The 57,671-nt window shown below is 61.2% G+C and carries 50 protein-coding genes, 2 tRNA genes and 1 pseudogene (2 of these 53 only partly in view); 19 read left to right on the top strand and 34 right to left on the bottom strand.

The window, feature by feature from the left end; all coding sequences use genetic code 11:
• Positions 1–42, bottom strand: partial view of a lactate racemase domain-containing protein gene (locus AFIC_RS04635; protein WP_275247985.1) — the 5' end (the start) only. The gene continues 1,374 nt to the left of window position 1, outside the view; only the first 42 of its 1,416 coding nucleotides appear in the window; it begins with the start codon at positions 40–42; the stop codon falls past the left edge of the window.
• Positions 39–1,574, bottom strand: a complete 1,536-nt coding sequence (locus AFIC_RS04630; RefSeq protein ID WP_275247984.1) for a class I adenylate-forming enzyme family protein — start codon at positions 1,572–1,574, stop codon at positions 39–41. The genes AFIC_RS04635 and AFIC_RS04630 overlap by 4 nt, the downstream gene beginning before the upstream one ends.
• A gap of 558 nt (positions 1,575–2,132) precedes the next feature.
• On the opposite strand from AFIC_RS04630, the gene selD reads away from it, so the two are divergent.
• Complete coding sequence (gene selD / locus AFIC_RS04625; protein ID WP_275247983.1) at positions 2,133–3,182, top strand: selenide, water dikinase SelD; 1,050 nt, start codon at positions 2,133–2,135, stop codon at positions 3,180–3,182.
• Between the two features lie 89 nt (positions 3,183–3,271).
• On the opposite strand, the gene AFIC_RS04620 is transcribed toward selD, so the two are convergent.
• The 10 genes and pseudogenes from AFIC_RS04620 to fdnG all read right to left on the bottom strand — a co-directional run bounded on the left by AFIC_RS04620 (position 3,272) and on the right by fdnG (position 14,258).
• Positions 3,272–3,682, bottom strand: a complete 411-nt coding sequence (locus AFIC_RS04620) for a hypothetical protein (RefSeq protein ID WP_275247982.1) — start codon at positions 3,680–3,682, stop codon at positions 3,272–3,274.
• Positions 3,666–4,160 carry a hypothetical protein gene (locus tag AFIC_RS04615; protein WP_275247981.1) on the bottom strand — a complete coding sequence of 165 codons (495 nt, stop codon included), beginning with the start codon at positions 4,158–4,160 and terminating at the stop codon, positions 3,666–3,668. Before AFIC_RS04615 ends, AFIC_RS04620 begins: the two co-directional genes overlap by 17 nt.
• Before the next feature lie 29 nt (positions 4,161–4,189).
• Positions 4,190–4,285, bottom strand: a tRNA-Sec gene (locus AFIC_RS04610).
• 141 nt (positions 4,286–4,426) lie between these two features.
• Positions 4,427–6,256 (bottom strand): annotated as a pseudogene (selB, locus tag AFIC_RS04605) (selenocysteine-specific translation elongation factor); the annotation flags it as partial.
• Complete coding sequence (locus AFIC_RS04600) at positions 6,256–7,077, bottom strand: tetratricopeptide repeat protein (protein ID WP_275247980.1); 822 nt, start codon at positions 7,075–7,077, stop codon at positions 6,256–6,258. The gene AFIC_RS04600 and the pseudogene selB, both read right to left, overlap by 1 nt.
• Positions 7,077–8,492 carry an L-seryl-tRNA(Sec) selenium transferase gene (selA, locus tag AFIC_RS04595; protein ID WP_275247979.1) on the bottom strand — a complete coding sequence of 472 codons (1,416 nt, stop codon included), beginning with the start codon at positions 8,490–8,492 and terminating at the stop codon, positions 7,077–7,079. The genes AFIC_RS04600 and selA overlap by 1 nt, the downstream gene beginning before the upstream one ends.
• Before the next feature lie 10 nt (positions 8,493–8,502).
• Positions 8,503–9,417, bottom strand: a complete 915-nt coding sequence (gene fdhE / locus AFIC_RS04590; protein WP_275247978.1) for a formate dehydrogenase accessory protein FdhE — start codon at positions 9,415–9,417, stop codon at positions 8,503–8,505.
• A 144-nt stretch (positions 9,418–9,561) separates the two neighbouring features.
• Positions 9,562–10,233 carry a formate dehydrogenase subunit gamma gene (locus AFIC_RS04585; protein WP_275247977.1) on the bottom strand — a complete coding sequence of 224 codons (672 nt, stop codon included), beginning with the start codon at positions 10,231–10,233 and terminating at the stop codon, positions 9,562–9,564.
• Positions 10,230–11,168 (bottom strand): formate dehydrogenase subunit beta, encoded by a 939-nt coding sequence (fdxH, locus tag AFIC_RS04580; protein WP_275247976.1) that lies wholly within the window; start codon positions 11,166–11,168, stop codon positions 10,230–10,232. Before fdxH ends, AFIC_RS04585 begins: the two co-directional genes overlap by 4 nt.
• A 15-nt stretch (positions 11,169–11,183) precedes the next feature.
• Positions 11,184–14,258, bottom strand: coding sequence for a formate dehydrogenase-N subunit alpha (gene fdnG / locus AFIC_RS04575; RefSeq protein WP_275247975.1), 3,075 nt, complete (start codon positions 14,256–14,258; stop codon positions 11,184–11,186).
• A gap of 239 nt (positions 14,259–14,497) precedes the next feature.
• On the opposite strand from fdnG, the gene AFIC_RS04570 reads away from it, so the two are divergent.
• Both AFIC_RS04570 and AFIC_RS04565 read left to right on the top strand, forming a co-directional pair.
• Positions 14,498–15,301, top strand: a complete 804-nt coding sequence (locus tag AFIC_RS04570) for a TlpA disulfide reductase family protein (protein ID WP_275247974.1) — start codon at positions 14,498–14,500, stop codon at positions 15,299–15,301.
• A gap of 26 nt (positions 15,302–15,327) precedes the next feature.
• Positions 15,328–16,434 carry a transglutaminase-like domain-containing protein gene (locus tag AFIC_RS04565; protein ID WP_275247973.1) on the top strand — a complete coding sequence of 369 codons (1,107 nt, stop codon included), beginning with the start codon at positions 15,328–15,330 and terminating at the stop codon, positions 16,432–16,434.
• 85 nt (positions 16,435–16,519) lie between these two features.
• On the opposite strand, the gene AFIC_RS04560 is transcribed toward AFIC_RS04565, so the two are convergent.
• The 9 genes from AFIC_RS04560 to AFIC_RS04520 form a co-directional block, all read right to left on the bottom strand.
• Positions 16,520–18,127, bottom strand: coding sequence for a thiamine pyrophosphate-binding protein (locus AFIC_RS04560; protein ID WP_275247972.1), 1,608 nt, complete (start codon positions 18,125–18,127; stop codon positions 16,520–16,522).
• A gap of 91 nt (positions 18,128–18,218) precedes the next feature.
• Positions 18,219–19,427 (bottom strand): L-2-hydroxyglutarate oxidase, encoded by a 1,209-nt coding sequence (gene lhgO / locus AFIC_RS04555; protein WP_275247971.1) that lies wholly within the window; start codon positions 19,425–19,427, stop codon positions 18,219–18,221.
• 75 nt (positions 19,428–19,502) lie between these two features.
• Positions 19,503–20,495, bottom strand: a complete 993-nt coding sequence (locus AFIC_RS04550) for an ABC transporter substrate-binding protein (protein ID WP_275247970.1) — start codon at positions 20,493–20,495, stop codon at positions 19,503–19,505.
• Positions 20,496–21,001: 506 nt separating this feature from the next.
• Positions 21,002–21,949 (bottom strand): dimethyl sulfoxide reductase anchor subunit family protein, encoded by a 948-nt coding sequence (locus tag AFIC_RS04545; RefSeq protein WP_275247969.1) that lies wholly within the window; start codon positions 21,947–21,949, stop codon positions 21,002–21,004.
• A gap of 9 nt (positions 21,950–21,958) precedes the next feature.
• Positions 21,959–22,717, bottom strand: a complete 759-nt coding sequence (locus tag AFIC_RS04540) for a 4Fe-4S dicluster domain-containing protein (protein WP_275247968.1) — start codon at positions 22,715–22,717, stop codon at positions 21,959–21,961.
• A complete protein-coding gene (locus AFIC_RS04535) occupies positions 22,714–25,707 on the bottom strand; it encodes a molybdopterin oxidoreductase family protein (protein WP_476692286.1) in 2,994 nt (997 codons plus the stop codon). The genes AFIC_RS04540 and AFIC_RS04535 overlap by 4 nt, the downstream gene beginning before the upstream one ends.
• A gap of 238 nt (positions 25,708–25,945) precedes the next feature.
• Positions 25,946–27,691 carry a chloride channel protein gene (locus AFIC_RS04530; RefSeq protein ID WP_275247966.1) on the bottom strand — a complete coding sequence of 582 codons (1,746 nt, stop codon included), beginning with the start codon at positions 27,689–27,691 and terminating at the stop codon, positions 25,946–25,948.
• Between the two features lie 256 nt (positions 27,692–27,947).
• Entirely contained in the window at positions 27,948–28,253 is a 306-nt protein-coding gene (locus AFIC_RS04525) for a TehB family protein (protein WP_275247965.1), read from the bottom strand.
• Between the two features lie 26 nt (positions 28,254–28,279).
• Positions 28,280–28,435 (bottom strand): hypothetical protein, encoded by a 156-nt coding sequence (locus AFIC_RS04520; protein WP_275247964.1) that lies wholly within the window; start codon positions 28,433–28,435, stop codon positions 28,280–28,282.
• 190 nt (positions 28,436–28,625) lie between these two features.
• On the opposite strand from AFIC_RS04520, the gene AFIC_RS04515 reads away from it, so the two are divergent.
• The gene (locus AFIC_RS04515) at positions 28,626–29,078 is read left to right on the top strand and encodes an Rrf2 family transcriptional regulator (RefSeq protein WP_275247963.1); all 453 of its coding nucleotides are present in this window, start codon (positions 28,626–28,628) and stop codon (positions 29,076–29,078) included.
• A gap of 7 nt (positions 29,079–29,085) precedes the next feature.
• Here AFIC_RS04515 and AFIC_RS04510 read toward each other — a convergent pair whose 3' ends face one another.
• The gene (locus AFIC_RS04510; protein WP_275247962.1) at positions 29,086–29,223 is read right to left on the bottom strand and encodes a hypothetical protein; all 138 of its coding nucleotides are present in this window, start codon (positions 29,221–29,223) and stop codon (positions 29,086–29,088) included.
• A 57-nt stretch (positions 29,224–29,280) separates the two neighbouring features.
• Positions 29,281–29,670, bottom strand: coding sequence for a DUF4345 domain-containing protein (locus AFIC_RS04505; RefSeq protein WP_275247961.1), 390 nt, complete (start codon positions 29,668–29,670; stop codon positions 29,281–29,283).
• A gap of 154 nt (positions 29,671–29,824) precedes the next feature.
• On the opposite strand from AFIC_RS04505, the gene AFIC_RS04500 reads away from it, so the two are divergent.
• The 4 genes from AFIC_RS04500 (at position 29,825) to AFIC_RS04485 (ending at position 32,721) form a co-directional block, all read left to right on the top strand.
• Entirely contained in the window at positions 29,825–30,934 is a 1,110-nt protein-coding gene (locus AFIC_RS04500; RefSeq protein ID WP_275247960.1) for an ATP-dependent DNA helicase, read from the top strand.
• A 106-nt stretch (positions 30,935–31,040) separates the two neighbouring features.
• The gene (gene msrA / locus AFIC_RS04495; RefSeq protein ID WP_275247959.1) at positions 31,041–31,760 is read left to right on the top strand and encodes a peptide-methionine (S)-S-oxide reductase MsrA; all 720 of its coding nucleotides are present in this window, start codon (positions 31,041–31,043) and stop codon (positions 31,758–31,760) included.
• 11 nt (positions 31,761–31,771) lie between these two features.
• Positions 31,772–32,182: a peptide-methionine (R)-S-oxide reductase MsrB gene (msrB, locus tag AFIC_RS04490; RefSeq protein WP_275247958.1), complete on the top strand. Its 411-nt coding sequence runs from the start codon at positions 31,772–31,774 to the stop codon at positions 32,180–32,182.
• 251 nt (positions 32,183–32,433) lie between these two features.
• Positions 32,434–32,721, top strand: a complete 288-nt coding sequence (locus tag AFIC_RS04485) for a hypothetical protein (protein WP_275247957.1) — start codon at positions 32,434–32,436, stop codon at positions 32,719–32,721.
• A 28-nt stretch (positions 32,722–32,749) separates the two neighbouring features.
• Here the strand turns inward: AFIC_RS04485 and AFIC_RS04480 are convergent, their stop codons facing one another.
• From AFIC_RS04480 to dnaG, 7 genes are all read right to left on the bottom strand, one after another.
• On the bottom strand, positions 32,750–33,298 hold the full coding sequence (locus AFIC_RS04480) for a DUF4112 domain-containing protein (RefSeq protein WP_275247956.1): 549 nt from the start codon (positions 33,296–33,298) through the stop codon (positions 32,750–32,752).
• Between the two features lie 132 nt (positions 33,299–33,430).
• On the bottom strand, positions 33,431–33,685 hold the full coding sequence (locus tag AFIC_RS04475; protein WP_275247955.1) for a DUF2171 domain-containing protein: 255 nt from the start codon (positions 33,683–33,685) through the stop codon (positions 33,431–33,433).
• A gap of 105 nt (positions 33,686–33,790) precedes the next feature.
• Complete coding sequence (locus AFIC_RS04470) at positions 33,791–34,984, bottom strand: GGDEF domain-containing protein (RefSeq protein ID WP_275247954.1); 1,194 nt, start codon at positions 34,982–34,984, stop codon at positions 33,791–33,793.
• Positions 34,985–35,226: 242 nt separating this feature from the next.
• Positions 35,227–36,069, bottom strand: a complete 843-nt coding sequence (locus tag AFIC_RS04465) for a lytic murein transglycosylase (RefSeq protein WP_275247953.1) — start codon at positions 36,067–36,069, stop codon at positions 35,227–35,229.
• Between the two features lie 394 nt (positions 36,070–36,463).
• On the bottom strand, positions 36,464–39,004 hold the full coding sequence (locus tag AFIC_RS04460) for a P-loop NTPase (protein WP_275247952.1): 2,541 nt from the start codon (positions 39,002–39,004) through the stop codon (positions 36,464–36,466).
• 160 nt (positions 39,005–39,164) lie between these two features.
• On the bottom strand, positions 39,165–41,294 hold the full coding sequence (gene rpoD, locus AFIC_RS04455; RefSeq protein ID WP_275247951.1) for an RNA polymerase sigma factor RpoD: 2,130 nt from the start codon (positions 41,292–41,294) through the stop codon (positions 39,165–39,167).
• 322 nt (positions 41,295–41,616) lie between these two features.
• Positions 41,617–43,611, bottom strand: a complete 1,995-nt coding sequence (gene dnaG / locus AFIC_RS04450; RefSeq protein ID WP_275247950.1) for a DNA primase — start codon at positions 43,609–43,611, stop codon at positions 41,617–41,619.
• 172 nt (positions 43,612–43,783) lie between these two features.
• Between dnaG and AFIC_RS04445 the strand changes: the two genes are divergently transcribed.
• Positions 43,784–44,971 carry an MFS transporter gene (locus AFIC_RS04445; RefSeq protein WP_275247949.1) on the top strand — a complete coding sequence of 396 codons (1,188 nt, stop codon included), beginning with the start codon at positions 43,784–43,786 and terminating at the stop codon, positions 44,969–44,971.
• Between the two features lie 10 nt (positions 44,972–44,981).
• Positions 44,982–45,782 (top strand): N-formylglutamate amidohydrolase, encoded by an 801-nt coding sequence (locus AFIC_RS04440; protein WP_275247948.1) that lies wholly within the window; start codon positions 44,982–44,984, stop codon positions 45,780–45,782.
• Positions 45,783–45,797: 15 nt separating this feature from the next.
• Here AFIC_RS04440 and AFIC_RS04435 read toward each other — a convergent pair whose 3' ends face one another.
• Complete coding sequence (locus AFIC_RS04435) at positions 45,798–46,253, bottom strand: GatB/YqeY domain-containing protein (protein ID WP_275247947.1); 456 nt, start codon at positions 46,251–46,253, stop codon at positions 45,798–45,800.
• A 182-nt stretch (positions 46,254–46,435) separates the two neighbouring features.
• On the opposite strand from AFIC_RS04435, the gene carA reads away from it, so the two are divergent.
• Positions 46,436–47,626 carry a glutamine-hydrolyzing carbamoyl-phosphate synthase small subunit gene (gene carA / locus AFIC_RS04430; protein ID WP_275247946.1) on the top strand — a complete coding sequence of 397 codons (1,191 nt, stop codon included), beginning with the start codon at positions 46,436–46,438 and terminating at the stop codon, positions 47,624–47,626.
• Positions 47,627–47,693: 67 nt separating this feature from the next.
• Here the strand turns inward: carA and AFIC_RS04425 are convergent, their stop codons facing one another.
• Positions 47,694–48,218: a Dps family protein gene (locus AFIC_RS04425; protein ID WP_275247945.1), complete on the bottom strand. Its 525-nt coding sequence runs from the start codon at positions 48,216–48,218 to the stop codon at positions 47,694–47,696.
• A gap of 128 nt (positions 48,219–48,346) precedes the next feature.
• Between AFIC_RS04425 and AFIC_RS04420 the strand changes: the two genes are divergently transcribed.
• The 6 genes from AFIC_RS04420 to AFIC_RS04395 all read left to right on the top strand — a co-directional run bounded on the left by AFIC_RS04420 (position 48,347) and on the right by AFIC_RS04395 (position 54,360).
• Positions 48,347–49,036 carry a class I SAM-dependent methyltransferase gene (locus AFIC_RS04420; RefSeq protein ID WP_275247944.1) on the top strand — a complete coding sequence of 230 codons (690 nt, stop codon included), beginning with the start codon at positions 48,347–48,349 and terminating at the stop codon, positions 49,034–49,036.
• 100 nt (positions 49,037–49,136) lie between these two features.
• Positions 49,137–49,213: transfer RNA gene (locus AFIC_RS04415), tRNA-OTHER, on the top strand.
• A gap of 282 nt (positions 49,214–49,495) precedes the next feature.
• Positions 49,496–52,825: a carbamoyl-phosphate synthase large subunit gene (carB, locus tag AFIC_RS04410; protein WP_275247943.1), complete on the top strand. Its 3,330-nt coding sequence runs from the start codon at positions 49,496–49,498 to the stop codon at positions 52,823–52,825.
• 147 nt (positions 52,826–52,972) lie between these two features.
• Entirely contained in the window at positions 52,973–53,449 is a 477-nt protein-coding gene (gene greA, locus AFIC_RS04405; protein ID WP_275247942.1) for a transcription elongation factor GreA, read from the top strand.
• A 12-nt stretch (positions 53,450–53,461) separates the two neighbouring features.
• Complete coding sequence (locus AFIC_RS04400; RefSeq protein ID WP_275247941.1) at positions 53,462–53,839, top strand: hypothetical protein; 378 nt, start codon at positions 53,462–53,464, stop codon at positions 53,837–53,839.
• Between the two features lie 119 nt (positions 53,840–53,958).
• Positions 53,959–54,360 carry a DoxX family protein gene (locus AFIC_RS04395; RefSeq protein WP_275247940.1) on the top strand — a complete coding sequence of 134 codons (402 nt, stop codon included), beginning with the start codon at positions 53,959–53,961 and terminating at the stop codon, positions 54,358–54,360.
• A gap of 5 nt (positions 54,361–54,365) precedes the next feature.
• Here the strand turns inward: AFIC_RS04395 and AFIC_RS04390 are convergent, their stop codons facing one another.
• Positions 54,366–55,124, bottom strand: coding sequence for a sulfite exporter TauE/SafE family protein (locus AFIC_RS04390; protein WP_275247939.1), 759 nt, complete (start codon positions 55,122–55,124; stop codon positions 54,366–54,368).
• Between the two features lie 8 nt (positions 55,125–55,132).
• On the bottom strand, positions 55,133–55,606 hold the full coding sequence (locus AFIC_RS04385; protein ID WP_275247938.1) for an Lrp/AsnC family transcriptional regulator: 474 nt from the start codon (positions 55,604–55,606) through the stop codon (positions 55,133–55,135).
• A 275-nt stretch (positions 55,607–55,881) separates the two neighbouring features.
• Here AFIC_RS04385 and trxB point away from each other — a divergent pair, with 275 nt between their 5' ends.
• Positions 55,882–56,847 carry a thioredoxin-disulfide reductase gene (trxB, locus tag AFIC_RS04380; RefSeq protein ID WP_275247937.1) on the top strand — a complete coding sequence of 322 codons (966 nt, stop codon included), beginning with the start codon at positions 55,882–55,884 and terminating at the stop codon, positions 56,845–56,847.
• Between the two features lie 2 nt (positions 56,848–56,849).
• Positions 56,850–57,671: the 5' portion of a LysR family transcriptional regulator gene (locus tag AFIC_RS04375; protein WP_009337250.1), read on the top strand. 102 nt of this gene lie beyond the right edge of the window; 822 of the gene's 924 nt are visible here — the first part of the coding sequence; it begins with the start codon at positions 56,850–56,852; its stop codon lies beyond the right edge, outside the window.

Genomic DNA, 57,671 nt, shown 5'->3' with positions numbered 1-57,671 from the left:
CTTTTTGTCGCCAAAATCGACGGCTACGCTTTTTGTGCTCATGCGTTCCTCTTGCTGGCAACTGGCTCGATCCCGTCTTCGAAATACGGCAGCAACGCCCGGCGAATGAACTTCCCGATCGGATTACGCGGCAGTTCATCAACGAAGGCAATGCGAGCCGGCACCTTGAAAGAGGCAAGGTACTCGCCGCAGTGCCGGATCAGCTCGCTTTCCGTCACGTCGCCCCGCTTGACGACGCAGGCCGCGACGACTTCGCCATAGATGCGGTCAGGAATTCCGACCGCCGCCGCTTCCCGCACCGCCGGATGCCGCGCGATGATCTGCTCGACTTCAAGCGGCGAAATATTTTCACCGCCGCGAATGATCGTTTCTTTTTTCCGGCCAACGATGAAAATGTAGCCATCCTCATCAACCTTCGCCAGATCTCCAGACCTCACCCAGCCGCCTCTGATGGTCGCAGCCGTCGCATCGGGATCCTTGTAATAGCCCTTCATCACAGTCGGGCCACGGATTTCGATCTCACCTGTTGCGCCTGCTGGCAGTTCCTGTCCCTGAGCATCGACAATGCGGATTTCGCTCGGCGGCAACGGCCTTCCGATGGACCCGGGTTTGCGCGGACCGCGAAGCGGATTCATCACATTGATGGATGTGGTCTCCGTCAGACCGTAAGTCTCGATAAGCAAATCCTGTCCGAAACGGGCGTGAAACCGGTCCGACAGATCCACCGAGGTGGGCGCGGACGCCACCTTGACGAACTCAAGTTTCGGGTAACCGGTCTTTCCGGTCGCGTCTTCCAGCAGAATGCTCAAGATGGTCGGCGAGGCACTGAAGCTGTTCACTTCGTAGCGTTCGCAAAGATCCCACAGGCTGGAAGCGCTGAAGCGCTTGCACAGCGCGACCGACGCGCCGGACAACAGATACGGCAGCGTGCTGAACATCAGCGCGTTGGTGTGCGACAGCGACATGATACATAGCGTCCGATCGGATGGCCTGAGACGAAAACCACCAGCCACAGCCGAGATGCCTGACGCGACATTATCATGCGTCAGCATTACGCCTTTCGGCCGCCCCGTCGTGCCGGATGTATAGAGAAGCAGCGCCACATCGTTCGGGCTCACTTCAGGATTAACCGCCTCCGATGAAAAAGAATCCAGATCGGGAACGGCCGCATTCTTCAAAACACCCGGCTTGCCAAAACAAACCACACGAACATCGCTGATGCTCTTCAATGCTTCCGCAAGTGTCGCCGCGTAGGATTCTCCGACAACCACGATCTTGCTGCCCGCATGGCTGACAATATAGGCGATCTCATCCGCGGTCAGCCTGTCGTGAAGAGGGTTGGTAATGATGCCGGTCCTGAAACCGGCAATATAGGCCGCAACCAACAGAGGATCGTTGCCCAGCAAATAGGAAACGGTTTCTCCGGCCTTGACGCCGAAAGAGAGAAGCATTCGCGCGAAGCGATTCGAGAGAGATTCCAATTCTCCGTAAGAGTACGCCCGATCTTCAAACAGCACCGCCGTCGAAGCTGGATCGTGTTTGAGAAGAATCTCACCAAGCTGCATCTTCACCATCCAACATATGTTCTCAAAAGCGTCGCATTGCCTTCAGCAATTTTAGATGAGAGATCACGCGGCCGCATTTGCAGGATTTTAGATTCCAAACGAACCTCATTGACGTTCTATATATTGAAACGCCGTATTAAATTTTGAGTACAACAAATGGGGAAGTCAATATCCGACGCAGGCTGCGTGCGTCAGCGGATTTTCTGGATGTTGAGACGGGAGATCGCAATTCGGCCGCGATGAAGAACCACGGCCGGATCGGAGGTTCCGAGTCCCCCCTCTCGCCACCAACCTTTGCGCGACAATTTTCCAGTTTCCTCGCGATCAGCCTCACGCGCTTTTCCATATCCGCAACTTCACACACGCACCGCACACGCCGGCGATGCCGCAAACATGCAGGCTGAAAACTGGCACTGCCGTGCCGAAAGTGCCGCCCGCGCGCATTTGCATCCGGCGGTCGATCGGGCATATGATCTGCGGACGTTTTGTCACTCTCCGCTCCGCGTAGTGCGCGGAATGCAGGTGAGGCTGCCGCTGCGCGGCGCAATCCGCAGGAGATCTATGACAATGAATGCCCCCATCGTGCGTCTGACGAGTCTTGCTCATGGTGGCGGGTGCGGCTGCAAGCTCGCGCCCGCCATGCTTCAGGAGCTGCTGGCTAACCAGCCCGCCGCTGCACCGTTCCGTCAACTGCTGGTCGGTGTCGAAACCGGCGATGACGCCGCGGTATGGAAAGTCGACGACTCCACCTGCGTGGTTGCCACCACGGACTTCTTCATGCCGGTCGTGGACGACCCCTTTGACTTTGGCCGGATTGCCGCCACCAACGCAATCTCCGACATTTATGCCATGGGCGCGAAGCCGATCATGGCGCTCGCAATCCTCGGCATGCCGCTCAACAAGATCACGGTTGATGACGTGCGCAAGATCATCGCGGGCGGCAACGCCGTCTGTGCGAGCGCCGGAATTCCCGTCGCCGGCGGCCACTCCATCGACGCGCCGGAGCCGATCTACGGCCTTGCCGTCATCGGCCTTTGCCGCCCCGATCAGGTACGCCGCAACGCCGACGCCAAACCCGGCGACGCGCTGATTCTGACCAAGGCCATTGGCGTCGGCATTTATTCCGCCGCGATCAAGAAGGCCGAGCTATCCGGTCAGGGTTATGCTGAAATGGTTGCTTCAACCACGCAGCTTAATCGCATCGGCGGCGAGCTTGCCGACGACAAGACCGTTCACGCCATCACCGACGTCACGGGTTTCGGGCTGCTCGGCCACGCGCTGGAGCTTGCACGCGGCTCGAAACTCACCGTCACGCTGAAGGCCGGCGACGTGCCGCTGTTCGCGCAAGCCGCACAGCTTGCGCAGAAGGGCTACATCACCGGCGCATCGACGCGAAACTGGGCAAGTTATGGCGATGCGGTCCGCTTGCCTGAAGGTTTGCCCGACTGGCAGCGCAACCTGCTGGTCGATCCTCAGACGTCAGGTGGGCTGCTGATCTCTTGCGCCGCCGATCGCGCGCAAGCGCTCCTCGCGACGATTCAACAGGCAGGCTACGATGCCGCGCGGATTGTCGGTCATACCGAAGCGGGCCCCGCCGAGGTGCGCGTCACAGCGTGAATCGCGGCTTATACGGGCCGACTAGTTCGTCATCCTGCAAAAAAATGGATTGCCGGGCCAGACCCGGCAATGACGAACGGTCCATGCCGTCAATTCGCCGTCGCGGGCTCGACCTTCATGCGACGACCCCAATTATCGAAAAAGTGTCCTTCATTGACCACCATGCGGTCTTCATTGACGCGATCCTCCAGCACACGCAGTTCCTCTGCCGCGCGGCGATCCTCGATCGGGCCTCCATCTTCGTCACTGACCGGCATGATCATAACGCCATCCCACGCAACACCGGCCCCGCGCATCAGCATGCTGAACTGATGCCAGTCAAGCTCGTCGCCGATCATATGCGTAAAGGTCGAGCGCAGCGGCAACACGCTGAGATTTGCCGTCGAAACCAGCAGGATCAGTGCGGTGAAGCCATTCCTGCGCCGATACTCCTTGACGATCCAGTCGTCGAACAAGGCATCATCGAGCTTCTCCCGGTGCCCCCTAGCAGATTTCGACAAGCGGCAGCTCCACGATTTCTCGTTCAAGCACGCTGAGGAACGAGCCGTTGCGCGCCTTGCCGAACCAATTCTCGAACTCGTTCAGCTGCTCTCTAATATCGACCGGCTTCTCTTCCGGCTTCGCATCGCCATTCGCCTGATCTTCGCTTCCGGCCTGCTTCATCTGCCAGCAGGCGCGAATGACCGGCTGGAATTTCTCCAGCGATTCTTGCTGGGACTCGTTTTCGGCCGACCAGCCCACTTCCCGCAGGAAGGCCGCCGAACCTCTGACGATGGCATCATCCTCGGTCTCGCAATCCTGAATCGCCGCGACGACCGTCCGCATGAGATTAAGCCTGCGGAAACCGAAGGCGCGCTCGTTTGCAAGCTCATTGAGGCGAACGGCGATTTCGCGGCGATAATTTTCTTCGTTCACGCTCGCTTCATGCGCGGAGCGCTCGAAACCATCGAGAAATGCGGAAAGCTGCTGCGTCGTCATCACACACCCAATTTCGGTGAGAGAGGATTTGGCGGAAGAGAATGGGAGTCGAACCCACCAAGAACCGTCTCGCGGCCCTTCCCGGATTTGAAGTCCGGACGCCCCACCGGGAACGATGCTCTTCCGTTAAGCTCTATCTTCGCAACCTTTGCCGACGCTGACAATTCATCAGACGATCTGCCGAAAAGGTCAAGCCGGTGCTTATTGACACGGCGCAAATCACCATGGCGAATAGTGACGCCGTGCCGGTCGAAGAATTCGAGAATCTGTATCGCAACCTTGCGGCCATTGTCGAGGCGGTCGCGTAGTTGTGCCGCAGTAAAATAACCGTCTGGCGCCGCGGCGGCTACGGACGTCATGATCTGAACAATTTCGGCGACGGTTTCACGCAGGAAGAAATGATCGTGAGCAACCTCATCGACCTTGCCCATGCGGCCGATCAGCTTGAAAACCCGCCTCACCTCAGGCTCGGAGATGCCCGTATAGCCTGCGATATCGCGTACGCGCGGCGGCCGGAAGCGCACTTCGCCGCCAATATAATGGGCGACCTTGCCCCAAACCACCTCATCGGCCGGAGACAGCCGCACCTCATGGCCCGGCAGGCGAACCCATGCGCCATCGAGCGCCACCTCCTTGTTGCGCGCGAGGCCCTGCAACAGGGCGACAAAGACTGGCGTCGCAAGTCGCGGCTCGAGTTGCAGCCGCAGGCGCTCAAGCCCCATTCCGGGGAGGTTCGGATGGTCCGCGTGAAAAGCCGTGAGTGTGGCGTTGATCGCATTCTTCAGGCGAAGCCATGCCGCCGGTGCGATCACATACTCCGCTTTCGGAGTTGGCAGACGTAGCAGGCTGAGGCGCTGGATCATCGCCTCGCGTTCGCTTGCCGACAGCGCGCGGTCGCGCACGAAAGCGGTGAAATCGATATAACCGGTAACCGCGAGCATCGCCCACAGGCTTTTATCGGCATCGGCAATCGCGCCCGCTTCGAGCTGGGCGATCCGCTCCGGCGTACGCCGCTTGCGTGCGGGGGCGCGTAAATCCACGAGCACGCCGCCGCCGATGGTGCGTTGTGCCGTGGTGTCGCGAAGCACGAACCGGTCCCCCGCCGCAGCAGCAATCGGCTCATCCATCACGAGCTGGACAAAGGCTTCACCGCCCGGCGGCACCGGATCGTCGCCCAGCAGCACCACTCGCGCACCAATCTCGGCCGCGGCGTGATGCAGCCGCACCGGCATCCATTGGGTGACAGACCGCGTTTCCGAGGAAAGTACCTGCAATTTCGTATCGATCCGGTTGGCCGGCGCATGCAGCATGGGATCGAGCACCACGTCGCCGCGACTGATCGCATCCTTGCTGATCTGATCGCCCGCAAGATTGAGCGCGCAGCGATCCCCTGCCTGCCCGTGCTCCGCGGTGCGATTCTGCACATGGATGGCCCGCACACGCGCCATCCGCCCCGACGGACTGATAACGACCTGATCTCCTACCGCAACGCCGCCGGAGAGCACGGTTCCCGTCACCACGGTGCCCGCACCGGACAATGTGAACGAACGATCGACCGCGAGGCGGAAACGTCCCTGCGCCGAGCGGCCGGACCATGCCGCCGCCGCCGCGAAAAGATGCGCGCGCAATTCCGCGATGCCTGCCCCGGTCGCGCTGGACACCGCGAACATCGGCGCATCGTGCAGCGCCGTTGGCGCCAGCAAATTCGAGATCTCGACCTGAACCTCGGCGAGGCGCTCGGCGTCCACCATATCCGACTTTGTAATCGCGACCGCGCCGGCGTGGATGCCGAGCAGATTGATGATCGCCAGATGTTCGATGGTCTGCGGCATGACGCCGTCATCGGCGGCAATCACCAGCAGCGCGAAATCGATTCCGGTCGCACCGGCGAGCATGTTGTGAACGAAGCGTTCGTGCCCCGGCACGTCGATAAAACCAAGAATGCCGCCCCCCGGCATCGCCAGATAGGCAAAACCGAGATCGACCGATATGCCGCGCGCCTTCTCTTCTTTCAGGCGATCGGTATCGACGCCCGTCAGCGCCCGCACCAGCGAGGTCTTGCCATGATCGATATGCCCTGCGGTGCCGACAATCATCACGCAGACTCCGGCAATGGAAGATCCGCAAGCTTTTTGGCGCGTTCGATCTCCGCAACCGACAATGCCGCGAATGTCGGATGAATGAAGGGTTCCGCGAGCGCACTGGCACCGGCCTGCGCCCGCAGCAACCACATCAACGCCGCGACGCCGTCGCGCGGTACCCCGGCGCCGAGTTGATAGGCCGCGCCGAGCATCGCCTGCGCATCGGCGTCGCCAAGCGCCGCCGCCTTGTCCCACCAGCGCGCGGCCGCAGCCGCATCACGTTCAACGCCAAGCGCGTTGTGATACATCATGCCGAGCCGCGTCATTGCGGGCACAATGCCCTGTGCGGCCGCAGCTTCCGCCCAGCGCTTCGCGTCCGAGATGTCGCCGGGGATCATCTCACCCTCGACCAGCATCCATGACAGCATGTCTTGCGCGGGTCCGTCGCCTGCTTCCGCGGCGACCCGGTAGAGTTCGGCGGCCCGGACGGCATTGACCTCGACGCCCTCACCCCTGAAGTAAACATCGGCAAGATTGCGCTGTCCGACCGGATCACCGCCCTCGGCCGAGAGCGTCAGCCACCGCAAGGCGAGTGCGCTGTCGCGATCGACGCCAAGCCCATCGCCGAAACACTTGCCGATATTGTTCTGGGCGCGCGCCACACCTTGATGCGCCAACGGCCCCCAAATCGCCAATGCGGATTCGTAATCGTTCGCCTCGGCGGCTTCATAGGCCTGCGCCATCCGTTCGGCGACCTGCGCCTCGCCCACGGCTTCGCCCGGCGCATCCGCTCCGCGCTGTTGACGCAAATCCTCAAAGAATTTGCGCAAGCCCATCAGCGCCGCTCCTCGATATGCAACGTCGCAAGATTACGCACGAACGCCGCCTCATCTTCGAGGCAACGAAGATCCAGCACGAGAGCATCATTCTCGACATGGCCGATGACCGGCTGGTCCAGCATGCGGAGCGCAGCAGTCAGCGCCGCCAGCGCGCGACCTTTCCCGCGCGTTGCTGTCGCGCTTAGCGCAATCCCCGCACTCGGAATCACTTCGGTCGGCAACGATCCCGAACCGATCTGGCTTGCGCAGGCAATCACGTCAGCCGCGAAGCCTGGACCCACTGCCGCCGCGACAGCAGGCTTGAGGCGCGCCGCCGCCGCTTCGATGTCGGCAAGCGGGCGCGCCATCATCCGTAATGTCGGCAACCGTTCGGCCAGACGATCCGGATCGCGATAGAGCCGTAACGTCGCCTCGATCGCCGCAAGGCGAATCTTGTCGATACGCAGCGCGCGCTTCAGCGGATTGCGGTTGAGCCGCGCAATCAGCTCCCGCTTACCGACGATGAACCCCGCCTGCGGGCCGCCGAGCAGCTTGTCGCCGGAGAATGTCACGAGATCCGCGCCTTCAGCCACGGCCTCGGCCACGGTCTGCTCGTGCGTCAGCCCGTAGCGCGCCAGATCGACCAGCGTGCCGGACCCCAGGTCGTTCAGAAGCGGCACGCGACTCGCATGTGCCAATACCGAGATAGCCTTGCCGGATACCGATTTGGTGAAGCCTTCGATGCGATAGTTCGACGTATGCACCTTGAGGATCAGCCCGGTCTTCGAGCCGATCGCTGCCGCATAATCCTTCTCATGCGTGCGATTGGTAGTGCCGACTTCGACCAGCTTGGCACCGGCGCGCGCCATGATCTCCGGCATGCGGAAGGCGCCGCCGATCTCGATCAACTCGCCGCGCGAAACGATGGCCTCCTTGCCCTTGGCCAGCGTATTGAGCGCAAGCAGCACGGCGGCGGCATTGTTGTTCACAACCGTCGCGTCCTCGGCGCCGGTCAACTCGCACAGCAGGCCGCGAACAAGGCTGTCGCGCTCGCCGCGCTTGCCCTGCGCAAGATCGAATTCCAGCGCCAGCGCTTCGCGCATCGCCACCGTCGCCGCCTCAATCGCCGCTTCGGCAAGAATGGCGCGTCCGAGATTGGTATGCAGCACGGTGCCGGTAAGGTTGAACACCGGCCGCGCATTCGGGCGGGCATCGGCCTCAAGCCATGAAACTGCATCGGTGGCGATGGCTTCGGCACCGGGCGCGAGCGCCTCACCTGCCTCGATTCCGCGCCGCACGACAGCGGTCGCCTGACGTATCGCTTCCACGACACGCGCCCACCCAAAGCGGGCAACCGCCTGCCGCGCCAACGGCGTTTTCAAGATCTCGTCAACGGACGGAATTCGGCTGGAGGCGGAAATCCCTGTATCCATATCGGCCTCCCTAGTAGCCGATCAGAAACGGATTGATGCCACCGCGACGGAAGCCCAGCTCGCGCACCAGCAGATCGAGCCCCAGCGTCGCGACGTCGTCGGCAACAGGATCGAGGCGATCGTCTTTCTGCTGGTTGAGCACCTTCATATAACCATGACAGTCATCGCAGGTTTCGGCCTTGATGTTGCCGGCCCCTTCGATTTCCTGAAACAGGATTTTGCGGGTCGAACCGCAGAGCGTGCATTTGGAACGAACGTAGTTCCAAAGCGTTCCGCAAAGCGAACAGGAGCAATAACGCGCACCCGGCGTATGCGGCGAATTGACGAGCACCGTCGCGGTCGGCGCGCCGCCGCAGGACGGGCACGCACCGTCGCCCACCGATTGCAGGCTCCTGGCATCGAGCCGCGCGGCGAGACGGGTGAAATGCACCTGAAGGGCCGCAGCAAGGAAGATATGTTCGGCGATCGTTTCGACCGGAATGGCTTCTGCCAGCACATTCTCGACCATGCGTGCACGCCCGTCGGCATCAGCTTTCGTCACCTTCTCGAGCGCGATACGGGCCTGTGACGGCATATCGAGGCCGGCCGCTGCAACAAGCAGCCTGTCCAGCGTCGCCGTAAAGGCGGCATCGGCCGTGAAATGGCCCCGGTCGAGCGGCGGCATGGTGTGCTGGCGCGCGCGCTCCAGTGTTTCGGGCGCAACTGCGTCAGGCTCCGGCAAACCTTCCTGAATATCGGCCTGTGCCCGGCACAGACCGGACAGGAACCTCAAATAAGGCGCAAGCTCATGGCCTTCGGCGAGCGAGCCAAAACGCGCCGCGCGAACCAAAAACAATTGCTTTGGGTCGGGGAGCCGCACAAACGGCGGCGTCGGAATGTTGCTGACAACGGATGGATCAGGCGCAGTCGAATCGACGCTGGACATCATTAATCCTCACGAACCTCACGGGTCACGTGGTTTCACCACGACGTGGCGAGAGGTATATATCCCGCCTGGCGGAGCACTTCAACACAACCTCAACTCCTTGACGGCGCCGGCATGCACATCATGCCGGCGCCGCCTGCACTCTCAGTGCTTTGTCGTCGTGACCAGATCCTTCAGCCACTTGCGATGGTGCCGCCAGGCCCAGCCACCCGTCACCTGACCACGCGTCATGGCGCTGATCGTGCCACGCACCCAGATGCCCGCGTAAACGTGGACGATCCAGACGCAGATCGCGGCAATCGCAGCCCCCGAGTGCACCAGAACGGCAATGCGCCGCTGCTCGATGCTGAAGTAGCTCGCGAAGTACTCATCCCAGCTCACCAGACCCGATACGATCAGGACCAGGATCAGGATCGACATCGACCAGAACACCATCTTCTGGCCAGCATTGTACTTGCCGACTTCAGGCAGCTTGCCTTCGTCACCGGCCAATACATCACGCAGCCGGGTGAGCCAGACGCTATCTGTCCGCTTCCAGAGATTGAGCCGGAAGAAACGGAAGAACAGCCCCATGAAGCTGAAGAACAGCACAACGCCGATCCAGGGATGGAGAGCCCGCGTCCACTGACCGCCGCCGAACATGCCGGTCAGAAAATACAGGCTCGGACTGAACAACGCGAGCCCGGACAAGGCGAGCAGCACGAGGCTGATCGCCGTGATCCAGTGGTTGATGCGTGCGCCGACGGTATAGCGATCGACGATGACCGGTTTACCGGGGCGGACACTGTCGCCCGTATCGACTTCCAACTCGCTCATGGCCGCCCCTCCGTCAATCGCTCGGCGTTCTTCTCATCCTCCTCCGACACCCTGTTGGGGCCGGCGATGGCATGATGCAGGAAGCCGATGGCGGCAAAGGCGCCGATGGCGGCGAGACCGGCGTATTTGGTCACGCCCTTCCAGACCTCAACGATCGGACTGATCGACGGATTGTTCGGCAAGTTGGCGTAGATCTGCGGCTTGTCGAGATGCTGCAACACGTACATGACGTGCGTGCCACCCACGCCCGGAGGATCGTAGAGGCCGGCCTTGGTAAAGCCGCGCGACTTGAGATCCTTGATGCGGTGGTCGGCCCACTGCTTCATCTCGTCCTTGGTACCGAACACAATCGCCTGTGTCGGGCACGCCTTCTGACAAGCGGGTCCCTGCCCGACCGCGACGCGATCGACGCAGAGCGTGCACTTGTAGACCTTCGAGTCCGCCTTCGACAGACGCGGGATGTTGAACGGACATCCCTTGATGCAGTAGCCGCAGCCGATGCACTTGTCGTGGACGAAATCCACGATGCCGTTGGAGTACTGCACGATGGCGCCAGGCGCCGGGCAAGCCTTGAGACAGCCCGGATCCTCGCAATGCATGCAGCCATCCTTGCGGATCAGCCACTCGAGATTGCCGGTTTCGGCATTCTCGTACTCGGTGTAGCGCATCAACGTCCAGGTGTTTTCCGTCAGATCGTGCGGGTTGTCGTAGACACCCGTGTTGATGCCGACTTCCTCGGTGAGGTTATTCCACTCGAGGCACGCCACCTGGCAGGCCTTGCAGCCGATGCACTTCGATACGTCGATCAGCTTCGCCACCTCCGTCTGCCGTTTGGCAGGCGGCGTGACGGTGGAAGCCGAACGGCGGATCAGGTCTTGCTCGCCGAACTTCGCGGGGACCGGATTGGTGGTCGGGTTTGGAACAGGTGTAAACATGTCTTTGCCCTCCCTTTAAGCCACCGGACCCGAGATGGGTTCGACATTGACAAGGAACGCCTTGAACTCAGGCGTCTGTGAATTGGCGTCGCCGATCGCGGACGTCAGACTGTTGATCGGGGATGCCTTCTTGGTTTCGCCGATGAAGCCGAAGTTCAGCGGCAGACCCACCTGATGCACCTGCTTGCCGTCGATCATGAACGGCTTGAGGCGCTTGGTGACCACCGCCTTGCCCTTGACCTCGCCGCGGTTGGACCAGATCCGGACGCGCTGTCCGTGCTTGATCCCTTTTTCCTTGGCGAGTTCTTCGGACATCTCCACGAAGAATTCCGGCTGCATGACCGCGTTGGCGTGCGCGGTCTTGGTCCAGAAGTGGAAATGCTCCGTCAGCCGGTAGGTGGTGCCGACGATCGGGAAGTCCTTGGACGTACCAAGGGCCGCCAGATCGTTCTTGAACGCCCGCGCCACCGGGTTGCCCTTGAGTTTCGGGAACACCAGGTTGCCGACCGGAGATTCAAACGGCTCCATGTGGACGGGGAACGGACCGTCGGCCATCAGACCACGAACCCAGAGACGTGAGACGCCTTCCGCGTTCATGATGAAGGGACCAACAGCGCGGCTCGGCGGAATGGTCGGCACATAGTCCGGCACATCCGGTCCGGTCCAGCGTTCGCCGTTCCAGTACATGTACTTCTTGGCTTCGCTCCACGGCTTGCCGTCGGGATCGGCCGAAGCACGGTTGTACTGGATGCGGCGGTTGGCCGGCCACGAGAAGCCCCAGTTCGGATAGACGCCGAGCCCCGAGGGGTCTGCGTTATCGCGACGCTGGGCGAAGTTGCCGCTCGGACCGTAGAAACCGGTGTAGATCCACATGCAGCCGTCGGTCGAACCGTCGTCCCGCATCTCGGCGAAAGTCGCGAGACGCTGGCCGGCGGCGCGAACCACCTTGCCTTCCGCATCCTTGAGATCGACCAGCGCCTTGCCGTTGAGGTCGGTCTGCAATTCGTCGACGCTCGGATGGAGCGGATCCTTGTAGCTCCAGTCCACCGCGAGGATCGCGTCCTTGCCCTTGCCGCCTTCCTTTTCGTACAGCTTGCGCATACGCACGAACAGGTCGGCCATGATGGCGATGTCGGTCTTGGACTCGAAGTAAGGGTCGGCCGCCTGCCAGCGCCACTGAATCAAGCGGCTGGAGTTGGTGACACTTCCTTCTTCCTCGACCCACGACGTCACCGGGAGCATGAACACTTCGGTCTGGACCTTGGCGGGGTCGATATTGTTGAACTCGCCGTGGTTTTCCCAGAACCGGGCCGTGTCGGTCTCGATCGGATCCATGCTGACCAGGAACTTCAGCTTCGACAACGCTTCCCGGCTCTTGTTCGAGTTGGGAATCGCCATCAAGGGGTTGAAGCCCTGACAGAGCAGACCGGTGGTCTTGCCCTGGCTCATCAGGTCGAACATCTTGATGCAGTCATAGATGCCATCGAGCTTCGGCAGGTAGTTGTAGCCGAACTCATTCTCCTTGGTGGCATTGGCGCCGAACTGCGACTTCAGGAAGCTGACGTAGAACTTGCGATAGTTCTGCCAGTAGCTGGTCTGGTTCGGCGTCAACGGCTTGAACGTCCGCTTGCCCAAATGCGACTCCAGCGTCGGCTCCTGCTCGGTCGGCAGGGCCAGATAGCCCGGAATGGCCGCCGTCAAGGTACCGACGTCGGTGATGCCCTGCACGTTGGAGTGACCGCGCAATGCGTTCACGCCGCCGCCGGGGATACCGATGTTGCCGCACAGAAGCTGGATCATCGCCGCACAGCGGATGTTCTGCGCACCATGGGTGTGCTGAGTCCATCCGAGCGCGTACATGATCGTCATCGCGCGTTCGCCATTGGCGGTGGTGGAGACCCACTCGGCCACCTTCAGGAACTTGTCCTTCGGAGTGCCCGAAACGCGTTCCACCAGCTCCGGCGTGTACTGCGCGAAGTGCTTCTTCATGAGCTGGAATACGCAGCGCGGGTCCTGCAACGTCATATCGCGAAGCGCGAAGCCGTCAGGGCCGAACTTGTATTCCCACGTGCTGCGATCATACGAACGCTTGCCCTCGTCGTAACCGGAGAACAGGCCTTCGTTGAACTCGAAATCGTCGCGCACGATGAACGCGGCGTTCGTGTAGTTGCGCACGTACTCTTTATGAATCTTGTCGTTGGTGAGCAGGTAGTTGATCACACCCGACAGGAACGTGATGTCCGATCCGGAACGGATCGGCGCATAGTGGTCCGCCATGGCTGCCGACCGGTTGAACCGGGGATCGACCACCATCAGCTTGGCGCCACGCTCGGCTTTCGCCTCGGTGACCCACTTGAATCCGCAGGGATGTGCCTCCGCTGCGTTACCACCCATAATCCAGACGAGATCAGCGTTCTTGATGTCCGTCCAGGAATTCGTCATTGCACCGCGACCAAATGTGGGGCCCAAACTGGCCACCGTCGGTCCGTGTCAAATTCTCGCCTGGTTCTCGATCTGCAACAGACCAAGGCCACGCGAGACCTTGAACGTTGCCCATCCGCCTTCGTTGGCGACCGAACTGCCTGCGAGAAACGCCGTGGTCAGCCACCGGTTGACGGTGACGCCGTCGCGGTTCTTGTCGATCCAGTTGGCGTCGCGATCTTCCTTCATCAATTTCGCGATGCGCTCCATCGCGAAATCCCAGCTCACGCGCTCGAAGCTGTTCGAGCCGGGCTTGCGGTACATCGGGTATTTCACCCGGACCTTCGATTTTACGTAGTCGAGGGCACCAGCTCCCTTGGGGCAAAGCGTGCCGCGGTTCACAGGATGGTCCACGTCACCTTCGATATGGGTGACAGCCATCTTGCCTTTTTCTTCCTTGCTCTCCGCAGAGAAGACAATCATGCCGCAACAAACAGCGCAGTAGGGGCACTGGCTACGGACTTCCTTGGTTAGCGCAAGTTTGAAAGGCCGGATTGAAAGTGCATGAGCCGCTTCGATTTCACCAAATCCAAGAGCACCAAGACTTGTTCCGACCAAACCCGCGCCGGCCCCGAGCATAAACGAGCGCCGCGAGAGTTCCATGTTCATGGAACGTTTCCTCCGAGTTGGCCCCCGCCGGGGGACAGCCGACTTTAGAGTTAGTCAAAATAAAAACTATGCCCAGTTCAAGTGACTGTCAAAGCTACGTTTTTGTCGCACCTCACCTGTCAGTCATGTGCCCTTCTTGTCTTCATGCCTTGTTGCAACGCGGCATCTCTTTGCGCTTGCTCGTTTATCCATTCAGATGAAATGCACATTTAAGGCGAGCTCAGTGACAACAAACTCGCGTGAAGTCATTTCGTCGCAGCACAACGCTTGACGACAGACTCGACGAGTCGCACAACAATCGCGTGGCGACACAAATTGCTCCCGCGGGTCGGGGCTTTCGAATCGGATTGTACAGACGCGATATATTCGCGAATCGCGGCGCCGCATTCCGCATGTATGCGGTATGTTCAAGTCGGTCTGCGATATATCCGAAGATACGCCGCTCCTTCGTCTTCCAGTCCCTCACCAGATTCTTGGCCGTATCCCTTGGCGCCGTCTACGCGCTGGTCTGCCTTGCCACATCTGCGGCCGCCGGCCCCTCCGGGACATCGCAGACCCCTCCTCCAGCCACGCTCAGGAATTGGTCCGAATCGAAGAAGCCGCCGTTTTTACTGGACGACTTGCATGGCAATCCGCGCGATCTGCGCGCCTTCGCAGGGAAAGCCGTCCTGGTGCACTTCTTCGCAACATGGTGTGAACCATGCGTGAGCGAAATGGCGTCGCTGCAACGGCTTGCCACGATGAGTCGCGGAAAGCCGCTCGCCATCATCGCCATCGATGTCGCCGAGGTTGATCTTCGCGTTCGGGCGTTCTTCGAAAAACGTCCTGTCGATTTCGCCGTCCTGCTCGACCGCGATCGCGCGGTCAGCAAGTCCTGGGACGTCACCGCGCTGCCGACCACGTTCGTGCTCGACGCCAGTCTCACACCGAGATTCTTCATCGAAGGCGATCTCGACTGGTCGAGCCACGATGTTTTGACGACGCTTGAAACCCTCTACCCCACCGCGGACCAGCCGCAACGCGCAACAACCGACCGCAAATAACCTGAGCATTCAAAGAGGAGGAAAATATGCAACGGCGAGAATTTCTGAAGGCTACGGCAGCATTGTCGTTCGCGACCATACTGCCTGGCACAGCCCGGTCAGAGGTCGTATTCGCACCGCATCCAGGCGCATGGCGGAGCGTCGATCTTGTCACCAGGATCGAGATCGACAGACCGGCAGGCAAAATGCAGGCATGGATACCGCTCCCATCCGTGAACGAGACCGCGTGGATGCGGCCCGGCGAATCGACATGGACCGGCAACGCTGCCAGCGTCACGCGCGTTCGCGATGCGAAATACGGCGCCGAAATGCTCCATGCGATCTGGAAGGACGGCGAGAGCGCGCCCGCCATCGAGGTCGTCAGCCGCGTTGCGATGCGCGACCGCGACATCGACCTCGGTAAGCCCGGCAACGCCGCATCTCTCAGCGATGCCGAGCGCAAGCTCAACCTTGAAGGCACTGAACTCATTCCCGTCGACGGGATCGTCAAGCAGACCTCCGACAAGATCATCGCGGCCGCCAACGCCAAGACCGACCTCGAGAAAGCCCGCGCGATCTACGAATGGGTGGTCGAGAACACGGTGCGCGTGGCATCGACGCGCGGCTGCGGCATCGGCGACGTGGCGGCAATGCTCAAGAGCGGCAATCTCGGCGGCAAGTGCGCCGATCTCAACGCGCTCTATGTCGGCCTCACGCGTGCCGCCGGCGTGCCTGCGCGCGACGTTTACGGCATCCGCGTCATCCCCTCGCAGTTCGGTTACAAGAGCCTCGGCGCCGGATCAGCCAACGTGACCAAGGCCCAGCATTGCCGCGCTGAGGTTTTCCTTGCGGGATTCGGATGGGTTCCGGTCGATCCTGCGGACGTTCGCAAGGTGATGCTGGAAGAACCGCCGAAGGACCTCCCGATCAACGATCCCAAGGTGGTGGCGGCGCGCAAAGCCTTGTTCGGCGCATGGGAAGGCAACTGGGTTGCCTACAATACCGCGCATGACGTCGCACTACCGGGCAGCACGCATCCCAAGCTCGGCTTCCTGATGTATCCGCAGGCAGAGCGGGCCTCGCTCCTGCTCGACTGCCTCGATCCGGACAAGTTCAGATACACGTTGACGGTGAAGGAAGTGAAAGCGAGCTAGACGCGCCTGACGGCTTACATTGCGTCAAAATAATCCCGGCAATGGCGGGTCACCGCCATTGCCGGTTTGGCTTTCCTTGATCAGGTCAATGCCCGGCGGGCGCCGGCGCACCATCGATCATGACGTTGACGCAGGCCACCTTGCCGCTCGCCGCCGCGCGCGCCAACGCCTCATCGAGTTCATCCAGCCGTGTCACATATTCGCCGTGCCCACCCATCGCGGCGGTGGCCAGATCGTAGCGCGCGCCGCTCAACTGACAACCAATCAGGCGATCGGCTCCGTATTCCCGCAATTGAATCTGGTGCTCGGCATTCCAGCGCAAATCGTTGCCGATGACGATCACATAGGCAGCCCCATGACGCGCGGCGGTCTCCACCTCCGCGAAATGAAAACCAACCGTCCCGTCTCCCATCATGGCGAAGACTTTATGATCCGGCTTCGCGAGCGAAGCCGCCAGCCCGTAACACAACCCGCCGCCGATCACGCCGGAGACGCCATTGATGACGCGATGATCGGCCGCGGTGAGCGCCTGCGCCCACTGCCCGATTTCACCGCCATCGCAGATCGCTACCGAACGCTGCGCCGACTTGATCTGGCGCTGCACCGCTTCGCACAATTGCGCGGATGTGATCGTCTCGCCCGCCGCAGCGGAGCCTCGATTGCGGACCGCCAGACGCTCCGTCACCTGCCCGCGCCACTTGGCATGATCCTGCGCGCCACTCGCCTTGCCAACGCCGATCAATTGTTTCGCTGCATCGACAGGATCGGCAGAGGCAATCGTCTTTAGTCTGGAGCCGAGATTGAGATAGGCGCGGTCGAATTCGCTGGCCCTGGCATCGACCACGATCCAGTCCGTCTTGGGATCGAACGAATTCGTGCCGCCGAACGACAGTGTGAAGTCGATTCTCTTGCCGAGGCTGACGATGAGATCGGCTTGCCCAAGCACCTTGCCGATTTCGCCGAGTGAAGGATCTCTCAGGCCACGCGGGCTTTCCATCACGATCACCGGCGCATCCAGCGCGGCAGCCAGCCGCTCCGTCAAATCCCCGGTACGGGTGCGGTTCATCACCGGGCCGCAAATCACCACCGGGCGCTGCGCGGCGGCGATCGCCTGCGCGATGCGCTTTGCATCATCATCGCCGAGCGATTGCGGCACTCGTTCAAAGGCGGCCTTGGGCGGAACGGCCGCCTTCCCCGCATCGGCTTCGAGCACATCGAACGCCAACGCGATATGAACCGGGCCGGGACGGCCCGAGCGCGCGGTGCGGATCGCGCGCGCCGTGTCATGCCCAAAATCGGAAGGTTTTGTCGGGCGTATCGAAAGCTTGGTCAAAGGCGCCGTCACCGCGCACTGACTCATTTCCTGAAACGCGCCGCGCCCATCCTGCGAGACGGGCGAATCCCCGCTCAACAGCAGCACGGGGGTCTCGGACTCGCCGACAGAGAACAGCGGACCGACCGCGTTGGCCAACCCGCCGCCCGCCGTGACCAGCGCGACGCCGACCTCGCCGGTCAGTTGCGCGTGAGCCTCGGCCATGAACACGGCGGCGGCTTCGTGACGGGTATGGACGATCTCGATGCCGAGTTCAAAGCAGGCATCGTAGACCGGCATGATCTGGTTTCCCGAGAGCGAGAAAATCCGGCTGGTCCCGGCCGCCTTGAGTGTCTGTGCGAGAAGATCCGCGCCACGCATCGCAAAGTCCCTTTCCTTGTTTTTCTTGCACGGGCCGAAGCCCGATCCCGAGAATGTTGAAAGTCCGGAGTACTGCCCTGTCACACCATCGCTATGCCGGTGAGACAGTCGCAACGTCGAGCCGATCGACGATTTTCCTGGCGATAGGAATGGCCGATGTCGCCGCCGGCGACGGTGCGTTGCAGACATGCACCTGACGGCTGGTGTTCAGAAACAGGAAGTCCTGCAACAGCGAGCCGTCAGCCATCACGGCTTGAGCGCGAATTCCCGCGCCCGGCTGTCCCATGTCCGCGAGCGTCAGCCCCGGGCAATATTTCCTGCACAGGTCCAGATAGCGCCGCCGCGAGATGGAATTGCCGAACTCGCTCAGCGCCGCGCGAGAGTGCTGGAAGATGAGCTTCCAGAATCCGCCGAAGCTCGCCATGCTGAAGACGTCTGGAAGATTCACGCTTCCCTTGGCGTAACCCTCGCGATGGAATCCCAGCACCGCATTCGGCCCGATGGTAATGCGGCCATCGATCATCCGGGTCAGATGGATTCCGAGAAATTGCAGATCCGGGTCTGGAACGGGATAGATCAGGTGCTTGACGATCGACGAGCGCGACGGCGGCAGCGTGAAATATTCCCCTCGGAAAGGCACGATCCGATGCGTCGGGTTGAGGCCGCCCATTCGCGCGATGCGGTCCGATTGCAAGCCGGCGCATGCGATCAGCCGGTCCGCCGTCAGTCGATCTCCGCTATCGAGCATGACGGCTACACTCCGCTCGCCCTCCTCGATTTGCGTGACCGCGACTCCGGTCATGACTCGCGCGCCATGCTGGCGAAGCTCCTCCGCCATCGCCACGCAGATCTGACGGTAATCGACAATACCCGTCGTATGCACGAGAATGGCGCCGTCGCCGGTAATGTTCGGCTCAAGCTGCCGCAGGCGCGTCGCCGAAACCTCCTCGATCGAGATGCCGTTCTGCTCGGCGCGGCCGATCAAGGTCTGCATCCTCTCCATTTCGACGCTGTCGGTCGCGACGATCAGCTTGCCACACGTCTCAAATGGAATATTCCGCGCGGTGCAAAATTCCTTGGTCGCCATTTCCCCTTCGCGGCAGAGCTGAGCCTTCAGGGACCCCGGCGCGTAATAGATGCCCGCATGAATGACGCCGCTGTTATGCCCCGTCTGGTGAAACGCGAAGCTGTTTTCCTTTTCGACCAGCACGATCCGCGCCCCGGAATCCCGGCGCAGGATTTCCGTTGCGGTGGCAAGCCCGACAATGCCGCCGCCAATGACGCAATGAGTATAGGACATCCAGTCAAATCCACCGTTACTGCAACCTCGACGATCAAGCGCCGCGCCGTTCCTCCCGACGCGGCGCTTCCGACATCATGACCCGTTGAGATCGTAGATCGCCGGGAAATAGACGTCCTTCCAGTTCGTGGTCGTCCGCTCGACCAATCCCACCTTGTTCATGTGCTTCAGGAAGGTGAGCGTGTTCTGAGGCGCCGCGTCCCAGATCATTTTTGGATTCTTCAGAATAGCGAGGGCATCGTCCTTGCTGAACTTCTTCACGTCCATCTCGATCCAGACCTTCGCGGCATAGTTGACGTCCGAACGGATCATGCCCTGCGCTTCCTTCAACGCATCCACGAAAGCCTTCAGCAGCTTCGGGTTTTGCTGAATGAAGCGATCGGTCGCATAAGCCACCGCGATCGGATAAGGGCCGCCGACGGCATCGTAGCTGTTCAGCACGATATGGACCCGCGGGTCCTTCAGTTCGATGTCCTGGAAAGGCGATTGGGCGAAGTGGCTGTTGATGCTGCCGCCCAGCATCGCCGCCATCGCATCGCCGTGCCCCATGGAGACCGTGTACTGATCGACAGAGAAGGCCTTGGCTTCGCCCATCTGCTTGATCGCCGCCATCTGGATCATGACGGCCTGGTTGGAAATCTTGACGGCAGGCAGCGCGATCTTGTCGCCCGACGAGAAATCGGCCAGCGTTTTCACCTTGGGATTTGTCGTCACAAGAAACTGCGGATGCGAGGAGATCGAAGCAATCCCCTTCACCTTGTAATTGTTCTGGGTCTTCGACCAGATAGTCAGCAACGGCGGGATGCCGCCCGTCGCGATATCGAGGCTGCCGGAGAGAAGCGCCTCGTTCATCGCCGCGCCGCCGGTGAATTTCAGCCACTCGGTGGTGATCTCGACGCCTTCCTTCTTGGCGTACTTTTCAAACAGCTTCTCATGCTCCATCACCATCAGCGGCAGGTAACCCACGCCCGGCTGTTTGGCGATGCGCACGTTAACAGGTGCCGCAAAGACAGGCGTCGCCATCATAGTGACGAGACCTGCGGCGAATATCTGACGGACCCACTTCATGATATTTCGACCTCCCTTTGAATGATTGTTCGCGCGTCTCTTAGTTGCGGAGAGCGTGCGATTTGCAGCTCTTGCGGGCGACCATGCCCGCATTCCGCTGTCCCACGGCACTGCAAATATCGTCAGAAGAATTGGGGAGGAACGAAAGCCATCCGCATCGCGGAGTCATGCCCTGCATCACGAGCAGCATCATGTAACCGTACCTTCCCCAGACACCAGCGCAGCCGCCTTTTGCGATGCTGCACACGTTCCGATCTATCCTCGCACGATTGATACGGCCGGTGCGGCAGCATCTCGTGCAGAAGGCGTCAGAATTCTTGTTCGACAATCCTAGCGGAGAAATCTTCGGGCGGCACAGAATTTATTTCTAATACTTACGATACAAACAGAATGACAATCCGCGTGTCTCAATATCTGGCATCGGCATAAAATATCGCGCGCCGCGAATATGCCGTCGCAGCGTACGATATTTCGGCTTTCGATCGATCGTTCAGAACGATCGATCCTCATGCGGCGCGCGCACCGTAGAACAGCGTGACGACGTGTCGCGCTTCCGCGAAGAACAGCCAGCGCTCGACCAGCACGCCAATCGCCGCAAGCACGACCGCGATCGTCAACGGGATGGTGGCTGCCATCCCACTCAACAGGATAGAGATCAGCACCAGAACGAACGGTGCTGCGAACAATGCGAGCAGCGATATCCCGCGCAGCTTGTCGGCGTGCTTGCGGGCGATGGTGAAGCCCATCTCGCGCATCAGATAGTTTTCTTCGGTGTGCGGCGCCTCGAACAGGCGCACCTTGCCGATATTGCCGAGGCCAGTCGCGCTTTCGGGGCTGCTCGGATGCCGGGTCGTCGCGATAAAGCGCCAATAGCCGAGCTTGGCGATCAGCGCCGCGACACCCGCGACCAGCACCACGATATCGACGCCTTGCGAGCCCTGACCGAACAGATGCAGGATCGTGGCCAGCAGCAACGCTCCGCTGTAAAGGCCGAGCGCCAGATAGTTCGGCACGACATAGGCATTGTGCCATTGGTGAATCGTTTTCAGCGACGCATAGATCATCGCCGTGCAATAGATCGTGACCAGCGAAGCCACCGCCGTGACAAGGCCCAGCGTCACCGCGACCGCGCCCGGCGCGGGCCAGACGATCCAGGCCAGTAGCAACAACCCCGCCGGAACATAGGTCACGAACGAACAGATGCCTTCGCGCGACAGCCATGACGTGCGCCATTGCGAGAGCGCGCGCCACGCACGCTCTGGCCGCCCAAGATGGAACGTCGAAGACAACAGCCCAACCGTCACCAGCGCAAGCGCAAGCGGCAGCACGACGAGCGCGACCAGACGATCTCCGGGCGCGCCGGAGAACGCCGACATCAGGCCGTACCAGACGAGCAGGCCATAGCCCGCGCCGGATGCCGTGGTGAAAATGATGACCGAGAGTGCGGGATGCATCTTTTCACCTCAACGCGACAGGACGCGGTCGGCCCAGCGCAACAGCGCCGCGCCCTTGCCGTCGGAGGATGCCTTCTTCGCAGCGATATCCACCAGCGAAATGTCGTTCTGCGAACCGCATGATCCTTGCTTGCGCGGACGCGGGGGCAGATAGCGGTTGACCGGCTTGTAGCCAAGCTCCGGCATCAGTTCGTAACCGCCGCGCTCGGCGACCAGACGCGAGACATCGGAGTCCGGATCGCCGAGATCGCCGAAATGGCGCGCATGCGCCGGGCAGGTCGCGACGCAAGCCGGAACGCGATCGGCCTCCGGCAGATTCTCGTTGTAGATCTTGTCGACGCACAGCGTGCACTTCTTCATCACGCCATCGTCTTCGTCGAACTCGCGCGCGCCGTAAGGGCAAGCCCACGAACAGAGCTTGCAGCCGATACAGGTGTCGGCGTTGACGAGGACGATGCCGTCCTCGGTGCGCTTGTAGGACGCGCCGGTAGGGCACACGGTGACGCAGGCCGGCTCCTCGCAATGCAGGCAGGATCGCGGGAAGTTCACGGTACGCGACGTCTCGCCCTGCCCCGCCTCATAGGTGTGCACGCGGTTGAACCAGACACCGTCGGACTTGCTCTGGAAGTCGCTCAACGGGCCGGAGTGGCCGCTCGCGTTCCACTCCTTGCAGTTCACGGCGCACGCATGACAGCCCACGCAGGTGTCGAGATCGATGACGAGACCGAGCTTCTTCTGGCCGGGTTCGATGGTGGGAAGCGACGTCACTTTGCGGCTCCTGAGGATTTGCGGGCCGGAAGCGGATCCCACGGATTTTTGCGGCCTTCGGCGTCGAAGCGCAGCACGGCTGGGCGCTGCGGCATGTGCGGCGGACGCTTGAGTGTGGGGAATTCCGGCAGCGGGGTATGTTCGGAATCGGTCGCCTTCTCGATGCGCACACGCACATCGTACCAGGCGGCCTGCCCGGTCACGGGATCGGAGTTGGAATGGCGATACCCGTCCTTCTCCGGCAGCCGTTCCGAAATGACATGGTTGAGCAGGAAGCCTTCGGTGCCTTCCGGCGCGTCGGAAGGCAGATTCCACGCGCCCTTGCGCTTGCCGATCGCATTCCACGTCCACACCGTGTCGGGATTGACGCCTTCCATGGTGCGCACAGGTACGCGAATGCGACCGTGATAGCTCGTCACCCAGACGTAATCGTCATCGGCCAAACCCATCTTCTCGGCCGTCTCGCGATTCATGTAGAGGAAGTTCTTCGAGAATATCTGGCGCAGCCACGCATTCTGCGAGTGCCACGAATGGTACATCGCCATCGGACGCTGGGTGATGGCCGACATCGGGAATTCTTCCGCCGACACCGCCTGCTCTTCCAGCGGCTGATACCAGATCGGCAGCGGATCGAAGTAGTTCTTCACCCGCTCGCGGTCGCGCTCCGGCGGCTGGATCGGGCCGTGCCCCTCCGCAGCCAGTTTGAATTTCTGCAACGGCTCGCTGTAGAGATGCAGCACGATCTGGTTGGCGCTGTCGATCATGCCGAGCTTCACGGCGTGTTCGAGATAGTTCTTGTTGCCGTGCTTGAAGTAGACTTCATCGTGCGGCAGCTCGTGACGCCAGAAGCTCTTGTTCTCGATGTAGCGGTCGAGCTGGCTCTTGTTCGGCGCGCCCTTGCCGGGCGTGTTGCCGTCCTCGCCGCGGAAACCGGCGAGCGGACCGATCCCCGGCTTGCGCTGGTGGTTGACGATGTAATCCGGATAGCCGCCGGGATATTTCGCCGAGCCGTCATCGTTGGTGAAGCCAGGCAGCTTGAGGCGCGCGCCGAGTTCGATCAGCACGTCCTGGAACGGCCGCACGTCGCGGTCGGGTGTCAGCACCGGACGGCGGATCGCATCGGCCGGGCCGTGCGCGCTGCCGATCGGACGGTCGAGCAGCGAGATGCAGTCCCAGCGCTCAAGGTATGTCGTGTCCGGCAGAACCAGATCGGCATAGGAGACCATCTCGGAGGCATAGGCGTCCGAATAGATGATCTTCGGAATCTTGTAGCTGCCGTCCTCGTTCTTGTCGGTCAGCATCTGCATCGTGCCGGCCGTGTTCATGGACGAATTCCACGCCATGTTGGCCATGTACATGAACAGCACGTCGACCGGATAAGGATCGGCCGCCCATGCGTTGTGGATCGCCATGTGCATCATGCCATGCGAGGACAGCGGCGCTTCCCACGAATAGGCCTTGTCGATGCGCAGCGGACCGCCATTCTCGTCGACCAGCAAATCCTCCGGCCCCATCGTGAAGCCGAGCGGCATGCCATCGAGCGGTTTGTCCGGCGCCCACGTCTTGCCTGCGGGCTTGGGGCCGCCGGGCAGCGGCTTCGGATACGGCGCCTTGTAGCGCCATGAGCCGGGCGTATCGACCGCACCTAACAGCATCTGCATCACATGCAGCGCGCGGCAGGTGTGGAAGCCGTTGGAATGCGCAGAGATGCCGCGCATGGCGTGCATCGCGATCGGACGGCCCACCATCTTCTCGTGGCGGCGTCCCGCCCAGTCGGTCCACGGCTGATCGAGCACCACGGGATCGTTGAACGCCTCGCCGATTTCGGCGGCGATGCGACGGATGCGCTCGGCTGTGAGGCCGCAACGCTCCGCGACGGCTTCGGGCGAGAACTCGTCGCTCATATAGCGGTCGGCGAGCAACTGGAACGACGGCATCACGCGGCGGCCGTCCTCGAGCGTGAAGGTGCCGACGACGGCGGGCGAGAAATCCGTGCCGCTGGCGGCAACCGCCTTGCCCGTCTTGCTGTCCCAGGCGAGCGGCGCGCCTTCGGCGTCGCGCGCGAACAGGCCATGATCCGCGCCGCCCGGATTCTGCACCACAAGCCACGTCGCGTTGGTGTAGCGCGCGAGAAAATCGAAATCGACGATATCGGCGTGCAGCAGGCAGTGGATCAGCGCGAAGACGAAAAGACCATCGGTACCGGGACGAATACCGACCCATTCATCCGCAATGGCGGAATATCCGGTCTTGACCGGATTGATCGACATGAACTTGGCGCCGCGCTTCTTCAACTCGGCAAGGCCGATCTTGATCGGGTTGGAATCGTGATCCTCGGCAACGCCAAACAGCATGAAGTATTTGGTGTGCTCCCAGTCCGGCTCGCCGAACTCCCAGAACGCACCGCCGATGGAATAAAGACCGCCGGCCGCCATGTTGACCGAACAGAAGCCGCCATGCGCGGCAAAATTCAGGGTGCCGAATTGCATCGCCCACCAGCCGGTGAGCGACTGACTCTGGTCGCGGCCGGTGAAGAAGGCGAGCTTCCTAGGATCGGTGTGGCGGATATCGCCGAGCCACTGCGTGGCGAGACCGAGGGCTTCCTCCCACTCGATCTCCTTGAACTCACCGCTTCCGCGCTCGCCGGTGCGCAGCAGCGGCTTGCGCAGCTTCGCCGGGGAATATTGCTGCATGATACCGGCGGAGCCCTTGCCGCACAGCACGCCGCGATTGACCGGATGATCCTTGTTGCCTTCGATGTATCGGATGCGGCCGTCCTTGATGTGGACTTTGATGCCGCAACGGCAGGCACACATATAACAGGTGGTGTATTTTACCTCGTCGCCGACGACGGGCGACGTCTCCACCACCTCGACGGGACCCGCGAGCAACTCAAGCAGATCGCGCTCTGCGGGCTGTTGCTGCTCGGCATGAACATCGCGCTTGAGCATGCGGCCCGCATGGCCGAATGCATCTCCGATCAAACTCATCCTGGTCCGACCTTCCTCATTCGGATCGCCCATCGGCCAATCCGCATTTCCGATTAGAACGAGTCCAGAAGATATTCTCAATGTAAAATCAAACACTTATCGATTGATTTTTACGAACGATCCAATCGCCTGCGACGATTGTTGTGCAGCGCGCAAAGAAAAAAGCCGGCGCCTTCAACGGCCACCGGCAATCGCTTCTCGATGATGATGACGCACGCCGATACGCGCGCGAGGGCCTTTATTGAAAGACTTCCTCGGTCGCGCGATTGATTTCATCGACATATCTTTTGCGGGCAAATGCCTCGGTGAGAAAACCGAGGACTTCACCCGTGGCCTCATCCCTGACGGCAAGGATCTCGGATTCCGCCTTGTCGAAGCAAGCCATCGCAACCTTGATGTTCATCGATGGCGTCAGCGTCATGTCGCGATATTTCGCCAGTTCGGAAACCTCGCGCGTGTCCGCGCCGACATCGAAGTCGCTGGAGAACAAATCCGCCAGCAGCACGGTCCCCGCATAATGCCCTTCTTCGTCGAGCAGAAAGATCGCATGGGTCGAGCCGAGCGGATGAAGATGCCGGGACACCGCGATCGTCACCTGGCGCGGTTCGGTTTTCACATCCGTGCGCATCAGCCGTGACACCGTGAGGCTTCGCAGCCAGCCGACATCGTGTGCGCCGCGGATCGTTTCGCCGCGCAGGTGCAATCGCCACGTCGAGAACGAATGTCCGAAGAACTGGCGCACCATCATGCTGGTGACGAGGCAGGAGGCCAGCACGCCCGCCGTGATTTCGAGGCTGCGGGTCATCTCGAGCACAAGGAAGGACATCGTCAGCGGGCCGCCGACGATCGCAACGCCCAGGCAGGCCATGGCCGTCAGGGCGCTGACGTTCGGGTCGACGTGAAACGCCAGCGACGGAACGTACAGATGAAGGGCTGTGGCAAACAGTTTTCCGATCAGGGAGCCGATAAACAGCGACGCGAAGAACAGCCCGCCCCGGAAACCCGATGCGAGAGAAATCAGGCAGGCCGCGAGTTTGAGCACGATCAGCAAGGCGATATGGCCGGGAAGCATGTCGCGCGACAGATCCAGCACCATCGCGCCGTGCCCTGCTCCAAGCACCTGTGGAGTTATCCCCGCCATGGCCGCGATGCAGATGCCGCCGATGACCGGGCGAAGCCAGATCGGTATGATCTTGTGTCCAAAGACACGCTCCACTATCGGCGCGGCCCGCATGACAAGAATGCCAATGACGCTGACGAGAACGGCCAGAACGAGCATCAGGCCGTACTGGCGCAGATCGCTCATCACCAGATCGGGGACGTTCAGGGAATAAGTGTTTGTCCCGAGCCACCGCACCACCAGCGTCCCCGAGATCGCCGCCGCCAGAATCGGCGCCGCGCTCGCGACCGTATAGGTTCCCACGATCAACTCGCAGGCATAGAAAGCGCCGGTCAACGGAGCATCGAACGCCGCGGCAATGGCGGCGGCGGCCCCTGCTCCGACGATGATGCGCAAGTCGCTGCGGCGCAGGTTCAGGAAGCGCCCACCGAGGGACGACAATCCCGCGCCGATCTGGGTGTAGCCCGCCTCCAGCCCCACCGACGCACCCGATCCGTTTGAAATCAGGGTCTGGAGGCTGACAATGACACTGTCGCGCAGGGACAACCGGCCGCCACGCAACGCGTTGGCTTCCACGGGATCGACGGCTGCCGATATTTTTTTGCGCCGCCGGTACCACTCCATGAGGCCCAGTATGAATCCGCCAACGACGAGCGAAGCGCCCGCGACCCACGGATTGATCACATCGTTGGCGCTGAGCCGGACATCGATGCGAATTCCATAGATCAGCACATGGGCAAGCTGGGCAAGCTCGCTCATGAGCGTCACGATAAATCCGGTTCCGACACCAAGAGCGACCGCAAGAAAGACGAGGAAAAACTCGTTCGTTCGCACCCTCGCGCGCAGCCAAGCTCTCAGCGACATCTGAGCACACTCATCAAATGACAGCCTCGGCAGCCTGATCGCCGGGCCGTGGACTGCGGGCCGTTTGTCAGGATCGATTGCGTTTCAGAGGATGAGACGGCCATCAACCCGGAGGACACGATGCAATAGCTATTTCCGACTCAGTTCGGCGTGTCCAATGGAATCGCGGCCTGTTTCGCGGGAAAGCGACAGGTTGACGCTTAACTCCAAGGCCCGCAGGGCGCGGCCAGCGCCCGGTCTGCTCTTGCGGATCGAATCAGGATTTGGGGACGCCTGCGCGACGATAGAACTCGACGAACATGCGGCCCGGCTCGACGAACTGGACGTGATGGGCGACCTCGCTCTCGATCACGACCGTCTCCCCGGCCCTCACCAGCCGTTCGTCCCGGCGCGGCGGCTCCAACCGATAGACCAGCGCGCCTTCCAGCACATGAAGCAGGCCCCATGTGCCCGCCTTGGTGGCATGGCCCGCTTGCAACTTGGCGGGCAGGCTTTCAGAGTTGAACTCCGGCGACCGCGCATATGCCTCGAGCCCGTCCGGCAACCTATCGGGGATGGGCATGGCGTCTTGCTCCAATCAAGCTGGCTTCAGGAAATCGCCGCAACAACCAGCATGCCAATGACTATCATGATCAGGCCACTGACCAGCATCGGAATGAGCGAACTACTGGCCCGGGAATCGAGGCCACGGTCGGCGGCGAGGGGCTCGAGCTTTTTATAGGTTCCAATTGCAGCTTTAGGCATCGGTGACACCCTTTCTGAGCAAAAATACCTGACATGGGGCGCGGTAACGATTGGCGGCCGGCGCCCACTAAAGATATATATAAAATACCTGTTTTATTCAACCTCTGGTGATGATTCAGGATATAAAAATACTTGGGATGTATCTTTAGGCTTAATGTGATAGGCTGACCGAAACCCGGGGATCCCATTCATGCGGCTGACAAATTTCTCAGACTATGCGTTGCGCATTCTGATGTATGCGGCAGTCGTCCCGGACGGGCGCCTCATTACCATCGAGGAAACCGCAGAAGCCTACGACATTTCCAAGGCCCACCTGATGAAGGTTGCCAACCAGTTGACCCGGGCCGGTTACATGAAAGCCGTCCGCGGCCGGTCGGGCGGGCTGACGCTCGCCAAACGCCCCGAGCGTATCCGTCTCAGCGATGTGCTGCGCGCCACCGAGCCGGATTTCGCGCTGGTCGAGTGCATGACAGCCGATAACCGCTGCATGATCTCGCCACGCTGCCGCCTGCGGGGCGCGCTCAATGAAGCGCTTGCCGCCTTCCTTGAAACGCTCGACGGCTACACCCTCGCCGATCTCATCATCTCCCCCAAGGATTCCGCGACCCGGCCCCTCCTCGCCATCGGGGCGCGCAGAGCCTAGGCTGGCATCAGGCCCGCGACGGCCGATCAGTTCGCTCGAAGATGATTCCCGGCTGGGAATCGCCTGCGCCGGTCAGGTGGCGATAGAACTGCAACGCAAAAACAATAATGATGACGGCGATCACAATCGCCGCAAGACCGATCAAAATTCGCTTCGCCATCGGCAGCTCATTCCCTCAATAAGAAACGCGACAGCGCGAACTTCATGACAGGTTCGCCGCCTTGTGCGCGACATGCCGCTGGCCGAGCCACAGCAGCGGAACGAAAATCAATTCCATGAACAGCATGAAGAAGGTGCCGACCGTCGGCGTCGGCCGGATGCTGAACGTATAGAGATGTGCGAGGCCGCCGATGAAAATAAGAAACGACAGCGTGCCGATCCGCTCGCGATGGGTTTCGACATGGGGAATGGTCATCGCGAACATCACTCCCATCGCGGCCGTCATCGCGGAGAGATAACGGAAATAGCTGTCGACCAGCCCGCCATTGCGGCCATGGATCAGATCGACCCCGAGCAGCGCGCCGGCGGTGCCGGCGCCGATCAGCACGATGGCTGCGAAGGCAATCGCGGCCTGCAAAACGATTCGTTCCATTGTCCATATCCATGTTTTCGACGCGGATTATATGTGCTTCGCCCACCCGGCGGATCACAGTTTGTCGTGATATCCCGCCTCAAAATGCACCATCCGTTGATGCATGTCCGGGGCGGCTGTACCGCGTCGCGAACTCTCTCTATATCGATGTCCCATGCCTACCTTCACTCCCCATCAGGACCGCGCGCTGTCCGCTGTCGATTCATGGCTCAAGGCGAAGCCCGGCCGTGGCAATACGCCGCCGGTGTTCCGCCTGTTCGGCTACGCCGGCACCGGCAAGACCACGCTGGCCCGCCACATCGCCGACGCCGTGGATGGCGAGGTGAAGTTTGCCGCTTTCACCGGCAAGGCCGCGCTGGTGATGCGCAACAAGGGATGCGACGGCGCGTCCACCATCCACTCGCTGATTTACCGGACACGCGAAACCGGCGACGAGCAGCCGAGCTTCGAGCTGTGGGACGACGCGCCCGCCTCGAAAGCGAAGCTGATCGTGATCGACGAATGCTCGATGGTCGATGCCGATCTCGGGCGCGACCTGATGTCGTTCGACTGCCCCTTGCTGGTGCTTGGCGATCCCGCGCAATTGCCGCCGATCGCGGGCGGCGGATTCTTCACCGAGGCGGAGCCGGACGCGATGCTCACCGAAGTCCACCGGCAGGCGCAGAACGATCCCATCGTGCGCATGTCGATGGCGGTGCGCGAGGGCCGCGCGCTGGAAACCGGCCAGTTCGGCGACAGCGAAGTCGTCGCCCGCAATGCCCTCGACCCGGATCGCGTGATGGCGGCGGACCAGATCCTGGTCGGCCGCAACAATACCCGCCGCGCCTACAACATGCGGGTGCGGCAGAAGAATGGGATCGAGGAGGCGCTGCCGGTCGCGGGCGATAAACTGGTCTGCCTGCGCAACAATCGCAAGAAGGCGCTGTTCAATGGCGGGCTGTGGCGCGTCAAGGCGCGCGCGCAGTCGAAGTCGAAGATCATCACCATGCGCCTGTCTCCTGAAGAAGATTTCGGCGCCAAGGTCACGAAAGTCTCCGTCCGCGCCGATTGCTTCAACGGCGGCATCGAGGATCTGCCGTGGGAGCAGCGAAAGCCCTATGACGAGTTCGATTACGGCTACGTGCTGACCGTTCATAAATCGCAGGGCTCGCAATGGGACGACGTGGTGCTGTTCGACGAGAGTTTCGCGTTTCAGGACAGCCGTGCCCGCTGGCTCTATACCGGCATCACCCGCGCCGCGAAGCGGCTCTCCGTGGTGGTCTAGGTGTTCCATGGCCGGATCGCGCGTCCACGGGACACGTAACAATCATCTGGGAAAGGCGTAGACTCATCGGAGCGGCCCTGCCGCCGCAAACGAAGGATGCCTTCTCATGACGACCCTCAAACCAAGTCGCGTCGCTTTTGCCGCATTTGGCGCACTGGCGCTTGCCACCCTCGCTGGCGTCTCCTCCCGCGCCTCTGCCGAACCCTTCATCATTCCGGCACCGAAAGCCGATGTCGCCATGAGCACCGGCAGCGAACCGAAATCCATCGTCCTCGCCGGTGGCTGCTTCTGGGGCGTACAGGGCGTCTACCAGCACACCAGGGGCGTGCTTCAGGCCGTCTCCGGCTACGCCGGCGGCTCGGCGGACAGCGCGCGTTACGACACTGTTTCAACCGGATCGACCGGCCACGCCGAGGCGGTGAAGATCACCTACGACCCCAAGCAGGTCAGCCTCGGCAAGCTCCTGCAAATCTATTTCTCCGTGGTGCACGATCCGACCCAGTTGAACCGTCAGGGGCCGGACAGTGGCACGCAATATCGCTCCGCGATCTTCACCTCGCAGCCCGAGGAGCAGACCATCGCGAAGGACTACATCGCCGAACTTAACGCCTCGAAGGTCTACAAGAAGCCGATCGTCACCAGGATCGAGCCGATGAACGGCTTCTATCCGGCCGAAAATTATCATCAGGACTATCTGACGCTGCATCCCCATCAGCCCTATATTGCGTTCAACGACATCCCGAAGGTCGACAATCTGAAAAAACTGTTCGCCGCCGACTATCGCGACAAGCCCATGCTGGTGCGCGATGCGAAAGCGACCAATTGAACGAGGAGCGCATGGCGACCAAAACCGATAGCGGACACATCGAGAAATCCGAACAGGAGTGGCGCGCCGAACTCACGCCGATGCAGTACGCGGTACTGCGCGAGAAGGCGACCGAGCGTCCCTTCACGGGCGAATATGACCATTCGTTCGATCCCGGCACCTATGTCTGCGCGGGCTGCGGGCAACTGCTGTTTTCGTCCGACGAGAAATTCGACTCCGGCTGCGGCTGGCCCGCCTTCAGCGCACCCGTGGACGCCGGTAAGCTCCATGAGGAACGCGACGTCAGCCACGGCATGATACGCACGGAGGTGCTTTGCTCGCGCTGCCAGGGTCATCTCGGCCATGTCTTCGACGACGGACCGGGGCCCACCGGCCTGCGCTACTGCATCAATTCGGCGGCGCTGAAACACGAGCCGAAGTAGAATCCGAGGCCGTATTCCGGTCCCATCGTTCCGGCATTTGGTTCCCACGCTCGTAAGTGATTGATTCAAGGGCCTCCGCACGGTCAAACCGCGCGGAGGCCCTCGTTCATCATGCCGCCAATCGGAGGTCGCATTCCGGGCCGAAAGCGCCTATATTGGGATTAATCAAAAAGCGCGGCGCGTATCGTCCCGACGTGGCAGCCGCGGAAAATGGCTAGCAACCCAACTTGAATGATGAGAGGCCGAAAACGATGGCGGCATTCAACTACAATACCGAAGCCGAACTTTTTCCCGCAGCGATCCGGAAGAAAAAGCGTGCTGGCTTCGCCTATCGCCGCTTCGGCACCGCGGCCGAAGCCGTGCAGTTCGCGATCGAGCAATTGCCCGCGGATTCGCTGAACGGCGCCTATCTGCAAGTGGACGAAGCCCGCTTCGACCAGAACGGCATCCGCTCGCTCTATGAGAGCAGCGCCTTCCCGCTGCCGCGCCGCCGCGACGAGGAAGAAAAGGCCGAGGCGGAAGCAACCGACGCGGCCTGAGGCTTTCCGCCTCTTCAGTCCTTCACAATCAATCCATCCGCGGCTGCTTGTCCATCCAGCGCCGCAGGATGCGGATGTTGCGCATATTGGCGCGGAACATGACGTCGAACGCATCGCCGACAAACGGCACGATGCCGACCACGCCATCGAGCGCCACATTGCCGAGCATTCGCGCCACGATATGAGCCGGCGCGCCGAGCGCACGTGCCTCGCGCACCAGCCACAAGGACATCGCGGTCGTCAGCAGATCGCCGACGATCGGAATGAGGCCGATCAGCCCGTCGATGCCATAACGGACATTGGTGCCCGGCACGACGAACGCAACATCCATCAGCCGCGCCAGCGCCTCGATCCGTGCGAACCGTTGCGCGCGCGTGAGCGGGCCGAACCCGATATTGCCGAACACGGTGCCGCTGAACGCTGTGCCGCTAAAGGACGTGCCGTGCTGGCGCTGCCCAGCGTCACCGAAATGCCCGCTGCCGACTTCGTTGCCGTCCTGATCGATGACCGGCGGCGGCTTGCGGCGGCGCGGGGCGCTTTGGGGATGGGTGAAAAACGTGTCCGACTTCGCTGTCACGGCTCTGGTCCTGTTGGTCTCTACTCAATATCTCGCATGGCGGCGGGCATAAATTATGGCCGATATCCGCGCACGCAAGCAACCGCGCCGAAGCGACGCGGGAGGCGATCAATATCGCAAAAGTGAATGGCTTCAGACTGCCTTGCGGCCGCCTTCTTCCTCGAGCGTCACGGCCACGGCGGCATTGGCCGACAGGCGGACCTTGTTGCCCTCGACATCGGCGACCAGACCCAGATCGATGAAATGATGATGGCCCTTGTGGCTGCCCATGCCGCTGTCCGCCTTGGTCAGCTTGATGCGGCGGCCCTCGACGCGATCGACCGTGCCGACATGCACGCCGTCGGCGCCGATCACTTCCATGTGTTCCTTGATACGCGGATCGCTCATCGTCAAATCCTCAGGGTTGGAATCCCGGGATAACGCACAAGCAGCCGTTATGTTCACGCAACCTTTGCACCGCGTGCATGAAATGATGTTCATGACGCGACGGCTTTATGCGCTCCTGCGCAGCGGCGTCTCAACCTCGGGCAACGGAGGCATCGCGCAAACGGAATAGCGGCTCTTTCCATCGCGCTTGGAGGCATATAGCGCCTCATCCGCCGCAGCGATCAACCGCCCGAAATCATGTCCGATCTCCGGGCGCCACTGGGCGACGCCGATCGACGTGGACAACCGGATCGCGGCCGCACTCCAGTGCACCTGCGACGCCACGCACAGACCGAGCATGTCGCGCGCGATCAGCCCCGCTTCATGCAGGGTGGTCGCGGGCAGCACGACGCAGAACTCGTCACCGCCCATGCGCGCCAGCAGATCGCCGGTGCGGAGCCTTTGCTGAACGGTGCGGGTAAACTGCCGCAGACATTCGTCTCCCGCCGCATGGCCGTAATTGTCGTTGATGGCCTTGAACTCGTCGATGTCCATCAGCAGCACGGAAAACGGCTGCATCGCACGATCCGACCGCGCGCATTCCTCAGCGAGAGACATCAGCAGACGGCGGCGGTTGGCCACTCCCGTCAGATCGTCGAGCAACGCCAGATCGGCGACCTCGGCGCGAAGACGGTCGATCGCCATCAGCAGGAAGCCGAAATTCCACACGATCGACAGGAACACCAGCACCAGCACGATCACCGACTGGAGCGGCGAGAAGTGGATCATATAGATCGCTTCCGGCGGCTGGGACAAGCGCAGCGCGCAACGCGCCATCACAATAGCCGCGAGCACCGCGCCGACCATGCCGGCAAATCGCGCGCCGGGATGTCGCGCGCCATGCCGCCAGATCAGCATCGTCGTAAGGGCGATGGAGAACGACTGGCTGAGCGAATAGATCGCGATCCGCATCGGCGGACTGGCTTGCCAGGCGAAGAAGGCGATGCTGAGCGCGCTGAAGCCGATCAGCGCGGCATGCATCCGCCACGAGACCGGCAGGCCGTAGAACCGCTCGACGCCCATCGCGACGAAACTCGTCGAGGAAATCATCATCACGGCGCCGAGAAACAGCGGCAGGACGGGATCGACATACATCCGCAGCACGGACAACGCCGCACCCGTGGATGCGATGAACGCGCCTGCGGCCCAGAACCGCGCCGCCTCGAAATTCGGATAGGAGCGCGCGACGTAGATCCACACCACGCCGAGCGCGATAAAATTGACGACGAACACGAGCCAGAGGGTGACGACGTTCAGCACGCGCGATCTCCCCCGCTCCGGGCCACCAGCGCATCGCCGCGCGGCCTGTGATGTCGGCTGCCGGTCGTCTGACCCATGTCCCCGCCTCAATACCGGTCACCGCCGGTTTCCTGCGGGGAACATGCGCTGCGGGAACTTAACGGACCCTCACTGTTCCATGACACCTTTCGGCGTGGTTTTGAATCAATGAAGATGCAAAAGCCGTTGGCGCCCCGTTAACCCTGCGCCCCGCGCGCCAAACTCTACGGCGCGGCCAGCTTGTCGGCGAAATAGGCGATGGTCTTGCGATAGATCACCGCCCTGTTCCACTCGCGCATCGCATCGAAATTGGCGCTGCCCTCGTGATAGTCGGCGCCCTTCTTGAAGCCGTTGGTGTGCAACAGGTTCGCGGTGGAGGCGAGCACGTCCGGCACGCTGTGGCGCAGATCGACATGACCGTTGCCGTCGAAATCGACGCCGTACTTGATGTAGCTCGACGGCAGGAATTGCGTCTGGCCGATCTCGCCCGCGAACGCGCCGACCAGATCGTCGAGCCGCAGGTCGCCGCGCTGCACGATCTTCAGCGCCGCGAGCAATTCGCCCTGAAACAGTTCGGTGCGGCGGCAATCATGCGCGAGCGTCGCGAGGGTGCGGATCACCGGCCGCTTGCCCATGTCGCCCTTGCCGAAATCCGTCTCCAGCCCCCAGATCGCGACGATGATTTCCGCCGGCACGCCGAAGCGCTGCTCGATGCGCGACAACAGCGAGGCGTTCTTCTGCATCATGAAGCGGCCGGTCTTGATACGGCCGGGGCCGACGCGGGTCGAGACATACTGCTCGAAGGTCTTGTTGAAGGTGTAGCGCTGGCGGCGGTCGAACTGTAGCACCGCCTGATCCTGCGCCACGCCCGCGAACGCCTGATTGATCACGCCCGGCGAAATCCCCGCCGCCTGCGCCTCGCGCGAGAAATTCGAGATGAAGGCGTTGAAATCGCCGCCGCATTGCGCGGCGGAGGCGGGAGAGCTTGCGGCCGCCGCGCCGATGAGACCGAGCGAGAGCGCCAGGCCGGACAATGTGCGGGACAGCGTGCGGGAGAAATGGCGCATGAAAACCTCTCGAATGCCTTTGGGGCTGCCGGGACCGGCGGGCGGGAAATTCGCAAGCCTTTATAGCACGGCGAATCGGGGCGGGAGGATGACGGTGCTCCACCCACAGTTGTCATCACCGGCATAGCTCGTCGAAGACGGGCGTGAACGCCCTTTTGCCCGGCGATCCACGCCTTTCCTTGATGCGCCTCAAAACGTGGATGGCCGGGTCAAGTCCGGCCATGACAGAGTGATGGATACCCATATCGTCCGCACGTGACGCTGCCGCATTCACCGCATCCCGCCCCGCGACAAGTGACGATCGCGAGCCGCCCCTCAGGAGTGGGACGGGGCATATAGGAATATATACCTAGAAGATTATTTGTCAACGATCTTACATTTTAGATTTTAGATTTTAGCCAAAACCCATGCCGGAGCGGTTCCGGCCAGAGTGGTGCTTTTCACCCCACTGTCCGAGAGTCACAAAGCGAAATACTTTATCTTTCGTGTGTTGAATCGCTGGCGAGTTGACCTGTCGATCCAGCTGTTGAAGCCGATCAAAATATTCCGCTCCGTAAGCTTTGGCGGCGCCTAAATCTCCATGCTTAATCAACGCGGCGATGTGACCGTTGGCCAATGTTACGATTGGATACTCGTCGACTTCTATGCCCGATTTTGCATCCCGCAATTTCAATGATCTAACAGCTTCGTCAATCAAGGACTTAGTAACGGCGTCATAGTTTGGCCGTTCACGAGCTAGCTGCAGCTGAACTGAAGCTAATGCATGAAACACATACGGATTATCAGGATAAGCTTGAATTGAACGCCGAAGCATATCGATCGCACTATGTAGATCCCCTATTTCCGCTAGGTAAAGTCCATACTGAAGCCAGTAGTGGCCATCTAGCTGAAACTCAACTTCAAATTCGGAGTAAATATTCCGACCATGCTCGAGCTCTCTGTGCTGCTTCGCATGCTCATAGATAAAATCGTGGTTCAGCAAAAACCGAAAAAGCGTTGACTCAAGTCGATTCACACTTCGAACAATTGGAATTTCATATTTCAAATAGGTTTTTAGAATGGACCTGATTACTAGAGATAGTTCGGAGAATGAAATGACGTTTTCTAAAATATGCCGAAAATAAAGCTCGTGCCTTGCGTAAAATCTTCGGTTGTCCGCCACTGAAACAATCCCCGATAAAGCATCTAGCGCTTCATCAAATGGTCGCGACTTGGAAATATTTGCGTAAGCCTCATAGGCGGCTTCCTTGCTCATCCCAACACGAGCAATCGTTGCGATACCCACTATCATTAATAGCAATCTAGTGTCGTCATCCGGAAGCTTCTCGAATTCATTGGTAATAATATCCGAAAAATTTGACGACTCCGTTGCTTCTCGTAGAGCTATAAGTAGCTGACTATCCGAAGACGCTAATTTTTTCCGCTGCTCAGGCCTTGAGAGTTGACGGAATCTAGGCGCCGGCACGTATTCAATGAGCCGATCAATCAACGGGTCAAAGTCTTTTCTTACGAAACGCTGGAATAAAAAAGGCTCCAATCCAGGAAACTGTCGAGATAGTCTATCACGCCATTCACCAGACCTCGCTGTTGAAACAACTGTGATGTCTCGCCCGACAAGCCCGTCAATGTCCTCCCTAAATCCATCTCCAAATAAGAAAAGGTCGCCGATGTAGATTATGATCTTCTTGTTGCTGATTTTGCGCAACAAATTGAAGGCGCGCTTTATGGAGCGAACATCACTGCTCAGGTCGAACAACGCGACTTCTTTATTCTTCTCAACATACTGCAACAACGCCATCATCACAGCGGTGGTTTTTCCACTGCCCGCTTGGCCCGTAACAATAAAAAGTCGCTCGTTATTTTCGACTGCGCGCTTTAATTGCTCAAGGAGCGCTGTAGTGGCTTCGAGTTTGACTGGTATGTCTGATGCAGCAACAAGCCAGCTCGGTGGGAATCCGCGAAGAAACTCCCTACCCAGTCGCGCCTTATCGCCTGGCGATATTCGCGCGATTCGTTGATGCAATCCCAATGCGTCGACGGGCCTCAAAAAATGAGCGGTTTGGATATCGTCGCGAGTTAAACTATCTAACACTTGGTCGGAAAAACTGTTGTTCGTGGCGAGCACATCTTTGGGCGAACGACCGCCCGGTAAATTCTTCGCAAGCCACGCAGAAAATTCTTCAAGAGCGCCTTGGAGATGAACTATTCCCCTTGCTTCGAGGCTAGCGCGCTTAATCGGGCTCAGAACATCCGGAGTAATTAAGAAAGCACGACCCGCAGTCGAATTTAACTCACGGCCCGCTCTTTCCAGTTCAGCACTTAGGATCGGCTCGTCAAGCGTCGATCCGATAAAGACAGGACAGAATGTAAAATAGTCTTGCGCCGCTCGTTGATACCAAAAATGCTTATCTGATTTGAGCCAAGAGGAATATTCAGTTTCCGTTAGTATAAAGCTATGTTCTGGCTTCGTTGCATCACCATGGAGGTAGACTATATGGAGCTGGCCGTTCTCTTCCGGCTCGGCAGCTTTATCTATCAAGCCGTTGTAGAAACGACGACGCTGTGCGGATTTACCCGTTAAATTCAAAAGAGCGTCGTCAATATTCCAAGTATATAGACGCTTCCAAGTATACTGGAATAAGCGCTCAAGCTCAGGTGAGGGTTTTACTCCCACATACTCATGGGTCAAAATATCCTGTAACTGCTTTTTGCTGAGAATCCTGCTTGTCGCACTGAGAACGTCTGTGAGTTTTTCACCGCCGTAGTTTAGTCCAGCCCGCTCTGCAATTTTTTTTGCCAGCGCAAGGCCTACTTTTACAGCTTCGCCCCCGCGATTGGTGCTGGTGGCAGACGCCCCGGCTCCTAGAACTAAGACCACCTCTCCCGCCCGCATTGATGCCAAAAGATACCCTCTATCTTCATCAGCAACGTTCATTCGGCCGCCCCCAAACGTTCATCTACACGCTTAGATTGCACCGAGATAAAGTTCCCAGCAAGAACTCCTGACCTTTTTAGATATACAAAAACGGCGGACCTTCTGGCCCGCCGTTTTGCTTTCTGGGTCCCTGCCATCGCGGGGACAATATCGATAAAGCTTAGTTGTCGAGGAAGCTCCGCAGCTTCCGGCTCCGGCTCGGATGCTTCAGCTTGCGCAGCGCCTTCGCCTCGATCTGGCGGATACGTTCGCGCGTCACCGAGAACTGCTGTCCGACTTCTTCCAGCGTGTGGTCGGTGTTCATGCCGATGCCGAAGCGCATGCGCAGCACGCGCTCCTCGCGCGGCGTGAGCGAGGCCAGCACGCGCGTCGTGGTCTCGCGCAGGTTCGACTGGATCGCCGCGTCGATCGGCAGGATCGCGTTCTTGTCCTCGATGAAATCGCCGAGGTGCGAATCTTCCTCGTCGCCCACCGGGGTTTCCAGCGACAAGGGCTCCTTGGCGATCTTGAGAACCTTGCGCACCTTCTCCAGCGGCATGCCGAGCTTTTCGGCGAGCTCTTCCGGCGTCGGCTCGCGGCCGATCTCGTTCAGCATCTGGCGCGAGGTACGGACGATCTTGTTGATCGTCTCGATCATGTGCACGGGGATACGAATTGTGCGCGCCTGATCCGCGATCGAACGGGTGATAGCCTGACGAATCCACCACGTCGCGTAGGTCGAGAACTTGTAGCCGCGGCGATATTCGAATTTATCGACCGCCTTCATCAGGCCGATGTTGCCTTCCTGAATGAGGTCGAGGAATTGCAGACCGCGGTTGGTGTATTTCTTGGCAATGGAGATGACGAGGCGGAGGTTCGCCTCCACCATTTCCTTCTTCGCCTGCCGCGCCTCGCGCTCGCCCTTCTGCACGCCGAGCACGATCTTGCGGAATTCGCCGATCTCGAGGCCGGTCAGCGCGGCAAGCTGCTGGATCTCGTGGCGCAGGTCCTTGATCTTGTCCTTCTCGTGCGCGACGAAATTCTTCCAGCCCTTGGCGGCGAGTTTCGACACACGGTTGAGCCAGCGCGGATCAAGCTCGGAGCCGACGTAGTTCTTCAGGAAGTCCTCGCGGCCGACGCCGTGGGAATCGCCGAGACGGAACAGGCGGCCTTCGTACGACACGAGGCGCTTGTTGATGTCGTAAAGCTGCTCGACGAGTGAATCGATGCGCGCCTGATTGAGGCGCAGCGACTTCACCTCGACGATGATCTCGTCCTTCAGCTTCTTGTATTTGCGCTCCTGCGACGGAGACAGCGACTCGCTCTGCAACTGGTTGGCGATGTCCTGTTCCTGCAGGCGGCGCAGCTTCTTGTATTCGGATGCGATCTTGTCGAAGGTCTCGACCACGCGCGGCTTGAGTTCGGCCTCGATCGCGGCGAGCGACATCTGGTTCTCGAACTCGTCGTCCTCGTCGCCGTCACTTTCGGGTGCCGCGGCGTCATCGCCCGCGGCAGGCGCGGGACGGAATGGAGTCGCGGTCTGCGGCGCGGTCTGCGCCGGCGCGGCCTGCTGGGCCGCAATCACCTGCACGGTACCATCGCCGTTGACCACGGCGGCGGTCGGCTGGCCGTCGGGACCGGTCGGGCCCGCGATCATCGCGGGGTTGACGCCGTTCTTGCCCTCGGGGCCGGCATAGGTCGCTTCAAGATCGATGATGTCGCGAAGGAAGATCTTTCCTTCGTTGAGTTCGTCGCGCCAGATGATGATGGCCTGGAAGGTCAGCGGGCTTTCGCACAGACCCGCGATCATCGCCTCGCGTCCGGCCTCGATGCGCTTGGCGATGGCGATTTCGCCCTCGCGCGACAGAAGCTCGACGGTGCCCATCTCGCGCAGATACATGCGCACGGGGTCGTCGGTGCGCTCGCCCGGCTCCGACTTCTTGGTTTCGGTGACGGCCTTGGACGTGACCTCGACAAGCTCGTTGTCGGTGTCGTCGTCGGAATCGTCCTTCTCCTCATCCTCGTCGTTGGCATCGTCGGCCTCGGAGACGTTGATGCCCATGTCCGAGAGCATCGCCATGATGTCCTCGATCTGCTCCGGCGAGGTCTGGTCGGAGGGCAGTACTTCGTTGAGCTGGTCGAAGGTGACGAAGCCGCGCTTCTTCGCCTGCTTGATCATCTTCTTGACGGCGGCATCCGAGAGATCGAGCAACGGCGACGGCGCGTCGGCGGAATCCTTCTCGGGAGCGTCAGTGGTCTTGGCTTCTTTGTCCTTGTCCTTGACCGCTACCGTCTTCGCCTTGGTGGCCATTCTTGTCGCTCCTGAAACGCACGCCGCGCGCAAGGCTCGCTTGCGCGGAATTCGAATTGTCGATCGCGCCGGGCATGACACCCGCGCCGATCAGGTCAACGGTCCGACACGGAAAAGGTGGCGCACCTGCACCACCCTCTGCATCATCCTCGGGCCTGCCCTGCCGTGACCTGTCTGTGACGACCTGTCCACGATCTGGCCACCGTTTTGCCCCGGAGGCCGTTAATCTTCGATTAACCCTGTATTTGCGGGTAAATCCTCGTTTTGGCGAGTCTTTTTCGCGGAATCCGCAAAGTCCGCCGCCAACGCAATTCCTGCCCTGTCAGGCGCGGAACCGGCCGGAGGATTCCCCGAAGCCTTCGATCAGCGCCTCAATCCCGTCCGCCGCCGCGAGTCTTGCTTTGACATCCCGCAGCCAAGCGTTATTCGCCTCGGTGTTGTCGTGCCCGACCGCCTGCTCCGCGTCTTTCAACTCCCTAAGTAGGGCGTGGGATTGCCGATGCAAGGCAATGAGTTGCTGCCAGGTCGACAAAACATCCTCGCGCGCGGCACCGGCCTGCGCGCCCCACACATCGCGGGTGGTCAGAGCGCTTTCAACCCGTTGAATTTGCTCGGAATAATTGTTCTTTTGCAACCACGCCACGATCCGCGCACGCTCGGCCTCCGGATCCTCCGCCACGCCATAAGTGGCGAACGCCGCGATGATCCCGGCGCGCAATTTGATCGCTTCAGGATGCGCCAGCTCGAGGCTACCGATCTCCTCAAGGTGATCGTGCAACAGCCATGGATGGTTCAAGAGCGATTGCAGGATCAGCGCCTCGCGACGCGACAGCGCGCTGCGCTGGCCCCGGATCAAGGGCGAGTTGGCAAGTTGTGGGCTCGCGGCCTGATACGGCCCCCACCCCAGCGCGGCTGTGGATAGATTGGTCCGGCTGCCCGGCCGCGCAGCGGAACCCGCGCCGAAACCACCCCGGCCGGGAAAACGCCGGACTGATTCGCCGCGGAAGCCGCCCCGCGCCCCGCCGTAGCCGCCGGACGCAACAGCCTCGGGCGCGAACATCCGGCGCAGGCGCTCGGAAAAATCCTGCCGATAGTAGCGCCGCACGGTCTCGTCGCGGATGCCGTTGGTGAGGTCGTTCAGTTTCGCCTCCAGCGCCGCGCGGCGTTCAGGCGTTGCGAACGCACCGCCCTCGGTCGCGCGTGTCCAAACCATGTCGGCAAGCGGGCGCGCGCCGGCAAACACTTCGTCGAGCGCGGCACGGCCGCCGGTGCGCGCAAGATCGTCGGGATCTTGCCCTTCCGGCATCATCGCGAAACGCAGGCTCTTGCCGGGTTTGAGGTGAGGCAGCGCCAAGTCCGCCGCGCGCAACGCCGCGCGCTGGCCCGCGCCGTCGCCATCGAAACACAGCAGCGGCTCGTCGGCCATCTTCCACAACAGCGCGAGCTGGTTTTCGGTGAGCGCGGTCCCGAGCGGCGCCACGGCAGCGGCAAAGCCAGCGCCGACAAGCGCGATGACATCGACATAGCCTTCGGCGACGACGATTTGTGCACCGTCATGCGCCGCCTGCCGCGCCATCGCCTGATTGTAGAGGTTGTCGCCCTTGTGGAAGAGCGGCGTTTCCGGCGAGTTGAGATACTTGGCGGGCACGTCCTTTTCCAGCGCACGGCCGCCGAACGCGATGATGCGCCCCCGCGGATCGGTGATCGGAAACATCACGCGATCGCGGAAACGATCGTACGGCACCGGAATGTCGTCGCCCGCGATCAGCAAGCCCGCTTCCACCATGTCATCGACCGACACGCCCTGCGAACCCAGATGCTCCTTCAGTGCGAAACGCTCGCCCGGCGCATAACCCATGCGAAACTGCAATTGCGTCGCGGGCGAGATCGAACGGTCCGCGAGATAGCCACGTGCTTTCGCACCAACGCGCGAGGCCAAAGTCTCCGCGAAGAACTTCGAGGCCAACTCCATCACGTCATACAGCGTGCGGCGGCGCTGCTCGTGCCGCGCGGCATCCGGCGTCACCGCGGGCAGCGCAAGGCCTGCCATTCCCGCCAGACGCTCGACCGCCTCCGGAAAACCGACGCCTTCAGTTTCCATTACGAATTTAATGATGTCGCCGTTTTTACCGGACGAAAAATCGAACCATGATTCTTTCTCGTCATTGACGAAAAACGAAGCCGTCTTTTCCTTGTTGAACGGCGACAGCCCCTTCCACTCACGCCCCGCCTTGGTGAGTTTCACACGCTTGCCCACGACGTCCGAAACCGGAAGCCGGGCGCGTATCTCATCGAGAAATTGGGGCGTAAAACGCATCGAATTCCGGAAGCCTGAAGCCAACCTGCCATGAATATAGGACGCCGCAGGCTTTTCCCAAAACCGGATGTCCGCCACCGGCTTTGTCGCCGCTATTCACAGGCTTTTCACTGGCATGCCCCGCTCTAACAGCCTATCGAACGCGTCCTCCCGGCTCTTCTGAAAGCTTTTGATGAACAAGACCTCGGAAACGAGCGATCCCGGATTCTGGATTATCCTCTCGCTTGCCATCGCCTGCGGCGTCAATGTCGCCAATATTTACTACGCACAGCCTCTGATCGGCCCCATTAGCGAAGACTTTCATCTCGACATTGCCGCATCTGGCCTGATCGTGACGATGATCCAGATTGGCTACGTACTCGGCCTGATTTTTCTCGCGCCACTGGGGGATCTTCTCGAAAACAAGAGGCTGATCCTCACCGCGCTCGGCGCCGTCGTGGCCAGCCTTCTGATCTCATCGATTGCACCCAATGCATCGGTCTTCATCGCGGCCTCGCTCATACTTGGCGTAACTGCCACTGCAACGCAGATGATCCTTCCGGTCGCGGCGCACCTCGCGCCCGAGCACAAGCGCGGCCAGATCGTCGGCACGGTGATGAGCGGCCTATTGTTCGGCATCCTGCTGGCACGGCCCGTCTCGACGCTGGTCGCGGGCCTTATCGGCTGGCGCGGCGTTTATGCCGCTTCCGCCATCGCCATGCTGGTCGTGGTTGCGATGCTGTCATTCACACTGCCGCGCAGGCAGCCGGATCACATGCTTACCTATGGGAAGCTGCTCAGCTCAATGTGGTCGCTGCTGCGCGACACTCCCGAGTTGCAGCGCCGCACCGCCTATCAGGGCATGATGTATGGGGCGTTCTCGCTGTTCTGGACCGCTGCGCCGTTGATCCTGCTGCAACCACCGTTTTCATTAAGTCATATCGCACTTTCCCTTTTTCTTTTGAGTGGGGCGGCGGGCGCTTTCGTAGCTCCGGTCGCGGGCCGCCTCGCCGACAAGGGACATGGCGATGCGCTGACCATCGCGGCCATTGTCATGGTGGCCATCGGCTTTGTGTTGGTCTGGGTCAGCGGCTCGTCTCTGACGTTATGGGTTCTCGCGGGCATCATTCTCGACGCAGGAGTACAGATGAACATGCTGGCGGGACAACGCGCCATTTATTCGCTCGACGCAGAGATACGCAGTCGCGTCAATGCTCTTTATATCGCACTGTTCTTTCTTGGCGGCGCCATCGGGTCCGCGCTCAGCGGATGGGCGGTGAGCCATGGCGGCCATGCCAACGTGGCGATGATCGGCCTGTGCTTTCCTGCGATTACGCTTATACTGTTTTTGGGGGAACTATTCCGGCGCAAGCGCGCCTGAGGAGGGACCAATGCATTCGCCCGTTTCACATCCCCTGCTCGATGCTGACGAAATCCCGCCGGTTCGGGAAGACAATCCCGAGAGTTCGTCTCCTTTTCTCCTCACCTGCGATCATTACGGCAAACGCATTCCTGAGCGCCTTCGGCAACTTGGTCTCAACGCGAGCGATCTTGAGCGGCATATCGCCTGCGATATCGGAATTGCAGGCGTCGCCACGCGACTTGCGCAAGCAATCGGCGCGCATCTGATCGCGCAGCGATACTCGCGCCTCGTGATCGACTGCAACCGGCCGTTCGAAAGTCCAGGCTCCATCCCGCTCATCAGCGAGGCAACCCACATTCCCGGCAATGACGGCCTGGACTTCGATGATGTCGCCGCACGCAGGCGAGAGATTTTCACGCCGTATCATGCGCGCATCGCGCAAGTGCTCGACCAACGCGCCGAGAAAAAGCAGCCGACCATTCTGTTGTCGCTGCATTCGTTCACGCCGGTCTATGCCGGTGTCGCCCGCCCGTGGCATGTCGGCACGCTCTATCAGAACGGTCACGGCCTGCCGCCACTATTGCTCAAGCTATTGCGCGCGGAGGGCCATTTCATCGTCGGAGATAACGAGCCTTATGCGGTGAGCGATGCGACCGACTACACCATTCCCGTACACGGCGAACGGCGGAAGCTCATTAATTCCGGCCTCGAAATCCGGCAGGACCTGATCGCCGAGGAAGCAGGACAGATCGAATGGGCCGAGCGGCTGACGCGCATCGTTCACGAGATCGAAGGCCGCCTGCTGGCGCAGGGGCTGGTGAAGCGCTGACCGTTAAGCGAAAAACTAGCCCGTCAGCGCAGCCTTCACGAGACCGCTCGCTTTGCCGAAATCCATCTGCCCGGCGTACTTGGCCTTCAGCGCGCCGATCACCTTGCCCATGTCCTTCATGCCGGCCGCACCGGTGTCCTTGATGGTGGCGGCGATGGCAGCCTTCACTTCGTCGTCCGACATTTGTTTTGGAAGATAGGCGGAGATCACCGCGATTTCCTCACGCTCTTGCGCCGCGAGTTCCGCGCGGCCGCCCTTGTCGTAAAGCTCGACCGATTCCTGACGCTGCTTGATCATCTTCTGCAGCAGACCCAGGATGTCCTCGTCGGACAAAGGCGGCTTGCCCTGCCCGCGCGCCTCGATATCGGCGTTCTTGATCGCCGAATTCACCATCCGCAGCGTGGAGAGCTTCCGCTCCGCCTTGGCCTTCATCGCCTCTTTCACAGCGTTGCCGATGTCGTCGCGCAGCATGGTCAATCTCCCGGGGCATATAGGCGCCATCAAATTCGCGTTGGATTTACGGGGTTTTTCGCCCTCGGACAACCGCTCTCTGCATTGAACGCGGGGTGCGGGCGGCAAACATGAGGAAAGCGCATGGAAGGTGGCTCTTTGCCCTTTGACGCGCTGCGGCACCCGCGTTATGTCATGGGCTTATGACAACAAATGACAATTCCCCCGCCTGGCCGGACAGAAAACCGACCGCGCTGCTCGTGCTTGCCGATGGCACCGTGCTGGAGGGCTTCGGCCTCGGCGCGGAGGGCTCCGCCGTCGGTGAGGTCTGCTTCAACACCGCGATGACCGGCTACGAGGAGATCCTCACCGATCCTTCCTATGCCGGACAGCTCATCACCTTCACCTTCCCGCACATCGGCAATGTCGGCGCCAACGACGAAGACATCGAAACGGTGAACATGGCGGCGACGACGGGCGCGCGCGGCGCGATCCTGCGTGCCTCGATCACCGAACCGTCGAACTACCGCGCCTCCCGCCATCTCGACAACTGGCTCTCCGCGCGCGGCATCATCGGCCTCGCCGGGATCGACACCCGCGCGCTGACGGCGTTGATCCGCCAGAAGGGCATGCCGAACGCGGTGATCGCCCACAGCAAGAGCGGCACATTCGATCTCGCGGCCCTCAAGAAGGAAGCCGCCGCGTGGCCGGGGCTGGAGGGCATGGACCTCGTGCCGATGGTGACGAGCGCGCAGCGCTTCGACTGGGACGAGACCGACTGGCACTGGGGCAAGGGCTTCGGCCGTCAGGACAAGCCGGAATTCCATGTCGTCGCCATCGATTACGGCATCAAGCGCAACATCCTGCGCCTGCTCGCGGGCGAAGGCTGCAAGGTGACGGTCGTCACCGCGAAGACTCCCGCTGAAGACATTCTCGCGATGAAGCCCGATGGCATCTTTCTCTCCAACGGCCCCGGCGATCCGGCGGCGACCGGCGAATATGCCGTGCCGGTGATCAGGAAGATCATCGACAGCGGCGTGCCGACCTTCGGCATTTGTCTCGGGCACCAGATGCTCGGCCTCGCCGTCGGCGGCAAGACCGTGAAGATGCATCAGGGCCACCACGGCGCGAACCATCCGGTGATGGACCTCACCACCGGTAAGGTCGAGATCACCTCGATGAATCACGGCTTCGCGGTGGACAAGACCACGCTGCCATCGAGCGTCGAGCAGACCCACTATTCGCTGTTCGACAATTCCAATTGCGGCATCGCGCTGAAAGACAAGCCGGTGTTCTCGGTGCAGTACCACCCCGAAGCATCGCCCGGCCCGCGCGACTCGCACTACCTGTTCACGCGTTTCGCGGACCTGATGCGGGCCAAGAAGCGGGCTTAATCTCCTCACCCTCTCCCCTTGCGGGAGAGGGTGAAAAGATGGCGCTTTTGCTATTTCCCGGGCAACCTTACGCCTCGTTGCCGCCTTCCTGACGGGTGGCCTCGAACAGGAACCAGGTCCGGCGCTCCGCTTCATCGATGAAGTTTTCGAGGATGCTCGTGGTCGCGACGTCGCCGCCCTTGTCGGCGACCTCGTGCGCCTTGCGCATCTCCGCCGCCAGATGCTTGTTGTCGTTCATCAGCTCGCGCAGCATTTCGCGCGGCGGCACGTAATCCTCATCGTTGTCCTTGATGGACTGCAATTTAGCGATCTGGCCGATCGAGCGCAGCGTATTGCCGCCGAGCTTGCGGATGCGCTCGGCCAACTGATCGGTGGTGGCGAAAATCTGATCGGACTGCTCGTCCAGCATCAAATGATAATCGCGGAAATGCCGCCCGCTCATGTGCCAGTGAAAATTCTTGGTCTTGAGGTAAAGCGCGAAGACGTCGGCCAGCAGCGCATTCACCGCCGCCGCAATCTTGTCGACTGCTGCCTGTTGCAGATCGGTTGGGGTATCCAGCTCAGACACCACGGAGTTCTTGGTTTTGCTCACGACGGACCTTCCTGCTAGTAGGAGTGAGTTATGCGGCCGGGAAAAATCCCGCTCGACGACTATCAACTCACAATATAGGTGCCTGTTCCGGCCCCGGAACACCTGTCTGAAACCATCACCGGAAGTTCATGGCCTGGATCGATTTCTATGATTCCGCACCTTCTATTTATGTGAGCGATGCCCACCGGCAGGCTCATTTCGCTCTCATCGCCAAGGACATCGCCGGTTACATCTCCTCGCCCGAGGCAACCGTGCTGGACTATTCCTGTGGCGAGGCGCTATCGGCCGCGCGCGTCGCGGCGAAGTGCAAACGCCTGATCCTCGCCGAACCCGCGCCGAGCGTGCGCGAGCGTCTCGCGGAGCGGTTTGCCGCCATCCCCAATATCGAAGCGCGGTCGCTCGACGATCTGGCAGCACTGCCGGACGCCTCGCTCGATCTCGTCGTGATGATTTCGGTCGCCCAGTACATGACGCCCGGCGAACTCGATGCCGCCTTCGCGCAGATCCGCCGCCTTCTGAAGCCGGAAGGCCGCTTCGTGCTCGGCGACATCCTCGATCCCGATGTCGGCGCCGTGACCGATGCGGTCGCGCTTTTACGGTTCGCCGCGAAGAAGGGCTTCCTGATCGACGCCATCACCGGCGTCACCCGCATGGCGCTATCTGATTACCGCTCACTCCGAAGCAAACTCGGCCTGCGCTGCTACGGCACCGAGGACATGCTTCACAAACTCGGGGACGCGGGCTTCATCGCGGCGCTGGCGGCGAAGAACGTCGGCACCAATTCCGCCCGCAAGACCTTCATCGCAAGGCGCAAATAGCGCCGATCCGTCGTTTCACGACCTAATCGTGCCCCGCCCCGTTAACCCTGTTTCGCATCTCGCTGTGACAGGGTCATTCTGTCGCGTCTAGGATGTGCGTGGCCCGGTGGCGGAAACGTCTTACGCGGGAGCTGTGCAAAGCTTTTTATCCTGGTTCAAATCCAGGCCGGGCCTCCAATCTTCCTTCCCTCGACCGATGCCGTCCCTGCTTTTGGCAGCGACGGCCTGCGTGCCCCCCGCCCCGAAGGCGAGAGTCAGCGACCGCTGGAAAGCGCGGAAATTGGCTCCAAATGCCCCAAATTGACGGTTGATGGAGGCGTTTAAACCCTTCCACCACACCGGATTCTGGTCTAAAGACACCCCGCGCGCGAAAATCGCGCTCTTGGCTCAAGGGACGCGCGGCTGCGCGCCCTTTTTTTATGCCGACATTCCGGCCGGCCTTCCTGCCTGCGAGACTTAATGCCCAAACGTACAGACATCTCGACGATCCTCATCATCGGCGCTGGCCCCATCGTGATCGGCCAGGCCTGCGAATTCGACTATTCCGGCACCCAGGCGGTGAAGGCGCTGAAGGAAGAGGGCTACCGGGTCGTTCTGGTGAACTCCAATCCGGCGACCATCATGACCGACCCGGATCTGGCAGATGCCACCTACATCGAGCCGATCACGCCGGAAATCGTCGCCAGGATCATCGAGAAGGAACGCCACGTGAAGCCCGGCGGCTTTGCGCTGCTGCCAACCATGGGCGGTCAGACCGCGCTGAACTGCGCGCTCAGCTTGCGCAAGCAGGGCACGCTCGACAAATTCGACGTCGAGATGATCGGCGCGACCGCCGACGCCATCGACAAGGCCGAGGATCGCGGACGCTTCCGCGAGGCCATGGACAAGATCGGCCTCGAATCGCCCCGCTCGATCCAGACCAAGACGCTGCCCGACGCGCTGCGCGCGCTGGAAGAGATCGGCCTGCCCGCGATCATCCGCCCCTCCTTCACCATGGGCGGCACCGGCGGCGGCATCGCCTACACCAAGGCCGAATTCATCGAGATCGTCGAGCGCGGCATCGACGCCTCGCCCACCAACGAAGTGCTGATCGAGGAATCGGTGCTCGGGTGGAAGGAATTCGAGATGGAGGTTGTCCGCGACAAGAAGGACAACTGCATCATCGTCTGCTCGATCGAGAATCTCGATCCGATGGGCGTGCACACCGGCGACTCGATCACCGTCGCACCGGCGCTGACGCTGACCGACAAGGAATATCAGATCATGCGCGACGCCTCGCTGGCGGTGTTGCGCGAGATCGGCGTCGAGACCGGCGGCTCCAACGTGCAGTTCGGCGTCAACCCCGCCGACGGCCGCATGGTCGTGATCGAAATGAACCCGCGCGTGTCGCGCTCCTCCGCATTGGCCTCGAAAGCCACCGGCTTTCCGATCGCGAAGGTCGCAGCCAAACTCGCGGTCGGCTACACGCTGGACGAGATTGCCAACGACATCACCGGCGGCGCGACCCCGGCCTCGTTCGAGCCGACCATCGACTACGTCATTACGAAAATTCCGCGCTTCGCGTTCGAGAAATTCCCCGGCGCATCGACCACGCTGACCACCTCGATGAAGTCGGTCGGCGAAGTGATGGCGATCGGCCGCACCTTCCAGGAGTCCTTGCAGAAGGCGCTGCGCGGGCTTGAGACCGGATTAACCGGCCTCGACGAAATCGAGATCGACGGCCTCGGTCAGGACGACGACAAGAACGCGATCCGCGCCGCGCTTGGCACGCCGACGCCGAACCGCATCTTGCAGGTGGCGCAGGCAATGCGGCTCGGCTGGACGGACGAGGAGATCTTCAACTCCTGCAAGATCGACCCGTGGTTCCTCGCGCAGATGCGCGGTATCGTCGAGACCGAGCAGAAGGTGCGCGATCACGGCCTGCCGCAGAATGAATTTGCGATGCGCTCGCTGAAGGCCATGGGCTTCTCCGACGCCCGTCTCGCGGTCCTCGCCAACTCCACCGAAGCCGAGGTCAAGGCGGCGCGGCGCGCGCTCGGCGTGCGCCCTGCCTTCAAGCGCATCGATACCTGCGCGGCCGAATTCGCCTCGCCGACCGCCTACATGTATTCGACCTACGAGGCGCCGTTCGCGGGCAAGGTCGCGGATGAGAGCGACCCCTCCGACAAGAACAAGGTCGTGATCCTCGGCGGCGGACCGAACAGAATCGGTCAGGGCATCGAGTTCGACTATTGCTGCTGTCACGCCTGCTTCGCGCTGCATGACGCGGGCTATGAGACCATCATGGTCAACTGCAATCCGGAGACGGTCTCGACCGACTACGACACCGCGGACCGCCTCTACTTCGAGCCGCTGACCGCCGAAGACGTGCTGGAGATCATCGACACCGAACGCAGCAACGGCACGCTGCACGGCGTCATCGTGCAATTCGGCGGCCAGACCCCGCTCAAGCTCGCGCGTGCGCTGGAGGATGCGAACGTGCCGATCCTCGGCACCTCGCCGGATGCCATCGATCTCGCCGAGGACCGCGACCGCTTCAAGCGCGTGCTCGACAAATTGCGGCTGAAACAGCCGAAGAACGGCATCGCCTATTCGGTTGAGCAGGCGCGGCTTGTGGCGGCCGAACTCGGCCTACCGCTGGTGGTGCGTCCCTCTTACGTACTCGGCGGCCGCGCGATGCAGATCATCCGCGAAGAGTCGCAACTCGGTGATTATCTGCTCGGCACGCTGCCCGAACTCGTGCCCGCCGACGTCAAGGCGCGCTATCCGAACGACAAGACCGGCCAGATCAACACCGTGCTCGGCAAGAACCCGCTGCTGTTCGACCGTTATCTGTCGGACGCCACCGAAGTCGATGTCGATTGCCTGTGCGACGGCAAGGATACGTTCGTCGTCGGCATCATGGAGCACATCGAGGAAGCCGGCATTCACTCGGGCGACTCGGCCTGCTCGCTGCCGCCGCATTCGCTCGATGCCGCGACCATCGCCGAACTCGAACGCCAGACCCGCGAACTCGCGCTCGGCCTCGATGTCGTTGGCCTGATGAACGTGCAGTACGCCATCAAGGACGGCGAGATTTACGTCCTCGAGGTCAATCCGCGCGCCTCGCGCACGGTGCCGTTCGTTGCCAAGGTCGTGGGCCTGCCGGTCGCCAAGATCGCCGCGCGCGTGATGGCGGGCGAGAAGCTCGCCACCTTCAAGCTGAAGCCATCGAGGCTCGACCATGTCGGCGTCAAGGAATCGGTGTTCCCGTTCGCGCGCTTCCCCGGCGTCGATACCGTTCTTGGCCCGGAAATGAAATCGACCGGCGAGGTGATGGGCATCGACCGCTCGTTCCCGATCGCCTTCGCCAAAAGCCAGTTGGGGGGCGGCACCCGCGTGCCGCGCACCGGTGTGGTGTTCATCTCGGTGCGCGAAAGCGACAAGGAGCGTATCCTGGAGCCCGCTCGCATCCTGACGAAACTGGGTTTCAAGGTGATCGCGACCTCCGGCACACAGCGTTACCTCGCCGATCACGGCGTCGCCGCCGACAAGGTCAACAAGGTGCTGGAAGGCCGCCCGCATATCGTGGACGCCATCACCAATGGCGAGGTGCAACTGGTGTTCAACACCACGGAAGGCCCGCAGGCGCTGGCGGACAGCCGATCTCTGCGTCGCGCTGCCCTCTTGCATAAAGTGCCCTACTACACCACACTTTCAGGTGCCGTGGCGGCCACGCAGGGCATCCGCGCCTATCTGGGCGGAGACCTCGAGGTCCGCACCTTGCAGGGCTATTTTTCCGATCTTTGAGGTCTGACGCCGCCTCCGGGCGGATCGCCAGAACTGCGCCGGAACCAGTGTCTCCCGTGCAAGTTCTTTTCAGTTCGGCCGGAAACGGCCCAGCAGACAGTTTTTCAGGTTCGGTTTGAGCCGGACATGAATCGAGGAATAGACGACATGGTTGAGAAGCTTCCAATCACCGCCGCCGGTATTACGGCTCTCGAAGACGAACTGAAGCAGCGCCAGTCGGTGGAGCGCCCGCGCATCATCGAGGCGATCGCGGAAGCCCGCTCGCATGGCGATCTGTCCGAGAACGCCGAATATCACGCGGCGAAGGAAGCGCAGTCGCATAACGAGGGCCGCATCGCCGAGCTGGAGGACAAGCTCGCGCGCGCCGACATCATCGACGTGTCGAAACTGTCGGGCGATACCATCAAGTTCGGCGCGACCGTGACGCTGATCGACGAGGACACCGAGAAGAAGGTCGTCTACCAGATCGTCGGCGAGACCGAGGCCGACGCCAAGAAGGGTCGCATCTCGATCACCTCTCCGCTCGCGCGCGCGCTGATCGGCAAGAAGAAGGGCACCTCCGTCGAGGTCGTCGCTCCCGGCGGCGCCAAGGCCTACGAGGTCGCGAAGGTGGACTGGAAGTAATTTCGCGCGACTATGGATTTATCTGACGAATGGCCGGATGCTTGTCCGGCCATTTTTGTTGGCAGAGGGCGAGGCGACATGCAGCGTTTTCATGGAGCGATGCTGGCGTTGATCGTCCTGTTCGGGGCAACCGACGCGAACGCCAACGATCTGCTGCCGTTGCCGCCGGACGGGCCTGCGCAAACGCAATCGTCCGAGCCGCAAGAAACATCGGTTCATACGGGGCCGCCGCAATGCCTGCGCTGGACCGATGGTTGCGTGAGTTGCACGCGCGCCAGCGTCGAGGACAAACCGGTCTGCTCAAACATTGGTCCCGCCTGCCAGCCCACGGAGATCCGTTGCATTCAGGACGAACCGCAGCCCGGCAAAAGTAACGACAAAACCCCGTAGGCCCGCCAATATGCCGCAGGCATCACGTGCCTCGCACATATTTTTGTTCGGCGACGGCTTGGTCCCGAATCGCGCCATGCGATACGATCAAGCATCGTCATCTTCACAAAGGGGGACATATGAGCATCGACCGCGCACTCGCACCCTGGCAGCCGCAGGTTCTCAGCGTCCTGCGCTTCATCGCCGGACTTGAAATCCTTCAGCACGGAACGGCGAAGATTTTGCATTTTCCGACGGTGGGGCAGTTCGCCAATGTCCAGATCGGATCGCTGATGGGCATCGGCGGCCTGATCGAACTGATCGGCGGCACGCTGATGGTGATCGGGCTGTTCACGCGCCCCGCCGCCTTCATCCTCTGCGGCTTCACGGCGGTGGCCTATTTCATGGTCCACGCCTCCAAGAGCTTCTTCCCGGTTTTGAACGGCGGCGAACTCGCGGTGCTCTATTGCTTCGTGTACCTGTACATCTTCGCCGCCGGCCCCGGCCCGTGGAGCGTGGACGCCGCGCGTGGCAGGGCCTGACCGCCTTACGGCCTGATAAAGAAGATCACAGTCAAAGCCGCGCCGATGGCCACCACCACGGCGCGGACTATTTTATCCGGCAGCATTCGCGCCCAGCCGACGCCGCAATAGCCCCCGATCGAGGCCGCGATCATCGTCACGATCGCATGCGGCCAGTGTACCAGCCCGCCGAAAATCAAGAGCACCGCCGCCACCGCCTGAATGAGAAAGGCGATGGTGATGCGGATCGCATTGGCCTTGTGATAGTCGCCGCCCTCGAGAATGAGCAGCGCCGCGAGGATGACGAATCCGATGCCCGCGCCGAAGAAGCCGCCATAGATCGACACCACCACCATCAGCAAGTAGGCCGCGATGCGCACGCCGGTCTCCGCGCGCACCGACCACGGCTCGACAAACCTCCGGATCGGCCCGCTGAAGGCGAACAGCAGCGTCGCGAATAACAACAGCCACGGCACCAGCGGCCTGAAGCCCGCATTGCCGAGCCAGATCAGGAGCCATGCCCCGACCGCGCCGCCGATCACGCCGATCACCGCGAACGGAATGAACTCGCGCCAGTGCGATTTCACCTCGTTGCGGTAGGCCGCGACGGTCGCGAGGTTGGACGGCGTGATCGCCACCGCGCTGGTGGCGTTGGCTTCCAGCGCATTCAGCCCGCAGGCAATCATCGCCGCGAAGGACAGGAACGTGCCGCCGCCGGCGATGGAGTTGACGATACCGGCGAGAAAGCCTCCTCCGGCGAGCAGCAGAAAATCCGTAGCGCTCATGTGCGCATTCAGACTTTCAATTCCAGCGGCACGGCGGGCGCGTATTTGGAATTGTGCAGCACCAGCGAGGTGCGCACGTTCTGCACATGCGGCGCGGCGGTAAGGTGCGTCACGAAATCCTGAAAGGCCGCCATGTCGGAGGCGACGCATTTGAGGATGAAATCGGTCTCGCCCGACAGCATCCAGCATTCGCGCACGATCGGCTGGGCGTTCACGAACGCCTCGAACGCGCGCAGATCCGCGTCGGCCTGGCTCGACAGATGTACGGCGGCGAACACCGTGACGTCGAAGCCCAGCGCCTTGGGATCAAGCAGCCCGCGATAACCGTTGATGTAGCCTTCGTCTTCCAGCGCCCGGACACGCCGCAGGCAGGGCGGCGGCGAGATGCCGACGCGCTTGGCCAGTTCCACATTGGTGATGCGCCCGTCCTCCTGCAATTCGTGCAGGATCTTGAGGTCGATGGCGTCGAGTTGTTTGGTCACGGGCTCCCCGGCTCCTGTTCGCGGCGCAACAATTCGAGCTTGTAGCGGGCTCTCCGCCGTTGCGCAATTTTATTGCGCGGGTTCTAAGACCTGCTGGCTTGGGGAAAATTGCCGACGGGGGGTTGCAAATCTTGCATAGCTCGCAGGAAAGCCTACATTGTCCCGACCAGACTATAAGCGCCGCGGTGGTGGCAAATTCTCTCTGATTTTCACCGATTTGCCACCGGTTTGCCAAAGGGCGCTTCGTCCTCAAGGTCAAATCGAAGGGTCATCCCATGGCCGGTCCACTCCACGCCAAAGTCGTCATCATCGGGTCCGGCCCGGCAGGTTACACCGCAGCAATTTATGCTGCGCGTGCGATGCTCGAGCCTGTCCTGATCCAGGGCATCCAGCCCGGCGGCCAGCTCACCATCACCACCGACGTGGAAAACTATCCGGGCTTCTCCGACGTCATCCAGGGTCCCTGGCTGATGACGGAGATGGAAAAGCAGGCGACCCATGTCGGCGCGAAGATCGTGACCGACCACGTCAACAAGCTCGAGCTTGGGCAGTCGCCGTTCCGCATCACCTGCGATTCCGGCGACGTCTATCTCGCGGAAGCCGTGATCCTCGCAACCGGCGCACAGGCGCGCTGGCTCAGCATTCCCTCCGAGGAGACCTTCAAGGGCTTCGGCGTCTCGGCCTGCGCCACCTGCGACGGCTTCTTTTACCGCAACAAGGAGGTCATCGTGGTCGGCGGCGGCAACACCGCCGTCGAGGAAGCGCTGTTCCTGACCAACTTCGCCTCCTCGGTGACGCTGGTTCATCGCCGCGACAGCCTGCGCGCCGAACGCATCTTGCAGGACCGCCTGTTCAAGCACCCCAAGATCAAGGTGGTGTGGGACAGCGAAATCGCGGAGATCGCGGGCGAACAGAACCCCTGCAAGGTCACGCATGTGCGCCTGCGCAACCTCAAGACCGGCGCAATCACCGAACAGGCCGCCGATGGCGTGTTCATCGCGATCGGGCACGCGCCCGCGACCGAACTCGTGCAGGGTCAGCTCAAGCTGAAGCCCTCGGGCTATATCGAGATCGCCCCGCATTCCACCGCGACCTCCGTGCCCGGCGTGTTCGCCGCCGGAGACGTCGCCGATGAACATTACCGGCAGGCCGTGACGGCCGCCGGCATGGGCTGTATGGCCGCGCTCGAAACCGAACGCTTCCTCGCCGCCCGTGCGAGCGAACGCGCCGCAGCGGAGTAATCATGGCCCGATCTCACGACGGACTGACCGATATGGACTGGGACAAGCTGAAGGTGTTCCACGCCGCGGCCGAGGCCGGTAGTTTCACCCATGCGGGCGAGCAGCTCGGGCTGTCGCAATCGGCGGTCTCGCGCCAGGTTAGCGCGCTGGAGCAGGAATTGTCGGTGTCGCTGTTTCACCGCCATGCCCGCGGCCTGATCCTCACCGAACAGGGCGACCTTTTGTTCCGCACCGCGCATGATGTCTTCATGCAGTTACAGGCGGCGCGCGCGAAATTGACCGACAGCCGCGAGCGGCCGAGCGGGGAACTGAAGGTGACGACCTCGCCCGGTCTCGGCATCAACTGGCTGGTACCGCGGCTGACCGAATTCACCTCGCTCTATCCGGAAATCCGGCTGGCCCTGACGCTGACCGACGAGGAACTCGACCTCTCGATGCGCGAAGCCGACGTCGCGCTGCGCACCCGCAAGCCGACGCAGCCCGATCTCATTCAGCGGAAATTGTTTTCAATCGGCTTCCATGCCTACTGCTCGCCGGACTACGCCAAGAAATTCGGCACGCCGCGCACGCTGGAGGAACTCGACAATCACCGCTTGATCGTGCTCAACGCGCAGAACCTGCCGCCGCACCTACAGAACAGGAACTGGCTGATCGAGGCCGGGCGTAACGGCGCTGGGCCGCGCGAGCCGTTCTTCAAGGTCAATAACGTGCTTGGCCTGGTTCGCGCCTGCCAGCAGGGCATCGGCATTGCCGCGCTGCCGGATTACCTCATCGACGAGGCCAACCGGCTGCTGCAACTGTTCGGTGAGGACGATTCGATTCAA

Origin of the sequence: [Pseudomonas] carboxydohydrogena, from assembly GCF_029030725.1 — a bacterium.
Classification (GTDB): Bacteria; Pseudomonadota; Alphaproteobacteria; order Rhizobiales; family Xanthobacteraceae; genus Afipia; species Afipia carboxydohydrogena.
This window is presented reverse-complemented; position numbering and strand designations above follow the sequence as displayed.

Coding starts and splice junctions, on each gene's coding strand:
- fdhE (WP_275247978.1), bottom strand. CDS start 9,417: ATGTCCAGCGTCGATTCGACTGCGCCTGATCCATCCGTTGTCAGCAAC.
- AFIC_RS04585 (WP_275247977.1), bottom strand. CDS start 10,233: ATGAGCGAGTTGGAAGTCGATACGGGCGACAGTGTCCGCCCCGGTAAA.
- AFIC_RS04445 (WP_275247949.1), top strand. CDS start 43,784: ATGAACAAGACCTCGGAAACGAGCGATCCCGGATTCTGGATTATCCTC.
- AFIC_RS04600 (WP_275247980.1), bottom strand. CDS start 7,077: ATGGGCTTGCGCAAATTCTTTGAGGATTTGCGTCAACAGCGCGGAGCG.
- AFIC_RS04530 (WP_275247966.1), bottom strand. CDS start 27,691: ATGTCGCTGAGAGCTTGGCTGCGCGCGAGGGTGCGAACGAACGAGTTT.
- AFIC_RS04525 (WP_275247965.1), bottom strand. CDS start 28,253: ATGCCCATCCCCGATAGGTTGCCGGACGGGCTCGAGGCATATGCGCGG.
- AFIC_RS04565 (WP_275247973.1), top strand. CDS start 15,328: ATGCAACGGCGAGAATTTCTGAAGGCTACGGCAGCATTGTCGTTCGCG.
- selA (WP_275247979.1), bottom strand. CDS start 8,492: ATGGATACAGGGATTTCCGCCTCCAGCCGAATTCCGTCCGTTGACGAG.
- AFIC_RS04465 (WP_275247953.1), bottom strand. CDS start 36,069: ATGCGCCATTTCTCCCGCACGCTGTCCCGCACATTGTCCGGCCTGGCG.
- AFIC_RS04390 (WP_275247939.1), bottom strand. CDS start 55,124: ATGAGCGCTACGGATTTTCTGCTGCTCGCCGGAGGAGGCTTTCTCGCC.
- AFIC_RS04520 (WP_275247964.1), bottom strand. CDS start 28,435: ATGCCTAAAGCTGCAATTGGAACCTATAAAAAGCTCGAGCCCCTCGCC.
- AFIC_RS04550 (WP_275247970.1), bottom strand. CDS start 20,495: ATGAAGTGGGTCCGTCAGATATTCGCCGCAGGTCTCGTCACTATGATG.
- carB (WP_275247943.1), top strand. CDS start 49,496: ATGCCCAAACGTACAGACATCTCGACGATCCTCATCATCGGCGCTGGC.
- AFIC_RS04435 (WP_275247947.1), bottom strand. CDS start 46,253: ATGCTGCGCGACGACATCGGCAACGCTGTGAAAGAGGCGATGAAGGCC.
- AFIC_RS04500 (WP_275247960.1), top strand. CDS start 29,825: ATGCCTACCTTCACTCCCCATCAGGACCGCGCGCTGTCCGCTGTCGAT.
- lhgO (WP_275247971.1), bottom strand. CDS start 19,427: ATGTCCTATACTCATTGCGTCATTGGCGGCGGCATTGTCGGGCTTGCC.
- AFIC_RS04505 (WP_275247961.1), bottom strand. CDS start 29,670: ATGGAACGAATCGTTTTGCAGGCCGCGATTGCCTTCGCAGCCATCGTG.
- AFIC_RS04560 (WP_275247972.1), bottom strand. CDS start 18,127: ATGCGTGGCGCGGATCTTCTCGCACAGACACTCAAGGCGGCCGGGACC.
- msrB (WP_275247958.1), top strand. CDS start 31,772: ATGGCGACCAAAACCGATAGCGGACACATCGAGAAATCCGAACAGGAG.
- fdxH (WP_275247976.1), bottom strand. CDS start 11,168: ATGTTTACACCTGTTCCAAACCCGACCACCAATCCGGTCCCCGCGAAG.
- AFIC_RS04400 (WP_275247941.1), top strand. CDS start 53,462: ATGGATTTATCTGACGAATGGCCGGATGCTTGTCCGGCCATTTTTGTT.
- AFIC_RS04515 (WP_275247963.1), top strand. CDS start 28,626: ATGCGGCTGACAAATTTCTCAGACTATGCGTTGCGCATTCTGATGTAT.
- greA (WP_275247942.1), top strand. CDS start 52,973: ATGGTTGAGAAGCTTCCAATCACCGCCGCCGGTATTACGGCTCTCGAA.
- msrA (WP_275247959.1), top strand. CDS start 31,041: ATGACGACCCTCAAACCAAGTCGCGTCGCTTTTGCCGCATTTGGCGCA.
- AFIC_RS04615 (WP_275247981.1), bottom strand. CDS start 4,160: ATGACGACGCAGCAGCTTTCCGCATTTCTCGATGGTTTCGAGCGCTCC.
- AFIC_RS04420 (WP_275247944.1), top strand. CDS start 48,347: ATGGCCTGGATCGATTTCTATGATTCCGCACCTTCTATTTATGTGAGC.
- AFIC_RS04485 (WP_275247957.1), top strand. CDS start 32,434: ATGGCGGCATTCAACTACAATACCGAAGCCGAACTTTTTCCCGCAGCG.
- AFIC_RS04395 (WP_275247940.1), top strand. CDS start 53,959: ATGAGCATCGACCGCGCACTCGCACCCTGGCAGCCGCAGGTTCTCAGC.
- carA (WP_275247946.1), top strand. CDS start 46,436: ATGACAACAAATGACAATTCCCCCGCCTGGCCGGACAGAAAACCGACC.
- dnaG (WP_275247950.1), bottom strand. CDS start 43,611: ATGCGTTTTACGCCCCAATTTCTCGATGAGATACGCGCCCGGCTTCCG.
- trxB (WP_275247937.1), top strand. CDS start 55,882: ATGGCCGGTCCACTCCACGCCAAAGTCGTCATCATCGGGTCCGGCCCG.
- rpoD (WP_275247951.1), bottom strand. CDS start 41,294: ATGGCCACCAAGGCGAAGACGGTAGCGGTCAAGGACAAGGACAAAGAA.
- AFIC_RS04475 (WP_275247955.1), bottom strand. CDS start 33,685: ATGAGCGATCCGCGTATCAAGGAACACATGGAAGTGATCGGCGCCGAC.
- AFIC_RS04460 (WP_275247952.1), bottom strand. CDS start 39,004: ATGAACGTTGCTGATGAAGATAGAGGGTATCTTTTGGCATCAATGCGG.
- AFIC_RS04630 (WP_275247984.1), bottom strand. CDS start 1,574: ATGGTGAAGATGCAGCTTGGTGAGATTCTTCTCAAACACGATCCAGCT.
- AFIC_RS04535 (WP_476692286.1), bottom strand. CDS start 25,707: ATGAGTTTGATCGGAGATGCATTCGGCCATGCGGGCCGCATGCTCAAG.
- AFIC_RS04545 (WP_275247969.1), bottom strand. CDS start 21,949: ATGCATCCCGCACTCTCGGTCATCATTTTCACCACGGCATCCGGCGCG.
- AFIC_RS04440 (WP_275247948.1), top strand. CDS start 44,982: ATGCATTCGCCCGTTTCACATCCCCTGCTCGATGCTGACGAAATCCCG.
- selD (WP_275247983.1), top strand. CDS start 2,133: ATGAATGCCCCCATCGTGCGTCTGACGAGTCTTGCTCATGGTGGCGGG.